Below are 57113 nucleotides of genomic sequence, written 5' to 3' on the forward strand. Positions count from 1 at the left end.
TCCTGCATCACGTACAGGCCCTGCGGTGCGCTGGGTACGCGCACGTCGGAAAGCTTGAATTTCAGGCCGTTGCGGGCGCGGTCGGCATCGAAGCGCCACAGGCCCAGGTCGATCGAGTAGGACAGGTCACGCGTCCACACGTACGGCCACTTCAGGCCGGTCTCGAAACAGTGGCAGGGGATCGGCTGGCCATGGTCGAAGGCGCCGTCGCGGATCGCGGTGACCGAGTCCTGCTTCAGGTCGTCCTGTGCCATCGCGTACAGCCCGTCGAACAGCGGGCTGGCGGTGTCGGCGACGAAGGCCTGCGGGCCGATCACCCGCTGGCCGAACGGCCAGGCCAGCGTGTAGGCGCCTCGGGCATCCTGCTGGATGCTCACGTGTACGCCGTGCCAGTCGAGGCCGTCATGCCAGGCAGGCGCGGCCGGAGCCGCGGTAGCGACAGCCATCGAGGCGGCCAGCAGCGTGGTCAGCATGCGGACGCCCCGCGCACGGCGTGGGGAAAGGTCGGGTTCATGGTGATTTCTCCTCGAGCGATGACCGCGACGGATATGTATGTCACGTCGTGGCGACCCCTGCATGTTGCGTTCGCAACATGCACCCGCACCGCTGAGGGCCGAGCCCCCCCGATGCTAGGGAGCATCGCAGTGCAGCAGCCAGCGCCTGCATACGTATTCATGGGTGCCCATGCGACACCGGCCGGGCGGCGAGCGGTCGGGGCGACAGGTGGCTCAGGGGATCCGGGGCGGGAAGAGAGGGGTATCCGTCCGTGGATGAGTGGTCCCTGGTCCCTTCCCCCGAAGCAGCCTGTGGCGTCGACGGGGTTCCCACCCCGGACACATGCTCAATCAGGCCGTGGGTATTTGAGATCGGATACCATTCCGGATGTAACTGTCATTTCTTACAGGGCGCCGGGTCCGGCGTGGAGGGAGGGCGGTGCGGCAGTGGCGGGAGCAATGCATGGCCCGGCTTGGCGATGCCGGGCCGTCGATGCAGGGGCTGGTGCTGGCCTTGCGCGACATCACGGCCGACCTGGGGTTCGAGCACTGTTCCTACGTGCTGCGCCAGCCGTTGCCGATCGCCCAGCCGGCCATCCATTGGGGCAGCACCTATCCCCAGGCCTGGCTCGACCGCTACATGGAGCGGAACTACCTCGAACTCGACCCGCTGGTGCAGCGGGCGCTGGCGAGCGACCTGCCGGTGGTATGGAGCGACCGTTCGATCGATCGCCTGCCGGAGTTCTGGGAGGAGGCTCGCTCGTTCGGCATCAATCACGGCTGGGCGGTGAGCTCGCACGGGCGCGATCGCGGGGTGGGCCTGCTGACCGTGGCGCGCCGGAACGAGCCGGTGTCCGCGCACGAACTGGAGCAGAACGAGATGCGCCTGCTGTGGCTGGCGCACTCGATGCACGGCATGGCCTCGCTGCTGCCGGGCGTGGCCCAGGCGCTGCTGGAGCCGCTCTCCCTGCGCGAGCGCGAGGTGCTGCTGTGGAGTGCCGCCGGCAAGACCGCTGACGAGATCGGCCTTATCCTGGCCATCAGCTCGCGCACGGTGACCTTCCACATCAACCGCTGCATCGCCAAGCTGGGGGCCGCCAACAAGACCGAGGCGGTGGCCAAGGCGCTGGTGCTCGGTCTGCTCTGACCGGGGTGAGGGCGATAGCGGGCGGTGGGTACACCACCCGCCACCGCCCCGCAGGTCATTGCGCCAGGATCGCGCCGAAGTGCCCCTGCACCGAGACGGTCACCTCGCCGTTCTGCACCACGTAACGCTGGCCAGTGAGCTGGTCGGTGAGCGTGCTGCCATCGACCACACTGAGCTGCCATACCGGCAGCGTCACGTCGTGCGTGGTGCTGTCGTTGTTGAGCGCCACCGCGATGCGATTGGTGGCGTCGAAGCGGCCGTAGGCGTACAGCTTGTCGGCATTGTCGGTGAGCAAGCTCATGAACGAGCCGGTGCGCAGCGCAGGGTATGCGTCGCGGATCTGCGTGAGGCGATGGGTGAGCGCCACCGCACGGTTGCCCAGCGAGCCCTGGCTCCAGTCGAAGGTGCGCCGGTCGTCCGGATCGGCGCCGCCCTGCATGCCGTATTCGTCGCCGTAATAGATGGTCGGCGTGCCCACATAGGTCATCTGGAAGATAAGCGCCAGATAGGTCTTCCAGATGTCGCCGCCGGCCCGCGTGGCGAAGCGCGGGATGTCGTGGCTGGACAGGAAGTTGGTCATCGTCTGCTGCACGTTGCCCGGGATGTCGGCGCGGGTGCCGTGCAGCCAGGCGTCGAACGTGGTGGTGTCGATCGCGTTCGGGTTGCCGCCTTCGTCCTCGCCGGTGATCCAGCGCGAGACCGGGTCGGTGAAGCCGTTGTAGTTCATCGCGCCGTCCCACTGGTCGCCGCTGTCGACCCACGGACCGGCCACGCCCCAGTACTCGCCGAGGATCTCGGCATCGGGATTGACCGACTTCACCGCTTGGCGCAGCTCGCGCATGATCTGGTGGTTGGTGTCGTCGTCGCCGCCGTTGCCGCCGGCGTCGAGGTACTCGGCGGCATCCAGCCGCCAGCCGTCGATCCGCCACTTCGGCCCGAGGTAGGTCTGCACCACCGAATGGCGCGAGCCGTAGATCGCCTGGCGCACCGCCGATCCGGAAGCACCGTAGTCCAGCTTCGGCAGCGTGTCGTAGCCGAAGAAGCTGCTGTATGTGTTGGGCCATTGCTGGAACGTGTAGTAGCCGTACCACGGGCTGGACTGCGACTCGTAGGCCCCCGGCGTCGGCCAGTCGCCGTACTTGTCGAACCACCTGTTGGTGTCGCCGGTATGGTTGAACACGCCGTCGAGGATGATGCGTCCACGCGGACCGTTGCCCCGGCGGTGGATGTTTTCGATCAGCTCGTGCAGCTCGCCATTGGTGCCGAAGGCCGGGTCCACCTGGTAGTAGTCGGCCACGTCGTACTTGTGCACGGTGGGCGCCAGGAAGATCGGGTTGAGGTAGAGGATGTCCGCGCCGACGGTGCGCTTGATGTAGCCGAGCTTCCTGTCGATGCCGGCCAGGTCGCCGCCGAAGAACACCAGGTTGTTGTCGCCGCCGGGCGAGGCGAACACGCTGGTGCCCCAGGCGTGCTTCTCGGTGCAGTGGCCCTTGTAGCAGTACTCGCCGGTCCGGATGTCGTTGTGGCGGTCGCCGTCGTAGAAGCGGTCCGGGAAGATCTGGTACATCACGCCGTTCTTCATCCAGTCAGGCGTCTTGAAGCCGGGGACGATGAAGAAATCGCCGAACGGCTGCTCGCTGTCCCAGATGCCCTGTGCGTTGTACCAGACGGTCTTGCTGCCGTCGTTGATCTGGAAGCGGTAGTACTTCTCCGAGCCGGAGGCCGGAATCGTGCCCTGCCAGTAGTCGAAGGTGCCGGTGGCGTCGTTGCGCGCCCAGTGCATCGGCACCCAGTGGAACTGGCCATCGCCGCTGTCGTAGTACTTGATGTTGGCGCTGGTGATGTCGCCCTTGAAGGTGCGGAAGGTCAGCATCACCGGCTGCGTGGCGGTGGGCTCGGGCGCGCTGTCGAACAGCGGGCCCTGGTCGTGGAACAGGCCGTTCCACTCCACGTTGTTGTCGTTGCTGGCGGCATGGACCCGACCGGAGAGTCCGGCGAGGCCCAGGGCCAGTCCCAGCGCCACGGCGCGCAGGCGGCGCCGTCCCTGATGCGTCTGCATGTGCATGGTGTTTCCCCCTAGCAGGACCGGGCGCCCCCGCGCCCGGGTCATGGCACCGACGACCCCCGCCGCCGGTGCCCGGAAAACCGCGACGGCCGGTGCCGCCGCGGGGTCGTGGCGTCATTGCGCCAGGATCGCGCCGTAGTGGCCGTTGACGGTCAGCGTGACCGCGCCGTTCTGTACCGTGTACTGGGTGCCGGAGATCAGCTCGGTCACCGTGCTGCCGTTGGCCATGCTCAGCTGCCACACCGGCACGGTGATCGAGTGCGAGGCGCTGTCGTTGTTGAGCGCCACCGCGATGCGGCTGCTGGCGTCGAAGCGACCATAGGCGTAGAGCTTGTTGGTGTCGTCGGTGAGCAGGGTCATGAACGACCCGGTACGCAGCGCCGGGTAGGCGTTGCGGATGGCGATCAGCTTGTGGGCCAGGGCCACGGCGCTGTTGGTCGAGGTGCCGACGGTCCAGTCGAAGGTGCGACGGTTGTCCGGATCGGCGCCGCCCTGCATGCCGTACTCGTCGCCGTAGTAGATGGTCGGCGTGCCGACATAGGTCATCTGGAAGAACAGCGCGAGGTAGGTCTTCCAGATGTCGCCGCCGGCGCGGTTGCCGAAGCGGGTGATGTCGTGGCTGGACAGGAAGTTGCTCATCACCTGCTGCACGTTGGTCGGGTAGTTGGCCCGCGTGCCGTGCAGCCAGCTGTCGAACTGCGACACCGGGATCGAGGCGCTGTTGCCCGAGTAGTCCTGGCCGGTGATCCACTCCGAGACCGGCTGGGTGAAGCCGTCGTAGTTCATCGCGCCGTCCCACTCGGTACCGTTGTCGGTCCACGGGCCGGCATTGCCCCAGAACTCGCCGAGGATGTCGGCGTTGGCGTTGACCGATTTCACCGCGGTGCGCAGCTCGGCCATGATCTGATGGTTGGTGGCGTCGCTGCCGCCATTGCCACCGGCGTCGAGGTACTGCGCGGCATCCAGGCGCCAGCCGTCGATCGAGTAGGGTGACTTCAGGTAGGTCTTCACCACCGAGGTCGACGAACCGTAGATTGCGTTGCGCACGGCCGAGCCGCTGACGCCGTAGTCGAGCTTCGGCATCGAGGAGAAGCCGAAGAACGCCGAGTAGGTGTTCGGCCAGCTCTGGAAGGTGTAGTAGCCGTAGGTCGGGCTGGACTGCGACTCGTACGCGCCGGTGATGCTGGTCCACCAGTTGTAGCGGTCGAACCACTTGTGCGTGTCGCCGGTGTGGTTGAACACGCCGTCGAGGACCAGATAGCCCTTCGGCCCGTTGCTGGTGGAGTGGATGTCGGCGCTGAGCGTCTGCAGCGTGCTGTTGCTGCCGAACGCCGGATCCACCGTCATGTAGTCCTCGGTGTCGTACTTGTGGTTGCTCGGCGAGAGGAAGATCGGGTTGAGGTAGATGATGTTCGCGCCGAGCGTGTTCTTGATGTAGCCGAGCTTCTGGTCGACGCCTGCGAGATCGCCGCCGAAGAACACCGCCGTGTTGCAGCCACTCACGTTGGCGTAGACGCTCGAGCCCCAGGAGTGCTGCTCGGTGGCGCAGCCGGAGTAGGTGTACTGACCATTGGTGACGTCGTTGCCGGTGTTTCCGTTGTAGAAGCGGTCCGGGAAGATCTGGTACATCACGCCGTTCTTCATCCACGACGGCGTGGTGAAGCCCGGGATGATGAAAAAGTCGCCGGAGCTGGGTTCCGACGAGGTGATGCCCGCCGCGTTGTACCAGGCGGTGGCGGTGCCGTCGGTGACCTGGAAGCGGTAGTACTTCTCCGAGCTTGAGGCCGGGATCGTGCCCTGCCAGTAATCGAACACGCCGGTCGGATCGTTCGATGCCCAGTGCATGGCGACGACATGGAACTGGCTGTCGGCGCTGTCGTAGTACTTGATGTTGACGCCGGTGACGTCGCCCTTGAAGGTGCGGAAGGTCAGCGTCACGGACTGGCTGGCGGTGGGTTCGACGTGGTTGTCGAACAAGGGCCCCTGGTCGTGGAACAGGCCGTTCCACTCCACGTTGTTGTCGTTCGATGCAGCCCTTGCCGAGGGGGCTGCGCAGATGCCGGCCAATATCGCTGCCAGCGCGAGCGGGAGAGTGTGGCGGACCTGCTGCGGGCGCCGGTGGTGCGGGAACCTGGTCTTTGCGAACATCGACTTTCTCCTCCGAAGGTGATCCCAGTCGTCATGGCCGGGACAAATCGGGAGCAAGCGACCCCGTCGGGCGTCTCCCCCGGGGACGCCCGATGCTCATGTCGACAACTCCCTCCGCTGGGACGTGGCCGGACTTACTCCGGCGCGTGCCCCCAAACCAATGCGAACTGCCGTGCCTGGGCCGCAGGCACGCGGATGTAGGTGACGGCGCCGAAGCGGTCGGTGCCGGTGGTCCAGCCTTCCTGTTGACCGGACTCGAGCGCTTCGAGGCTGGCGGCGCGCGGCACTGCCTTGCCGCCCGCGGTGACGGCACTGGCGGCGCCGCCGTGCACCTTGAACAGATAGGTCTTCACCGGCGGCACGTAGCTGCCTTCGGCGGCCGACGTGCTTACGGTGGCACCCTCGCCGGTGCGCTGGATGGTCAGCGGCTGGGCGAAATAGGCGCCGTGCTCGTAGGCGTAGTCGTCGCCCTGGTCGTCGTAGTAGGTGAAGTGCGTCGCCTCGTTCGCCGGAAACGCTTCCACCGTCACTTCGGGCACCGGGTGCTGACCGACGTAGTCCATCACCGGCTGCATCGGGATGATCGCGCCGGCGCGCACGAACAGCGGGATGTCGCTCCAGCCTTTCGCGTCGACCGGCACGGTGATGCTCTGGCCGCCGGCATATGTCTTGCCGTCGAACCAACCGGTCCAGTGCCCGGCAGGCAGGTAGATCGTCTTGGTCGTCTGGCCCTCGTCGACCACCGGCGAGACCAGCAGGCCCTCGCCGAACATCCACGAGGCGACGTCGTTGCGCACCTTCGGGTCGTTCGGCCAGTCGAACACCAGCGGCCGCACCAGGCCCACGCCGCTGACGTGGCGGGTGTGCTCGTAGCTGTAGATGTAAGGCAGCAGCGCATAGCGCAGGCGGATCGCCGCGGTGGCGGCCTTTTCCGCCACCGGGCCGTAGACCCAGGGCTGGCGCTTCTGGCCGAACTCGCCGTGCACGCGGAAGATCGGCGTGAACGCGCCGAACTCGATCCAGCGCGCGTAGTTCTCCGGCGTCGGCGTGCCGTGGCTGAAGCCGCCGCCATCCATGCCCCACTGCATCGCGCCCACGTTGATCGCGCTGAGCATGCGCGCGCGCTGGCCGGCCATGCTGTGGAAACCGGTGGCGATGTCGCCGGACCACATGGCGTAGGCGTAGCGCTGTGCGCCTAGGTAGAAGTTGCGGTTGATCGACCACACGCGCAGTGGCGAATAGGCGCGCTGGCCGTCGTAGAGCGAGCGCTCCATGTTGGTGAACTGGGTGTCGCTGCCGATATCGTCGGCCTCGTCGTTCCACCAGCCGATCATGCCGGTGTCGAACGAGTGCTTGAGGTGGTCGTTGAAGAACCACGCACGGACCGCGGGCTTGTCGAAATCCAGCTCGCGGATCGGCTTCTTCGAGAAGTAGTCCGGGCCGACCTTGCTGGCCGGCGACCAGAAATCATGCGCGGTGGCATAGCGGCCCTCGACCGTGTCCACGTGCACGCGCGGCTTCATGATGCCGGTGAGATGCATGCCGCGGGCGTCGAGCATCTGCTTCAGCTTGCCGTCCGGGCCGTCGGGGAACTTGGTCTGGTTCCAGCGGAATTCGCCCCAATCCTCGCCCCAGGCCTTCCAGTCGAAGTCCAGCGTGAAGTTGTCGATCGGGATGTGCTTCGCCCGGTAGGTGTCGACGATCGACAGCAGCTCCTTCTCGTCGATGCCCCACTGGCTGTTGGTGAAGCCCATCGCCCATTTCGGGAACAGCTGCGAGTGGCCGCTGAGGTCGGCCACGGCGCGGAAGATCGTCTTCGGTGCGCCGACGATCAGGTAGTAGTCGGTGTCCTTGCGCGAGCTGCCGCTGGCCTGGATGCGACCGTGCGCGAGATTGAACTGGCCGCCGAGGGTGTCCACCAGCACGGCGTAGCCGGCGCTGCTCCACACCAGGGGGGCGCCGGCGTGACCCTGCTCGCCGGCCATGATCTTCTGCTTGCCGTCGCGCAGCAGGCCGGCGCTGACGTCGTCCTGGAAGGCGGTATAGCCGCCGATGCCGTAGAGCGGATCGCTCGCCGCGTGGTCCAGCGTGAAGCCGCCGCTGCGCAGCGAGGCGAGGTCGGCCTGGGTCAGCAGTCCCGCGTGGCCGGGGGCATCGATGCGCAGCGTGCCGTGGCGACGGTCGTAGCGGACGCTGGCGGCATCGGTGGACAGCGTGATCGCGTCCTTTTCGTTCTTCACATGCACGTCGGCGAGCGGCGCGTTCGGCGCCTTGGGATCGAGCACCAGGGTCGCCGGCCCGCTCTTGCCGCCGGGCAGGTAGTGCACGTGCACCACGTCCGGCGCGACGAAATCCACGGTCACGCGGTCGGCGCCGAGCGGGATCTGCAACTGCCCGCCGGTCACCGTGGCCGGTGCGGTGGTCGCGGCGATGGCGCTGGCCAGCGGGGTGAGCATCAGGCCGAGCAGGGCCAGCGGGGCGAGCGTGCGTTGAAGGCGACGGGTCAAGGCGGACATCCTCTGTACGTGGAGCGGGGCGACCATCGGCGTGCTTACTCGAGCACCACCGAGGTGTCGGGGGGAAGATCGATACGGCCATCGTGCAGCTGCGCACCGTCGCGACTGGCCAGGCCGATCGCGCGGAACGGCGAGCCGGCGCCGAGCGCCACCGATTGCGGCTGGCCGGACAGGTTGTGCAGCACCAGCACGCGCGAATGCGCATCCCGCAGCTGCCAGCCGACCACATGGGTGTTGCCGCTGGCGAATGCGGTCAGCGCGCCGTCGCGCAGGGCGCTGACCTGATGGCGCCAGTGGATCAGCATGCGGTAGTCGGCCAGCAGCGAGCCGGGGTCGGCCAGTTCGGCCTGCACCGACACGTCCGGACCGTCGCCCGACGTGCTGGGCTTCCAGGTGGTTTCGCCGGCAGCGTGCGGGCTGCGTTCCCAGCGCATCGGCTCGCGCAGGTCGGGATCGGGCTTGACCCCGCGCATGCCCAGTTCCTCGCCGTAGTAGACGAACGGATGGCCGGGCAGGGTGAGCAACATCGCCGCGGCCATGCGCATGTGCGCCGCGTCGCCGTCGAGCTGGCTCATCACGCGGTTCTGGTCGTGGTTGGAAAGGAACGGTGCGTCGGCGCCCGCATGGCCGGCGCTGGCGGCGAAGCCGGCATAGCGCTGCTGCAGCCGTTCGGCGAGGTCGCCGGCCTGGCCGCTGCGCGCCGCGTCGACCAGCCGCGTGGCGAGCGGGAAGTCGAACACCGCGCTGAGCGCGCCGTACCACGGGGCGAGCTGCTGCCAGCTGCTCTCGGTGACCTCGCCGACCACGTAGGTGTCCGGATTCACCGCACGCACGCCGCGCATGAATTGCCGCCACCAGGTGAGGTTTTCCCTGAGAACGTCCGGGTCGCCTTCCTGCGACTGGAAGTTCAGGTAGATGTGGCGCGCGGCGTCCAGCCGGAAACCGTCCACGCCCTTGCGCGACCAGAACCGGCCGACGTCGACCATCGCCTGGCGCACGGCGGGGTTGTCGTAGTTCAGGTCGGGCATGCCCGGGGAGAAGATACCCAGGTAATGACGGCCATCCGGCAGCGCCTGCCACGCCTTGTCGCCAGCGGCACTGTGGGCGGAGAGGTCGGTGGCCGGAGTGGCCCAGCTGTACCAGTCGTGGTGCGGATCGTGCGGGTCCTGCGCGGCGAGGAACCACGGATGCTGGTTGCTGGTGTGGTTGATCACCAGGTCGATGATCACCTTGATGCCGCGCTTGTGGGCCTCGGCCAGCAGATGCTCGAAGTCGGCCATCGTGCCGTACTGCGGGTTGATCGCCTCGTAGTCGGTGATGTCGTAGCCGTGATAGCTCGGCGAGGGATTGATCGGCATCAGCCAGATCCCGCTCACGCCGAGCGACTTGAGGTAGTCGAGCTTGGCGGTGACACCGTTGAGATCGCCGATGCCGTCGCCGTTGGTGTCATACCAGCTGCGCACGAAGATCTCGTAGTACACGCCGGAGCGTGGCGTGGATGCGGTCTGGGCATGGGCCTGCATGACCGGGGATTGCGGAGCGGGCGCCGTGGCGCAGCCACCCAGCAGCAGGGCGGACGTGAGCAGCGACGCGAGCGTGACGGAACGGATCAAGGCAGTCTCCCCGGCGATCGACGGACGGTGGCGCGAACGGCGCGACGCGTGATGTCGTTCGGACGTCCAAAGCGGCCCCCATGGTAGGCCGGTGCCCCCGTCGTGCGGCCGTGCTGCATACGTATTCATCGGCGTGGTTGTGCGGTTTTCCGTGGTGCAGTGCGGCAGATTCGCAAGCTCTTCACGGCCTGGGCATGGATCGGGGATGATCGCTGCTCGCCATCTGCCGAAGCGCTCCATGCACCAGACCGATCTGTTCCTGCTGGCGATGCTGCTGATCCTCGCCGTGCCCTACCTGCTGTGGCGCCTCGGGCGCACCGAGTACGTGGCGCCGCTGGTGGTGGTGCAGATCGTCTGCGGCATCCTGCTCGGTCCCGGTGTGCTGGGTGCGGCCTTTCCCGCCTACTACGCCACGGTGTTCGACCCCGGCGTGATCCAGGCGCTCAACGGCATTGCCTGGTGGGCGGTAATGGTGTTCGTGTGGATCGCCGGCATCGAGCTGGATCTGGGGCAGGCCTGGCGGCAGCGGCGCGAGTGCGGCATCACCGCCGGACTCGCACTGGGCGTACCGCTGCTGTTCGGCGCGCTGGCAGCGATGGCGTTGCTGCACTGGCACGACGGCTGGATCGGCCCGCATGGTGCGCGTTGGCAGTTCGTCATGGGCGTCGGCATGGCCTGCGCGGTGACCGCGCTGCCGATCCTGCTGCTGCTGATGGAGAAGCTTGCGATCCTGCGCCAGCCGTTCGGCCAGCGCGTGCTGCGCTACGCCAGCCTCGACGACGTGGCGATCTGGGCGGTGCTGGCGATGATCCTGGTGGACTGGCAGCGGATCGGCCTGCAGCTCGCCTTTCTCGTGCTGTTCGTACCGGTAGCCTGGGCGTTCCGCCGCCTGATGCACCGGCTGCCGGCGGCTGACCGCTGGTACGTGGGGCTGATCTGGCTGGCACTCTGCGCCCTGGCCGCGGATCGTGCCGGCCTGCACTTCATGGTCGGCGCCTTCCTCGCCGGCGCGGTCACCGACCGCGACAGTTTCGATGGTCCGACCCTGGATCTGCTGCGCCACCACGTGCTGCTGGTGGTGATGCCGGTGTTCTTCCTTTCCACCGGCCTGCGCACGCACTGGAGTGTGGGCGGCGGCGCGGTGTTCGCCGCGGCCGGGCTGCTGCTGGTGGCCGAGGTCGTCGGCAAGCTGGCCGGCGTGCATCTCGCGGCGCGCTGGCTGGGCTGGAACCGTGGCGAGGCATGGCTGGTCGGCTGGCTGCTGCAGACCAAGGCGCTGATCATGATCATCTTCGTCAACGTGCTGCTGGACCGCGGCATCATCAGCGGCGATACCTTCACCGCGCTGCTGTTGATGGCCGTGGCCTCCACCATGCTCAGCGTGCCGATGGTGGCGCCGCGATTGCGGCGACTGGGCGCTGCCGGGTAGGGCGCAAGCTCAGTCCGCCGCGCGGCAGTGCGTCGCGACGAACTGGCCGTGCTCCGGGAAGGTGGCCACGGCGCGCTGGATCAGCGTGCGCATGTTGCCGAGGAAGCCTTCCAGCTCCGCGGCGGGCAGCGCGTCAGCCGCCGGATGCCAGGCCTGCGGGACGATGCCCTGGCCGAGCATGACCTGCAGCCAGCCCACCTCGGTGAACAGCTCCTCGCCGTGGCGGAAGATCTGTCCGCTGCGGCGGAACAGTTCGATGCGCTCGGCCAGTCCCTCGGGCATGACGATCGAGCGGCAATGCCGCCAGAACGCCGTGTCGTCGCGCTCGGTGGCGCGGTAGTGCAGCACCAGGAAGTCGCGGATGCGTTCGTACTCGAAGCGTGTCTGCCGGTTGTATTCGTCGCTCAACGCCGGGTCGCAATGCCGGTCCGGGAACAGCGAGATCAGCCGGCTGATGCCGGACTGGATCATGTGGATGCTGGTCGACTCCAGCGGTTCCATGAAGCCGCTGGCCAAGCCCAGCGCCACGCAGTTGCGGACCCAGAAGCGGCGGCGCGCGCCGGTGGTGAAGCGCAGCACGCGCGGCTCGGCCAGCGCCTCGCCGTCGAGGTGGGCGAGCAGGGTGGCGGTGGCCTCGTCGTCGCTGATGGACCGGCTGCAGAACACGTGGCCGTTGCCGTTGCGGTGCTGTAGCGGGATGCGCCACTGCCAGCCGGCGGCGCGCGCGCTGGCCTGGGTGTACGGCCGCATCGGTGCCACGCGCTCGCTCGGTACCGCGACCGCGCGGTCGCACGGCAGCCATTGCGTCCAGTCGTCGTAGCCGGCCTTGAGCGCCCCCTCGATCAGCAGGCCGCGGAAGCCGGAGCAGTCGATGAACAGGTCGCCCTCGACCCGCACGCCCCCCTGCAGTTGCAGCGACTCGATGAAGCCGTTGTCCGCGCGCAGCTTGACGTCGACCACCTTGCCCTCGATGCGCTGCACCTGGCGCGGGTCGCAGCGCTGGCGCAGGTACTGTCCGTACAGGCCGGCATCCAGATGGTAGGCGTGGCGGGTGCCGGTCATCGGGCTGGAGCCGATCCGGTCCAGCCGGCCGAAACGATACTGGGCGCAGGCCTGCGCGTTGATCGAATACGACCAGAGGTCGGGGGCGGCCCCGCTGCGTTCCTGCCGATCGCGCAGCCAGTAGTGCTGGAACGGCACCAGGCCCAGCGGCAGCCCGATATCGCCGAAGGCATGCAGGTAGGAGTCGCCGATCCGGCCCCAGTCGTTGAACTGGATCGCCAGCTTGAAGGTTCCCTTCACCGCACGCATCAGTTCGTCCTCGTCGATGCCGAGGAAGGCGTTGACGTGGCGGATCTGCGGGATCGTGGCCTCGCCCACGCCGACGGTGCCGATCTCGTCGGACTCGACCAGCGTGATCGCCAGTCGTGGGCCAAGGGCCCGGGCGAGAAGGGCGGCGGTCATCCACCCGGCAGTGCCGCCGCCGACGATGACCACGCGCTGGATCGGATTGGCCTGCATGCTGGGTTTCCCTGCGCCGCGACGGGAAGAGCTGATTAGCGCCCCGCCGTGGGCTTGTCAAAAAAAGAGCCCCGCTGGTAATCCAACGGGGCTCGGGGAGGAAGCCTTGCGGCTTACTGGAACTTGTAGGAAACGCCGACCTCGTAGCGACGGCCGTAGCGCTCCCAGGTCAACACCTGGCGCGGGTCGTTGTTCTGGAACGTGGTGAAGATCTTGTTCGACAGGTTCGAGCCCTGCGCGATGATCGTCAGGCCGTCCAGCGGACCGTGGTCGAAGGTGTAGCTGACCTGCGCGTCGTAGGTGCTGCCGCCACCCACCGTCTGCTCGATGCGCGAGGCACTGATGCCCGACACCTCGCCCAGGAAGCTGGAGCGGTAGCTGTCGCTGACGCGTGCCTCGAAGCCGGCGTGCTGGTAGTACAGCGTGCCGTTGGCAACCCACTTCGACAGGCCCGGCACCGTGATCGGGTTGGAGTTGCCCGGGTAGACCAGCGAGCTCTTGGTACGGTTTCCGGTGACGATGGCGCCGAAGCCGTCGAGCTGCGAGGCGATCAGGTTGAACGGCAGGTTCAGGGTGACCTGGGCGCCCTTCACGTAGCCACGACCATTGTTCTCTGGGCCGGACACCGTGCCCAGCGTCGTGCCGAGCTGGGCCAGCTGGGCCGAGGTCAGGCCGAACGGGAGGAACGAGCTGAAGTCGTACAGGAACGCCGAATTCGGGTTGATGTAGTCGTGCAGCGCGATGAAGTAGCCCGACACCGCGAAGTAGCCACCACCGCCGGTGCGGCACAGGTCGGAGTTCTTCTGGTCGCTCGAGTTGCACTGGAAGCTGCTGCCGCCCGAGAAGTAGTGCTCATAGCTGACGTTGTAGTTGTCGGCCATGGTGGGCTTGAGCTTCGGATTGCCGCCGGACGCGCTGAAATAGGCCTGGTTCGGGTCGGTCGACGACAGGTGGGTGATGTTGCCGCTCACCGAGAGGCTCGCATTCATCTGGTCCATGCGCGGGCGGGCCAGCGTGCGGGCTGCGCTGACGCGGAAGTCGTCATCCTGGCTCAGGCCGAAGATCAGGTTGGCGCTGGGCAGGTACTTGTTGTAGCTGGTGCTGCCCTTGACCGGGATCAGGGTGATCGCATTGCCGGTGATCGCGCTGCCCGGGGCCACGCGCTCGCCCTCGGCACTCTGCGAAGTGTGCTGCATCTGCACGCCGAAGTTGCCGCGCAGGCTGACGTTGCCGAGGTAGGTATCCAGGTTGAACTGGAAGTACGGGGTCAGCACCTTCTCCTTGGTCTTCCAGTCCGGCGGAGTGGACAGCGAGGAGCCGAAGGTCGGCACGCCGACCAGGGTGCCGTTGGCGATCAGCGCCAGCGGGTCGTAGCAGAGTTGCTGGCTGATGCCCATCCAGGCCAGCGGGCTGCAGGTGGAGCCGCTGAACGGCGCGGAGGTGACCGCACTGCCGCCGCTGATGGTGCCGCCGCCCAGGGTCAGGAAGGTCTGGTCGATGTGGTAGGACTTGTGCCGCTCGCTGTGCGCCACGCCGAACTCCAGGCTGGAGAACGGGCCGCTGACGAAGTCGCGCTCGACGGCCAGCTTGAGGTTGGCCAGGTAGTCGACGGTATGAGGTGCGTTGATGAAGCCCGCCTGCACCACGTCGTTGCCGCCACCCCAGCCCTGCGGGTCGGTCAGCACGATGCCGTTGGTATAGTCATACGACGGGTTCACGTACAGCAGGCCGTTGCCCTGCTCGACAAAGCCGATGGTGTCGGTCGGGCCGGACTTGTTGAAACCCAGACCGGAGTAGCTCTCGAGGTTGATGTCGCGGCGGGTGGCGCGCGAGTAGTTGCCCACGAGGTCGGCCGACCAGTTGTCGTTGATGTGGAACTTGTTGTCCCAGTTGAAGTTGTAGACGCGTGCGCTGGTCTGGTTGTAGTCGTTGCGGATGACCGGCGACAACGTGGTGTAGGTGCCGCTGGTGATCAGGCCGTTGCTGGCGGTGTAACCCGGCTGCAGGGTCGCCGAACCCCAGGCGAGCGGCAGCTCCATGCCCTTGGCCTGCTGCACTTCCTTGAAGTTGTCGTACGTCATGTCGATGGTGCCGGTGTAGTGCTCGTTCGGCTCCCACTGGAAGGTGGCGAGCAGACCGTTGCGCTTCATCGTGTCGGAGATGCCGTAGTTCTTGGCACCGCCCACCACGCCATTGCCAGCGGCGACGGCATTGTCGGTCGGATAACCCCAGGGCGCCTGGTGCTCGATCTCGGCCGGGTTGGACTCGAAATCCACGCCCAGGGTCACGCCCATGGTGTGGTTGGCGAACTGGTTCACCCATACGCCGTTGAGGTTGTAGCCCTTGTTGCTGACGCCCTTGCCGGGGGACAGTTCGGACATGTCGTTCCAGACGTAGCGCGCGTTGACGGCGGCTTCCGGCTTGGACTTGTCGAGCGGGCGGATGGTCTGCATGTCGACCGTGCCGGCCAGGCCCTGGCCGATCAGGTTGGCCTGTGGGCTCAGGTGCACGACGACGGTGTTGAACCAGCTCGACGGGTACTGGTCGAACTGCACGTCGCGGTTGTTCGAGGTCGACACCTGCTGACCGCCGTTGACCAGTGCAGTGGAGAAGTCCGGACCCAGGCCGTGGATGGTCAGCACCTGCGGGCGACCGCTGACGGTCTGCACCGCGAGGCCCGGCAGGCGGCCCAGGGTGTCGGCGATCGACACGCCCGGCAGCTTGCCGATCTGCTCGGCCGAGACGGCCTCGACGATCGAGTTGGCGTTGCGCTTGACCGCCGTGGAGTTTTCCAGGCTCGAGATGAAGCCGCTGACCTCCACTGCCTGCAGCTTGGTGCTGGTGCTCGGACGCTGCTTGCCATCGGTCTTCTTGCCGCTCTGCGCGGCGGCCTGGTCGCTGTTCTGCGAACTGTCACCGGACTGCTGGCCCGCGGCCGTCGCTGCATCCGCCTGCGCGTGCGTGGCCACCATGAACATGGCCGATGCCAGCGCCGCGCTGAGCAGATTGCGCTTGAGATTCAACATGTACGCCTCCCCTTGGAAAATCGATTTGATTTCGCCGGGAGTACCGTTGGATGAGTGATCCGGTCTGCCCGTTGCGAACGACATTTGTGGTTTGCCGTCGGGGCGGGATGTTAGTCCTGCCCAACGCGCTTGCGCGCAAACCTGCATACGTATTCATAACAATCGAGGGGCGGCCTATCGCTTTGTTGCAATTGATATTTTTGCTTGCGGCGGTGCAATACGTTGCGCCTTGAGAAAGCGCTTCCATTGTTATTTTCTTTGGCTTCTCGTCATTGGTGCGTTGCGGCAATGTTGGCCGCCACCAGGCGGCCGTGCGCGCTTGGCGGATCGTCGGACGGGAGTGTTGCGAAGCGCTGCGCAGGGAGTCTCGCGACCGCCGTCTGGCCGTGCAGCAGCTCGGCTGAAATTCGGTATGGACGTCTAGACGTCGATGTCTCGCAAGCCGCTTCGCGCTGCGGTTTCCGGCGACGGCCGTACGCGCGGCGACGGTCCTGTGGATACGCGGTCGCGACCGGTGCGTGGGTGGGTCCGGGCATGGCGGACGCCATGCATGGCTCTTGGCACGGGAAAGATCGGACCGGTTACGATGATGCTGCGCTTGCGCAAGGGGATGTCGGTGGCCGTCGATATCCGGCAAACCGCGTCATGGCAAGGAGTGGAGGCGCCGCTGGTGGTCTGCATGGATGTCCTGCGGAAGCTGCGTATGCCGCGTCGCATCATGTGTGGTGGTGTTCGCGTCCCCGAGACGCACAGGATGAATACGTATGCAGACCCATCGGAAGGCAACGGACGCGCCTTTAAGCTCCCCAGCCATCGCTGCGCTCATCGCAGCACGCGCGAGCCCGAACAGGGCAGGGCGCGTTCGCCGGGATCAATACATGCAAAAGCAACCGTGGTGGCGCGGAGGCGTCATCTACCAGATCTATCCGCGCAGTTTCCTGGACACGAACGGCGACGGTGTCGGCGATCTGCCGGGCATCATCGAGCGGCTCGACTACGTGGCCAGCCTCGGCGTCGATGCGATCTGGATCTCGCCGTTCTTCAAGTCGCCGATGGCCGACTTCGGCTATGACATCGCCGACTACCGCGATGTCGATCCGCTGTTCGGCACCCTGGACGACTTCGATCGCCTGCTCGCCAAGGCGCACCGCCTCGGCCTGAAGGTGATGATCGACCAGGTGCTCAGCCACACCTCGATCGAGCACGCCTGGTTTCAGGAAAGCCGACAGAGCCGCGACAACCCGAAGGCCGACTGGTACGTGTGGGCCGATGCGCGCGAGGACGGCACGCCGCCGAACAACTGGCTTTCACTGTTCGGCGGTTGTGGCTGGCAGTGGGAGCCACGTCGCGGGCAGTACTACCTGCACAACTTCCTTACCTCGCAGCCGGACCTCAACTTCCACAATCCGGTTGTGCGCGAGGCGATCCTGGACAGCGTGAAGTTCTGGCTCGACCGCGGCGTCGACGGGCTGCGGCTGGACGCGATCAACTTCTGTTTTCATGACGCTCTGCTGCGCGACAACCCGCCCAAGCCGCGGCACGAGCGCGTGGGTCGCGGCTTCAGCCCGGACAATCCGTACGCGTTCCAGCGCCACTGGTACAACAATACGCAGCCGGAGAACCTCGCGTTCCTCGAGCAGCTGCGTGCGCTGCTGGATCGCTACGACGAGGTGGCGGCGCTGGGCGAGATCTCCTCGGAAGACTCGCTGGCGACCATGGCCGAGTACACCACCGGCAAGCGCCTGCACCTGGGCTACAGCTTCGAGCTGCTCACCGAGGATTTCAGTGCGGGCTACATCCGCAGCACCGTCGAGCGGCTTGAGGCGCAGATGACCGAGGGCTGGCCGTGCTGGGCGATCTCGAACCACGACGTCGAACGCGTGCTCTCGCGCTGGGGCAACGGCGATGCCTCGCCGAAGCTGGCCAACCTGCTCACCGCGATGGTCTGTTCGCTGCGTGGCTCGGTCTGCGTCTATCAGGGCGAGGAGCTTGCGCTGACCGAGGCCGAGGTGCCGTACGAGGCGCTGCAGGATCCCTACGGCATCGCGTTCTGGCCGAACTTCAAGGGGCGCGACGGCTGCCGTACGCCGATGCCGTGGAACGACCAGCCAAATGCTGGGTTCAGCGCAGGCAAGCCGTGGCTGCCGGTGCCGGCCGACCATGCGGCGCGCTCGGTGCTGGAGCAGGAGGATGCGCCGGAGTCGGCATTGAAGGGGTTCCGCACCTTCATGCACTGGCGCCGCACGCAGCCGGCCCTGTGCTGGGGCGACATCCGCTTCCTCGACACTGCCGAGCCGGTGCTGGCGTTCACCCGTACGCTGGATGGCCGCACCGTGCTCGCCGCGTTCAACCTCTCGGCGCAGGCCGCCTCGCTCGACGTGTCGGCACTGGGCTTGCTCTCGCCGCTGGATGGCCACGGCCTCGCATCGGGGGCGATCGACGGCGACACGCTGCACCTGCCTGCGCATGCGGTGATGTACGCGGCCATCGGCTGACCCTGCCGTGAGCTTCCGGATTCGCCTGGACGACCTGCAGGGTGCGCCGGTGCAAGCGCTGCTGCGCGAGCACCTGGCAGGCGTGGCGCTGCACTCGCCGCCGGAGAGCATCCACGCACTGGACCTCGACGGTCTGCGCGCGCCGGGCATGAGCTTCTGGACGGTGTGGGAAGGCGAGGAGCTGCTCGCCTGCGGGGCATTGAAGGAGCTGGATGCGGCCCACGGCGAAGTGAAGTCGATGCGCACGGCTGCCGCGCATCTGCGCAGGGGTGCGGCACGGGCGATGCTGGAACATGTGGTGGCCGAGGCGCGCCGCCGCGGTTATCGCCGCCTGAGCCTGGAGACGGGCACCGCCGCGGCGTTCGAGCCGGCCCATTGGCTGTATGCGGCGGCCGGCTTCGTGCCTTGCGGACCGTTCAACGGTTACGTCGAAGATCCGTACAGTTGTTTCATGACGCGTGCGCTGTAGGAGCGACTTCAGTCGCGATGCCTGGCTCCGGGTTACATCCAAGAGCATCGCGACTGGAGTCGCTCCTACAGGGTAGGTGAGCTTTTGGCTCGACGTGGGAGGGGTTTCAGCCCCGACGCTCTCCCCGCGATCGATCAGATCCCCGCGTACCACTCATAGCCGTAGTCTTCCCAGTAGCCGCCGTTGCCGCCGGCAATGTTGGCGAACGAGTCCACCAGTTCGATGCGGGCGATGTACTTGGCCTGCTTGTAGCCAAGCTGGCGGCTGACCCGCAGGCGCAGCGGCGCGCCGTTCTTGATCGGCAGCGGCTTGTCGTTGAGCCCCCAGGCCAGCAGGGTCTGCGGGTGGCGGGCCTCGGGGATGTCCACGCTCTCGTAGTACGGCTCGCCCGGGTCCATCTCGTCGTAGCAGTGGAACACCACGTAGCGCGCCTTCGCCTGCACGCCGACCTTGTCCAGTACGTGCGACAGCCGCGTGCCGTGCCATTTGCCGATTGCGCTCCAGCCTTCCACGCAGTCGTGGCGGGTGATCTGCGCCACCTGCTCGATCTGCTTGAGGTCGTCGATGGAGAACGACATCGGCCGGTCGACCAGGCCGCCGACCTGCAGCCGGTAGTCGCGAAAGCCGTTTGCGAGCAGCGCCTGGTAGGCCGGGGTGGTCGGCATCGCGGTGCCGTTGGAGCGGAACACCGGTGACAGGTCCGCCTCGGTGTATTCCTTCGCCAGGGCGCTGGACGGTGCCAGCAGCGCCTGCACGCGACGGTTGAGGCCCTGCGCCTTGTTCAGCACCTTCGGACCCCAGCTGCTCCCGGAGATCCTGTCGCAGCCGGCGAGCACCAGGCTGGCTGCGCCGCCGACCGCCAGGCGCAGGAACGAGCGGCGGTCAGTCATGGCGGTTCTCCGTGGCCTCGTCGGCTTTGCCGGGAATGGGTGTCTCGTCGATCCGGTACCAGCCGGTAATCATGCCGCGCAACTGGTTGAAGGCGCCGGTAATGATCACCTCGAACACGTGGATCAGCACGAAGGCGACGAAGCCCCAGGCAATGATGAAGTGGATGGTGCGCGCGCTCTGCCGGCCACCCACCGCCTCCACCAGCGGCGACAGCACCGCATCCATGCGCGGCGACATCGCCAGCCCCATCAGCACGATGCCGATGCCGAACACCAGGATCACCACCAGGTAGGCCAGTCGCTGCAGGATGTTGTAGCGCAGCGCCTCCTCACCGTGCGGGTGCTTGAACTTGAGGTGCTCGACGATCGAGCGGCCGATGCCGCGCCAGTCCTGCTTCGTCGGCACCAGGTCGCGCTGGAAGTGCCGCGTGACCAGCGAGTAGCCGAGGTAGCACAGCCCGTTCAGCACGAACACCCAGGCGAAGAAGAAGTGCCACTGGCGGCCCATCGCCAGCCAGCGCGGACCGGGAACGGTCAGCCAGGAGGGGAAGCCGCGCACCTGCGGCTGACCATCGGGTCCGGCGGACACGCCGAGCACGCCGGTGGTGACGAACTCGTGGCGGCCGACGCGAGTGACGCCCACCAGCTTGCCGTCGGCGCCCATGCGCGCGTCCAGCGCCAGGATCTCCTTGCCGGGATCGGAGCGGTTGCCCAGCGACAGGCTGGGGTGGGCGTTGAAGATCTGCAGGCCGCTCATGAACAGGATCGAGAGCGCGATCACGTTGATCCAGTGCATCAACCGGATCGGCCAGCGGTGCCGATAGACCAGCCGGCCGTGGCGCGTGGCGGTCGCGGTGCTTGGCGGGGGCGTGTCGACCAGACTCGGGCTGTTCATCCGTTGCGCTCTCCATGGAGGGTTGGGTTGCCCGGTCGAGCGGACATTCCGGCGGTGCATTCGTCGGGCGCGCCGGCGAGGTTACACCCGGGGCATGGCGTTGACGCCGGTTTGCCCTGGCCGCGGGCATGATGCGCGGCGGTGCCATCCATGGCGATGGCGTGATTTCTTTCGATCCGGAAGCTGCACATGACCCGATCCAGCTCGCACGCCGATGCCTTCGTCTTCTTCGGCGCCACCGGCGACCTCGCCTACAAGAAGATCTTCCCCGCGCTGCAGGCCCTGCTGAAGGACGGCGAGCTGGACATGCCGATCATCGGCATCGCCAAGGCCGGCTGGTCGCTGGATCAGTTGAAGGCGCGGGCGCGCGAGTCGCTCGAGCACGCTGGCACGGTGGACGAGGACGCCTATGCCCGCCTGTGCCGGCAGCTCAGGTACATCGACGGCGACTACGCCGACGACACCACGTATGCGCAGCTTCGCGAGGCGCTGCGCGATGCCCACCGCCCGTTGCACTATCTGGCGATTCCTCCCAGCCTGTTCCCGACCGTGGTGCAGGGCCTGGCTGAGGCCGGCTGCGCACGCGATGCCCGGGTAGTGGTGGAGAAACCGTTCGGCCGCGACCTGGCGTCTGCGCGCGCGCTGAACCGCGTGCTGCACAGCGCGTTCGACGAGTCGGCGATCTTCCGCATCGACCACTACCTGGGCAAGGAGGCGGTGCAGAACCTGCTGTACTTCCGCTTCGCCAACACCTTCCTCGAGCCGGTATGGAACCGCGACTACGTGCAGAGCGTGCAGATCACCATGGCCGAGGACTTCGGCGTGCAGGGCCGCGGCGCGTTCTACGAGGAGGCCGGCGCGATCCGCGACGTGGTGCAGAACCACCTGTTGCAGGTGACCGCGCTGTTGGCGATGGACGCGCCGGTCGGTCACGACGCAGCCTCGCTGCAGGCGGAGAAGCTGCGGCTGTTCCGCGGCATGCGGCCGCTGCGGCCCGAGGAAGTGGTGCGCGGCCAGTTCGACGGCTACCGCGACGAGCACGGCGTGGCCGACGACTCCAACGTCGAGACCTTCGCCGCCCTGCGCCTGCACATCGACACCTGGCGCTGGGCCGGCGTGCCGTTCTATATCCGCACCGGCAAGTGCCTGCCGGTGACCGCCACCGAGATCCTGGTCGACCTGAAGGTGCCGCCGCTGGCGATCTTCGACACCATCGAGCCGCCGCAGTCGAACTATTTCCGTTTCCGGCTCAGCCCGGAGGTGGTGATCTCGGCCAGCACGCGGGTCAAGCAGCCCGGGGCTGAGATGCGCGGCCAGTCGGTGGAGCTGGTCGCACGGCGCGACACCGCCGACCAGCAGACCCCGTACGAGCGCCTGCTCGGCGACGCGATGCGCGGCGACGCCACGCTGTTCACCTCCGATGCCAGCGTGGAGGCCGCCTGGGCGGTGGTCGACCCGGTGCTCGACCTGGCCGAGCCGGTGCTCGGTTATCGCCCCGGCACCTGGGGGCCGGCCGCCGCCGCAGCGCTGGTGACCGACTGCGAAGGTTGGCACGATCCGGCACCCGACGCGGCCGGCGTCGCCACGATGCCTTCCCCGGCGGCACGCTGATCGCGTTCGCTTCGGTTTACTCTAGGGGGCCGCCTTTCCCCGATGCCGGGTCCCGACGACCGGCGTCCCTCACTCCGATGGAACGCCCGTGACTTCTTCCCCGAATCCCGAACTCACCCAGCGACCCGAGTGGCAGGCGCTGCGCGCGCATGCCGAGGCCAAGGGCCAGCGCCACCTGCGCGAACTGTTCGCCGCCGATCCGTCGCGCGGCGAGCGCCTGACCGCCGAGGCGGTCGGCCTGTACATGGACTTTTCCAAGCAGCGCGTGGACGACGAAACCCTGCACCTGCTGCGCCAGCTGGCCGAGGCCTGCGACTTGGCCGGGCGCACCGCGGCGATGTTCGACGGTGCGAAGATCAACGTCACCGAAGACCGCGCCGTGCTGCACACGGCGCTGCGTGCGCCCGCGCATGCCAAGGTCGAGGTGGACGGTGAGAACGTGGTGCCCGACGTGCACGCCGTGCTCGAACGCATGGCCGCGTTCGCCGACAAGGTGCGCAGCGGCGCCTGGCTGGGCCACACCGGCCAGCGCATCCGCAACGTGGTGAACATCGGCATCGGCGGCTCGGACCTGGGCCCGGTGATGGCATACGAGGCGCTGCGCCACTACAGCCAGCGCGAGCTCACGTTCCGCTTCGTCTCCAACGTGGACGGCATCGACTTCGTCGAGGCCACGCACGACCTGGACCCAGCCGAGACGCTGTTCATCGTCTGCTCCAAGACGTTCACCACGCTGGAGACGCTGGCCAACGCGCAGGCCGCGCGGCGCTGGTGCCTGGCGGCGCTCGAGGACGAGGCGGCGATCGCCCGCCATTTCGTCGCGGTGTCGACCAACGAAAAGGAAGTGGCGAAGTTCGGCATCGACACCGCCAACATGTTTGGCTTTTGGGACTGGGTCGGCGGGCGCTACTCGATGGATTCGGCGATCGGCCTGTCGACGATGCTGGCGATCGGCCCGGACGGCTTCAGCGACCTGCTCGCCGGGTTCCACGCGATGGACGAGCATTTCCGCAGCGCCCCGCTGGAGCGCAACCTGCCGGCGTTGATGGGGCTGATCGGGATCTGGAACACCAATTTCCTCGGCGCCGAGACGGTGGCCGTGCTGCCGTACGAGCAGTACCTGAAGCGTTTCCCCGCCTACCTGCAGCAGCTCACCATGGAGAGCAACGGCAAGGGCGTGACGCTGGACGGCCGCCGCGTGGACTACGCCACCGGCGCGATCTATTGGGGCGAGCCCGGCACCAACGGCCAGCACTCGTTCTACCAGCTGATCCATCAGGGCACGCGGCTGATTCCCTGTGACTTCATCGGCGTCGGTCGACCGCTCAGCGCCTTGCCGCTGCCCGACGGCAGCGACCAGCACGATCTGCTGATGGCCAACCTGATCGCCCAGGGCGAGGCGCTCGCCTTCGGCAAGACCGCCGAGGAAGTGCGCGCCGAAGGCGTGGCCGAGGCGCTGGTGCCGCACAAGACCTTCCCCGGCAACCGGCCCAGCACCACGATCCTGGCCGAGCGGCTCACCCCGCACGTGCTCGGCGCGCTGGTGGCGCTGTACGAGCACGCCACCTTCGTGCAGGGCGTGGTGTGGGGCATCGACTCGTTCGACCAGTGGGGCGTGGAGCTGGGCAAGGTGCTGGCCAAGCGCACTGCCGCCGAACTCACCGCCAGCAGTGATGCCGAACTCGCCCACGACAGCTCCACCAACGCCCTGATTCGCCGCTATCGCCAGCTGCGCGACGGCACCTGACGCACCCGGTGCAGGAGCCGCCTCGGCGGCGATGCTCTTGGCTTGTGCCGAGAGAAAGCATCGCCGCCGAGGCGGCTCCTACAAGGGGCTTCGCGCACTGCTGCATTCCGTGAACTTCTTCGAGAAACCATGAACCCAACCCTCAGCCCGCTCGCCGGCAAGCCGGCCCCCGCGTCGATCCTGATCGACGTGCCGCAACTGCTCGCCGCCTATGCCGACCTGGTGCCCGACCCGTCGGTGCCGGCGCAGCGGGTGGCGTTCGGTACCTCCGGTCATCGCGGCTCCTCGCTCAGCCGCAGCTTCAACGCCGCGCACGTGCTGGCGATCAGCCAGGCGATCTGCGACTACCGCGCCATGCAGGGCATCGACGGCCCGCTGTTCGTGGCGATCGATACGCACGCGCTCTCCGCGCCGGCGTTCGAGCACGCACTGGAAGTGTTCGTGGCCAACGAGGTCACCGCCATGATTTCGGCCGGTACGCCGTACACGCCCACGCCGGTGCTGTCGCACGCGATCCTCACCTACAACCGCGGCCGGACCGACCACCTGGCCGACGGCATCGTGCTGTCGCCCTCGCACAACCCGCCGGCCGACGGCGGCTACAAGTACAACCCGACCCACGGCGGCCCGGCCGACACCGACGTCACCCGCTGGATCCAGGACCGCGCCAACGCGCTGCTGGCCGACGGGCTCAACGGCGTGCGCCGGGTGCCCTACGCGCAGGCGCGCCGCTCGTCGCGGGTGATCGAGCTCGACTACGTGGCCAGCTACGTGTCGGACCTGGCGAACATCGTCGACTTCGACCTGATCCGCGCTGCGGGGCTGAAGCTCGGCGTCGATCCGCTTGGCGGCTCGGGCGTGCACTACTGGGGGCCGATCGCCGAGCGCTACCGGCTCGACCTTACCGTGGTGAGCGAGGTGGTCGACCCGCAGTTCGCCTTCATGTGCGTGGACTGGGACGGCAAGATCCGCATGGATCCCTCGTCGAAGTACGCGATGGCCGGGCTGATCGCGATGAAGGACCGCTTCGATGTCGCCTTCGCCTGCGACACCGACCACGACCGCCACGGCATCGTCGCAAGAAGCAGCGGACTGATGCTGCCCAACCATTACCTCGCCACCCTGGTCGACTACCTGTTCCGCCACCGTCCGCACTGGCGTGCCGACGCGGCGGTGGGCAAGACGGTGGTCAGCAGTTCGCTGATCGACCGCGTGGCCGAGCGGCTGGGGCGGCGGCTGTACGAGGTGCCGGTGGGCTTCAAGTGGTTTGCCGACGGCCTGTTCGACGGCTCGCTCGGCTTCGGCGGCGAAGAGAGCGCCGGAGCGTCGCTGCTGCGCATGGATGGCGCGGTGTGGAGTACCGACAAGGACGGCCTGGTGCCGTCGCTGCTGGCGGCGGAGATGGCCGCGTGCGAAGGGCGCGATCCCGGCGAACTGTATGACCGGATCACTGCCGATCTCGGCAGGCCGTATTCCGATCGTGTCGATGCGCCGGCCACCGCCGATCAGAAGGCGCGGCTGGGCAGGCTGTCACCGGCGCAGGTGTCGGGCACCGAACTGGCAGGCGATCCGATCACCGCGGTGCTGGACAAGGCGCCGGGCAACGGCGCGGCGATCGGCGGGATCAAGGTGGTGACGGCGCAGGGCTGGTTTGCCGCGCGCCCGTCCGGCACCGAGGCGATCTACAAGATCTACGCGGAAAGCTTCCGGGACGAGAACCATTTGCACAGCCTCATCGCCGAGGCGAATAAGATGGTGGATGCGGCGCTCGCCGTCTGACCCAAGACCCGCTCCAAGGAGTCCCCCCGATGTCCCCGACGACGCCCAGCCGGTATGCGCCGGCCCTGCGCTGGCTGCACTGGACCATCTTCGCCTTCGTGCTGATCGCCTACCTGGCGATCAATCTGCATGAGGTCTTCCCGCGCGGCAGCGCCCTGCGCAGCAATGTGCTGGCCGGACACTTCCTGGCTGGCATCGCGGTGCTGCTGCTGGTACTGCCGCGACTGGCGGTACGGTTCGCGCATGTCGATCCGCCGATCCTGCCGCCGCCGGATCGCTGGACCCGCCTGTTGAGCAAGGTGACCCACCTGGCGCTCTACCTGTTCCTGATCGCCCAGCCGATCATGGGCATCGCGACGCTGCAGATCGGCGGCCATCCGATCACCTTCTTCGGCGTGACCGTGCTCCCGGCGCTGTTCGGGCCCGGCAACCGCGAGCTGGCCCACCAGTGGGAGGAGATCCACGGCACGGTCGGCACCATCTTCTATTACGTGATCGGGCTGCACATCCTCGGGGCGTTGTGGCATCACTTCGGCCGCAAGGACAACACCCTGCGGCGCATGCTCTGACCGATCGCCACCACAGGGGACATCCATGCATCATCGACACCGCGAGCGCCACGTCACCGAGCGCATGGGCTGGTTGCGCGCCGCCGTGCTCGGCGCCAACGACGGCATCGTGTCCACCGCCAGCCTGGTGATGGGTGTGGCGGCGGCACACGCCAGCCAATCGGCGATCCTGGTCGCCGGCACCGCCGGCCTGGTGGCCGGGGCCATGTCGATGGCAGCCGGCGAATACGTGTCGGTGCATTCCCAGTCGGACAGCGAGAAGGCCGATCTGGAGCGCGAGCGGCAGGAGCTGGCCACCGACGTGGAGGGCGAGCACAAGGAGCTGGCGGCGATCTACGTCGGCCGCGGGCTCGATCCGCAACTGGCCCGCCAGGTGGCCGAGCAGCTGATGGCCCAAGATGCGCTGGACGCGCACATGCGCGACGAGCTCGGCATCACCGAGGCGCTGAAGGCGCGACCGCTGCAGGCAGCCGTTGCCTCGGCGGTCAGCTTCGCCGCGGGTGCCGTGCTGCCGCTGCTGGTCGTGGCGCTGGCATCGCCGAAGGGGCTGCTGCCGTGGGTGTTCGGCACCTCCCTGGTGTTCCTGGCGCTGCTGGGTGCCGTTGCCGCCCGTACCGGCGGCGCCAGTGTGCGGACCGGCGCCACGCGCATCACCTTCTGGGGCGCGCTGGCGATGGCGATCACCACCGGCGTGGGCATGCTGTTCGGCGTGGCGGGCTGATTCAGCCGCGGCGTTCGTCCCAGAGCCGGATGCCGCCGGTCAGGCCGGCCTCGTTGGAGACGATCAGCACGTCCGGGGGCAGGTCGATGTCGAGCTTCTTCGCGTTGCCACCACCAAGGTAGAGCCGGTCGAACCGAAGCAGGGTGCGGAAGGCCTCGATGGTTTTTTCGACCCGGTGGTTCCATTTCTTGCCGCCGACCTTGTGGCGGGCAGCCTTGCCGACGTAGCGGTTCATCGTCCTCTTGCCGAACGCGGGGAATTGCGCGAACTCCAGGTGCGGCATCGGCTCGCCGTCGCTGAACAGCGCCGAGCCCAGGCCGGTACCCAGGGTGAGCACCAGCTCGAGCCCCTGGCCGGCGATCACCCCATAGCCCTGGACTTCGGCATCGTTGAGCAGGCGCGCGGGCCTGTCGCCCAGGCGCTGGCCAAGACGCTCGGCCAGCGGAAAGTGCTTCCAGGCTTCGTTGCCGAAGTGCGGGGCGGTGAGCACGCGGTTGTTGCGCACCACGCCGGGAAAGCCGATCGAGATGCGGTCGAAGGACGGCAGCGGGAGCGCCAGCGCGACGAGCGCGTCGACCAGTTCGTCGGGCGATGGCGCGTCAGGCGTGTCGACGCGCACACGGCTGGAGAGCATCGTTCCGTCCGGACCGAGCACGGTGGCCTTGAGGCCGCTGCCACCGACGTCGATGGCCAGTGTGGCGGGGCCGCGGTGACGGGATCGCGCCGCGCTCATTCGGACTTCACCGCATGGCCGCCGAACTGGTTGCGCATCGCCGCCAGCAGCTTGTCGGAGAACGAATCGGTATCGCGCGAGCGCAGCCGCTCGATCAGGGCGAGCGAGATTACCGGCGCGGCCACGTTGAGATCGATGGCTTCGGCCACCGTCCAGCGGCCCTCGCCCGAGTCGGCGACGTAGGGCGCGATGCCGTCCATCGACGGGTTCTTCTTCAATGCGTCGGCGGTGAGGTCGAGCAGCCAGGAGCGCACCACCGAGCCTTCACGCCAGATCTCGGCGACCTGGTGCAGGTCCAGGTTGAACTCCTGCTTGTGCCGAAGTACCGAGAAGCCCTCCGCATAGGCCTGCATCAGTCCGTACTCGATGCCGTTGTGGACCATCTTGGTGAAGTGGCCCGAGCCCACTTCGCCGACGCGACCCCAACCCTTGTCCGGCGCGGGAGCCAGCGCCTCGAAGATAGGTCGCAGACGCTCGATCGCCCCGCTGTCGCCACCCACCATCATGCTGTAGCCCTCGGCCAGGCCCCAGACGCCGCCGCTGGTACCGCAGTCCACGTAGTGGATGCCGGCCCCCTGCAGCTCGGCTGCGCGCTGCAGGGTGTCCTTGTAGTGGGCATTGCCGCCATCGACGAGGACGTCGCCGCGGCCGAGCAGGGACTTCAGGGCAGCAACGGTCTTTCCGGTGATCTCTCCGGCGGGGACCATCATCCAGACGGCACGCGGCGAGGGCAGTTGCCCGACCAGCGCGTCGAGCGAGGCGACCGCTTCGCCGTCCCGGCCTGTCCAGGCCTCGCGCGCCTTCGGCGAGGGGTCGAATCCGACCACGTGGTGCCCGGCGCGCCGGAGCCGCTCGGCCATGTTGCCACCCATCCGGCCCAGCCCGATCATGCCGATGTCCATGCCTGCCTCCTTCGATGCCCGTGGACGATCCGCCGAGTTTGGCCCGGACGACCTGCAAGGCACGTGATGAAGCCGCATTCAGTCGGTGGCTTCGTGCTCCTTTTCCGAGATCGGCGCATGGGTCTCGCCTGATCCATCGGCATCGTCTCCGCCTGCCTGCACCGTAGCCTTGCGCTCCTGCCGGCCCCAGCCGACGGACGGGCCGCGCAGCGCGGTGGAGACCGAGCGCACCACCACGTAGTACATCAGCTGGCGATAGCCGAAGCGCTGCAGTGCCAGCCACCACAGCAGGCTCCAGCGTTCGCGCTTTTCCATCGCGAAGGCGAGCACGCCGGCGCCCAGGTCCACCGCCATGAACAGGCCGTAGAACATGGCCATGGTGACCAGGTTGCTGTAGTTGAACTGGCCGCGGTGCTGCAGGTAGTCGAGGAACGTAGCGATGATCTGCCACACCAGCAGCAGGTCGACCAGCGGCGACACCACCGAGAACACGATCTGGAACAGCCACACCTGCGGCAGCGCGATCATGCCCAGCGCGCCGTAGCGCGGGCGGAAGGTGGCGTCGCGGTGTTTCCACAGGCACTGCAGGGTGCCGAACGCCCAACGGAAGCGCTGTCGCGCGAGTCCGCGCGCGGTGTCGGGGGCCTCGGTCCAGGCCACCGCCTCGGCGTCGAACAGGGTCCGGTAGCCGGCCTTCTGGATCGCGATGGTGAGGTCCTGGTCCTCGGCCAGCGTGTCGCCCGGGAAGCCGCCGAGCTGCTCCAGCGCCTCGCGGCGCCAGGCGCCGACGGCACCGGGCACCACGGTGATGGCGCCCAGCGCGGCGAGCGCACGACGCTCCAGGTTCTGCGCGGTGACGTACTCGAGCGCCTGCCAGGTGGTGATCAGGTTGATCCGGTTGCCGACCTTGGCGTTGCCGGCGACCGCGCCGATGGTGGGATCGGCGAACCAGCGCACCAGCCGGGCGATGGTATGTGGCTCGAACTGGGTGTCGGCGTCCAGCGCCACGACGATGCTGCCGCGCGAGGCGCGCAAGGCGGTGTTCACCGCGTTCGCCTTGCCGCCGTTGGGAATGCTGATGAGCTGCACGCGCGGCTCGTCGGCGAAATGCTCGCGGACGACCTGGGCGGTGGCGTCGGTGGAGCCGTCGTCGACCACGATCACTTCCAGCGCGTCGTAGCGGCTCTTGAGGATGCGGGCGATCGAACTGGCGATCACTTTCTCCTCGTTGAAGGCTGGAATCAGCACCGACACCAGCGGCGCCGGCTCGGGCAGCGCGGGTACCACGCGGTGTTTGTCGCGCCACCAGTTCAGCACGCCCAGTCCGCCCAGCAGGATGAGTCGCGCCAGGCCCAGCCAGATCGCCGCCTTGAACAGGAAGTTGAGCAGGTGGCCGAAGCCGCCCAGGGTCAGGAACACCGAGCGGTCGGCCCACTGCGACAGCGAGTCGATGGTCAGTGGCGGCATGCCCTCGTCGCGGGTCAGGCCGGCCAGTTCGGAGACGGTGACGAACTGATAGCCCTCGGCACGCAGTGTGTCGATGATCCGCGGCAGCGCCTCGACCGTGTTTTCACGGTCGCCACCGCCGTCATGCAGCAGTACCACGCGGCTTTGCCGGTCAGGCGACTGGTGATTCACCTGGTCGATCACGCGCTGCACGATCACGTCAGCCGGCGGGCGTTTCCAGTCGTCCGGGTCGATGTGCAGGCCCACCGCGATGTAGCCCATCTTCTGCGCCTGGGCGATCGGGTCCAGTTCGTCCGACGTGGTGGGCTCGGCATCGCCGAAGTAGGGCGCTCTGAACAGCCGCATGGACCGCCCGGTCAACGCCTCGAACAGCCGCTGGGTGGCGTTGAGCTCCAGTGCGGTGATGCCCGGAGACGTCTCGCCCAGGTTGGGGTGGGTGAAGGTGTGGTTGCCGACATCGTGGCCTTCGGCCACTTCGCGCTGGATCAGCCGTGGCGAGGCCTCGGCGTTCTCGCCGATGATGAAGAACGTGGCCGGGACATGCTTTTCCCTGAGGATGTCCAGGATCTTCGGTGTCCAGTCCGGGTCGGGCCCGTCGTCGAAGGTCAGCGCGATCTTCTTCGGCTGCGTGCCGACGCGCTGGATCACGTAGGACTTGGGCAGGGCGGTGTACTGCTCGCCGTCGATCTCGCCGCTTTCCTTGTCGATGGTGAAGGTGCGCGCGCCCGCTTCGGGCTTGGAGGCGATCTGCAGGATTTCCCCCTGACCCTCGATGTCAATGTCCTGACCGGCGCCGATCTCGTGCAGCGAGTCGGGCACGGGCGAGTCGTACGGCCGACCCAGCAGCGGCCAGATCGACGGATCCTCCGAGCCCAGCCGCCACACCGCGTAGCCGTAGGGCTGGTAGCCGTCGGCGGCGTGGATCTGGTTGTATGCGGTCGCCGCGTCCAGGAACCACAGCTGGTGGACCGTGCCGTTGTCCTCGCTGTAGGAGAAGTGCGGATTCTGGGTGTCGTCGTCGAAGCTGATATCGGCCTGCGCGTCGGCGGCGCGGTCCATGGCGTCCTGGAAGGTGACCGCCTCGGCGGTCTTGCCCTTGGCCCAGTCGTAGCCGTAGCTGCCGATGGCGATGATGGTCTGGTCCGGATCCAGTTCCTTCATGCGCTTGTCCAGCGTGCTCTCGAACCAGTCCTGTGCGGCGATGCTGCCTGGATCCTGGCCGGCCCAGTGCTGGTCGTAGGCCATCAGCAGTTCGAAGTCGACGATCTTGGCCAGCCCGGCGTAATCCCAGGCTTCGTCGTCGAAAGGTACCGACAACACGATGCCCCAGCCGCGTGGAGCGAAGGCGTCGGCCAGTTCGCCGAGGAACTGCTTGAGGTCCGGCTGGGCGCTGTCGGGCAGGTTCTCGAAATCGACCGTGACGCCCTGGAACTTGTTGGCATCGAGGAAGGCCACGATCTGCGCGATGCGCTGGTGGCGCAGGGTGGGGTTGGCCAGCAACTTCGCCAGGCCGGTGCCGTCCCACTCGCCGTTCACCGCGTTCTGCAACAGCGGCAGGATCGGCGTGGAGGGTTTGACGCGGCGAATGAGATCCAGCGCCTTGGCATCGATGTGCGTGTCGAGCGCCATGTCCGGGCCACTCACGCTCATCCAGCCGGGAATTACCCAGTCCAGGGTGGGCAATGCCCGCTTCAGGGCGGGGTAGCTGCTGTCGTCCCAGTTCACGTAGAACCCGATCGCCAGGGCGCGGCCATCGGGTTTGTCCAGCGAGAGAGGCGGGGCGACATGGGGGATGCCGCGCAGACGCCCGGGGCGGGCGTGATGGTGCGCGGCCTTCTGTTTGGCGCGGACTTCGGCGGCGAGCTTCGCCGCCGGCCGGGCCAGCTCCGGGGCCGCCATCCTGACGCCGGCAAGTGCATGGAGCCCCTTGCCATGCTGGCCGAGCCGGATGCCGGTCATGCTGGGGGCGATGAACAGGCTGAGCACGAATGCGACGGCAAACAGGGTACTAATGACCGCCAGCGTCAGTCCCATGCGGGACAGCCGGCTGGCCCGGCGTCCGGTGGGATCGAAAAACACGGGTTTCTTGTGCATGGGGGTGGTCAGGGCTCGGCGCAGCACTAATTGTGACGGCGTTCGGTGTATCTTTGCAGGACGTTGCTCAAGCTGGGGCGCACGTCGGCCGAAAGCGGTTCAGGTGCCGCGTGTGCGCACTGAAAGCTTCGGGTTCGGGCATTGCGTTCTGGACATGTGTCGGGCGCTGTTGATTTGGCAAGCTGCTTGCATGGCAGGAAGGAAGCGGGAAGAAGAGGTCCGGATGGGTTGGCTGGTCGCGCCACAGGCGCGGAGACCGCAGCTCGATCGGGTTACCGGAATACAGGGGATGTAGCCAGCACGGAGATGGGGGGAGCAATGCTGCGGTCCAGATACGGAAGTTTCCTTGCAAGGCAGCTGCTTGCAGCAGGGCTGTACAGCGCCGGAATGCTGGCGCTCCGGCAGGTTTCATTCTCCCACTGGGAGGTGTTCGCAGGCTTTCGCCTCTGCGCCCTGCTGCTGGTGGGCTACCGTTATTGGCCGGCCCTGCTCGGGGGCGAGACCCTGACGCTGGTGGCGCTGGCTGCCCTTTCGGTGGACCGCTTCGGGGTGGCTTGGGCATGCCTATACATGATTCCCCCGATCGGCCTGGCCATGCCGGTCGTAGCGTTTTGCAAGGAGCGGCTCGCGCTTCTCGATGCAAAGGGGCGGATCAATATTCCGCTGCTGGTGCTCTGTGCATTCGTGTGCGCGGCCCTCTGGGCGTCCATGAACGTGTTGTCCCTCTCGGCGATGCGGCTTCCGGCCGACTACGCCTGGCAGGGGATGCCGGTCTACGCGGCGCGGTGGTTCGTGGGCAACTTCACGGCCGTGCTCGCTTCGGTCCCGCTGATCTTCTGCCTGCGCGAGATGGCCATCAACGGCGAGTTGCACTGGCAACGACTGATCCACAACCGGCTGGTGATCGAATCGGTCAGCGTGATGATCCCTGCGCTGACGATGCTTGCCTGGGTCGGGGCTGCGAGCAATGAGGAGGGGGCCAGGCAGGCCGCCCGCATGATGATGTTCCTGCCGGTCGTGCTGCTGGCATTGCGCCATGGCTGGAAGGGAGCCGCCGTCGGTGGCTCGGCTGCCAGCGTTGCGGTGGTAGCCACCATGCCGGCGCTTTATGACACGGGGACCCTCGAGGCGCAGATTTTCATCGCCTTTGCGATCACCACCCTGCTGCTGCTCGGTGGGAGGATCGCCGTGTTGTCCGAGCAGGAGGCGCGCAAGCAGCAGGACGCCCGCATGGCGCTTGCCCTGGCGCAGCGGAACCTGTGGCTGGGCGAGATGCAGCTCCGGCAGACTTCGAGCGCGCTGGAAGGGCTGCGGGAGAATTTCCGCAGCAGCTACTCGGAGCTGCTCGACCGGGTCCGCCATACGATTCCGGCACCGGACGAGCGTGAGTACCGGCTTCGCGCAGCCGAAACCCAGCAGCAGATCTACCGGCTGGCGGACAGCCTTTACCCGGTGCTCTGGCGCGAAGGTGGCCTGGCCGCGGAGTTGCGGCAGGGCACGGTCGCTCGCGCACTCAACGATGCCGGCGTGCGTTACTGGTGCACGTTCCGCAACGAGCGGGGGCTGGACCTTGGACGCGAGGCGCAGGTCGTGCTCTATCGCTCGATCTGCGACCTGGTCGTCCATTTGTGCCAGGACCATCGGGTGTCCGGCCTGAGCATGCAGGTGCGCATCGGTGCGTCCGACGAGGCCGGTTGCGGGGTCGTGGTGCGTATCCGCGGGATCCGGCAGCTGGCGTCGGTGTTGAGCAGCGAACGTCTGCGCGGTCTTTCGATGGGCCTGTCGGCCAGCGGCATGGGACCGGATGCCGTGAGGGACCGGATTTTCCTGTTCGGTGGCGTGTTGCGCGAGCGTGTGACAGACGATGCGGTGCTGATAAGCCTGCTGCTCACGAAAGTCTGAGCCCGGAAGCTGTGGAACGGGCGCCGCGGCGCCCGTTCCACATCAGGTCAAACCCCGGTCAGTGCGATGAAGCCGGTGCCACGTGCGAGTTGCATTCCACCGGATCGCCGGTGCAGGTGGCGGCTGCAGTGCTGGTCTGCTTGGTGACACTGGTCGTCGCCGTGTTGGGTGCCACGTGCGAATTGCATTCCACCGGATCGCCGGTGCAGGTGGCGGCAGTAGCGCTGACCTGGGTGGTGAGACTGGTTACCGCGTTGGGCGCCACGTGCGAGTTGCATTCCACCGGATCGCCGGTGCAGGTGGCGGTAGTAGCGCTGACCTGGGTGGTGGGACTGGTCGCCGCATTGGGCGCCACGTGCGAGTTGCATTCCACCGGATCGCCGGTGCAGGTGGCGGTAGTAGCGCTGACCTGGGTGGTGAGACTGGTTACCGCGTTGGGCGCCACGTGCGAGTTGCATTCCACCGGATCGCCGGTGCAGGTGGCGGCAGTAGCGCTGACCTGGGTGGTGAGACTGGTCGCCGCGTTGGGCGCCACGTGCGAGTTGCATTCCACCGGATCGCCGGTACAGGTGGCGGTGACGGTGAACTGCGTTGCGCCGTTGCTCAGCGGGGTCGCGCTGATGGAGACCTGGCCGTCGCTATAGACCGTTTCTCCGGATGTGCCCGGCGCGTTGGCGACTTTCATGTACTGCGAATCGCTGCCGATCGGCAGCAGCAGGATCTGCCCACCGGCCGTTGCGATCGCGCCTTGTACCCCGCCGTTGAGGTCGTTCACCTGGACGTAGCGGATCCCGTCCTTCTGGAACGCGTAGACGTGCCAATGGGGGGTGGCGCTGACGTCGGTGGCGTTCGGCCACGACTGGCCGAGCCCGGACGTCGAATCCTTCGCCAGCGCGCTGGTTGCGAACCCTGCGAGGAGAAGGGCCGACGAGATAATCGCAGTTGCTGATTTCCTGATCATGGAGTTGTCCCCTTGTGTGCGAGTGAATGACGACGGGATGAGAGGCTGGCATCGAGCATCAGGCGAGGAGATTTGCCCCACCTGCCTTTTCAGTGAAGCAGAGCGGGGGCGCAAATCTGTGCGGCAGAGCGCATTCGCGAGATCCGGGTCTTGCAGAAAGGCCCGGACCTGTGTTTTCGCACAAAAAAAGCCCGCCGTGAGGCGGGCTTCGAAAATGCATGGTGGCCGGGGACGGAATCGAACCGCCGACACGGGGATTTTCAATCCCCTGCTCTACCAACTGAGCTACCCGGCCACGGGTCTTGCGTTCCAGATCGAGGCTGTCGGGCGATGGCCGGTGCCTCGTGGAGCCGCGCATTAAACTGGAAGCGCGCGATGGCGTCAAGACTCCGCATCGGGCGGTACGTAGCCGGCCGGCTGCTCGGTGCCGCCCTCGAACAGGTACTTCTCCATCTCGCGCGCGAGGAAGCTGCGTGTCGATGGATCGAGTGGATTGAGCCGGTTCTCGTTGATCAGCATGGTCTGGTGAGCGAGCCACTGCTGCCACGCGGGCTTGGAGATTTCCAGATAGATGCGCTGACCTAGCGCGCCCGGCCATGGAGCGAAGTCGAGTCCTTCGGCATCGATGTCGAGTTTGCTGCAATGAACGGTGCGGCTCATGGGGAATCCTTCGGATAGCTCTCGGACAGCGAGTCAAGCAGGGTTCGTATTGGGGCGGGCAGGCCCAGTTGCATGCCCGGGGATGGCGCGATCCAGCGCGCTTCGGCCTGGTCGGCGACCCCGGCGAGAGGGGCCACGCAGTCGAACAGCCAGGGCTCGGCAGCCAGCTTGTAATGGCTGAAGACATGGATGAAGGAGGGCAGGGCGCATGCGTCGCCGAGCCGGGCGCGTTGGCCCGCGACGCGCCACGCCTCCTCGGGCGATGCCGCTTCCGGCAGGCTCCACAGGCCCGCCCATACGCCCTGAGGGCCCCGCCGCTCCAGCAGGATGCGGCCCTCGGTGTCGCGCAGTACCAGCATCACCGTCTGACGGGTCGGCGTGCGTTTGCCCGGCTTCGGGGTGGGCAGTTCGGTGGTGAGGCCGTCGCGCCGGGCGACGCAATCCTCGCGCACCGGACAGTCGTCGCAGCGGGGCTGGCTGCGGGTGCATACCGTGGCGCCAAGATCCATGATCGCCTGGGTGTAGTCGGCGGTTCGCTGTGCCGGAGTGTGTCTTTCGGCGTGCTCCCACAGCAGCTTCTCGACGGTCGATTTTCCCGGGTCGCCGTGTACGCCGTGGTAGCGCGCGAGCACTCGCTTGACGTTGCCATCGAGGATCGGGAAGCGCAGCCCGTGGGACTGAGCCAGGATCGCGCCCGCGGTCGAGCGGCCGATGCCGGGGAGCGCGAGCAGTGCGTCGATGGCGCGTGGAAGGGTGCTGCCGTGCTCGGCCACGCATCGCTGCGCCGCCGCGTGCAGGAAGCGGGCGCGCCGGTAGTAGCCCAGCCCGGACCACAGCGCCAGCACCGTGTCCTCGTCAGCTTCGGCCAGGTCGCGCAGGGTAGGCAGGGTCTCCACGAAACGGTTGAAATAGGGAATGACGGTGGCGACCTGGGTCTGCTGCAGCATGACTTCGGACAACCACACGCGGTAGGCGTCGCGCCCCCCGTCGGGAGTGGGCTGCTGCCAGGGCAGATCCCTGCGGCCGTGCCGGTCGAACCAGCGCAGCAGGCGTTCGGCGAACTGGTCGCTCATGGCGCCGAGCTGCTGGCTGGGGCCGGGGCGCTGCCCGCCGCGGCAGGTATCCCTTCGCCGAGATCCAGGCTCAGTCCCTCGGCGCTGACGCCGCCGAAGGCGGCGTGATCGATATCCAGGTGACCGCTGCCCGGGGGCATGACCAGCTGTCCTCCCTCCCCATCGCTCAGTTGCGACCACCAGTTGGCCAATTGCAGCGGTGGCAGGCGGACATCGGCGTTGCGACCAGGGCCGGCCAGATGAAGTGTCAGCAGGAGCGGATCGCGCAGGTTGGCCGGCGTGAGCCGCAGCGACAGGTCGTAGCGCCCGGCATCGGCCAGATCGACGCTGCCAGCCAGGTCCGCGGAGGCGTCTGCCGCACCGTGCCAGCGGGCGCTGCCGCGAAGGTCCAGCGTCGTGTCGGCACCGTGCGAGAGATGCAGGTCGATGTTCTCGAAACTCATCCCCTCGCCGCTGGCGCGCGGTGTCGCCAGCAGTCGCAGCTGCACCGGGTCGCCGCTCGCGTCGCGCGCGGTGAGGTCGAGCGAGAATGGCTTGTCGGGGTGGAGCTGGCCGGTCTCCAGCGCCAGGTTGTCGAGCAGGATGTCGTTGCCGCGGACCACGCTCGCCCGGCTGATCAGGATGCCGGTGTCGATGCGTGGAATCTGCGGTGCACGATTGCCCTTGCTGGAGGGCAGGTGCTCCAGCCAGCTCTGCAACGCATCGAGATCCACCCTCGGCGCGTCGATCTCGAGCCGGACAATCGTGGTCGGTCCGCCGAACAGGGTGTGCCATGGCAGCGCCAATCGACCCCGCGCAGCCAGGAGGATCGGCATCGATGCGCCGGATTCGTTCAGGGTGATGCCCCGCAGTTCCAGCGCCGGATGCGGGAACAACGCCGGGCTGGCCGGGCTGGCCAGGCTCAGCTCGAGCCCCGCGGCACGTGCTTGCGCCTGCAGTGTCGCGGTGAAACGGTCTGGCTGCAGCAGCCAGTAGACCCCGATGACCGCGGCCAGCAGCAGCACCCCCACCGCGCCCGCGCCAGCGAGCAATGCGAGCCGCCAGCGGCGGCTCACCGTCCTGCGCTCCGCGGGAAAACCTCAGCCATGACCGATGCTGGATGGCAGCAGGCCGTCGACAAAAGCCTCGGCATCGAACACGCGCAGGTCGGCAGCAGTTTCGCCCAGGCCGACGTAGCGGATCGGCAATCCGAATTCGCGGGCCAGTGCGAACACCACGCCGCCCTTGGCGGTGCCGTCCAGTTTGGTCACCACCAGTCCGGTGACGCCGACGATCTGGCGGAACTGGCGCACCTGGTTCACCGCGTTCTGGCCGGTGGTGCCGTCGATCACCATCAGCACCTCGTGCGGGGCATCGGCGTCGAGCTTCTTCATCACCCGGGCGATCTTGCCCAGCTCGTCCATCAGACCGCCCTGGGTGTGCAGGCGGCCGGCGGTGTCGGCGATCAGCACGTCGGCGCCGCGCGAGCGGGCGGCCTGCAGGGCGTCGAAGATCACGCTGGCGGCATCGGCGTCCTGGCCCTGGGCGATCACCGGCACCTGGTTGCGCTCGCCCCAGGTCTTGAGCTGGTTGACCGCCGCGGCGCGGAAAGTGTCGCCGGCGGCGAGGATCACGCCATGGCCCTCGTCGCGATAGCGCCGGGCCAGCTTGCCGATGGTGGTGGTCTTGCCTACGCCGTTGATGCCGACGGTGAGGATCACGAACGGCTTGCGGCCGGCCACGTCCAGCGGCTGCTGCACGGGCGTCAGCAGGTCGATCAGTGCCTTGCGCAGGGCCTGTAGCAGGACGCCAGCATCGGCGAACTCGCGGGCGTTCATGCGCTTGCGCAGGGATTCGACCAGCCGGGTGCTGGCCTCCACGCCGACGTCGGCGGTGATCAACGCGGTTTCCAGCTCGTCGAGCAGGTCATCGTCCAGCCGCGGATTGCGGACGAACAGGGCCCCCAGGCTGCGGGCGAAACCCGAGCCGGCCAGCCGCTCGCGCCAGCCGCGTCGGGCGGGGAGCGTTTCCGCCGGCGATTCCGTGGTGGGGGGGGGGGCTGCGGGGAGCGGCGTGGCGGTCGCGGTGGGCGCGCTTTCGCCACCCTCCGCCGCGTTTTCCGGCACGGCGGCCTGGTCCTGTTCCGGCACGTCGTCGGCAGGCTTCTTCTTCCAGAACTTGAGCATGTCAGGGGGGAATCAAAGACAATGGGCGGCATGCTATCACCCCGATCCCGACTTCCCGCTGAGGCCGCGACCCGATGAAGCGGGGATCCGGTCGCATCCGCATCATCGGCGGCAGCCTGCGCAATTCCCGCCTGGAGGTGCCGGAACTGCCGGGTCTGCGGCCCACGCCGGAGCGGGTCCGCGAGACCCTGTTCAACTGGCTGGCGCCCGTGGTGGCCGGCGCCCGCGGGCTGGATCTGTGCGCAGGCACGGGTGCGCTGGGCATCGAGGCGCTGTCCCGCGGAGCGGCCAGCGTGCAGTTCGTCGAGGCACAGCCGGCAGCGGCACAGGCGCTGCGCGACAACCTGGCGCGGTTGAAGGCGGTCGGCGGCCAGGTGGCGACGATGGACGCGCGGCGCTTCCTGGCCGGCTCCCCCACGCCATTCGACCTTGTATGGCTCGACCCGCCGTTCGATGCCGACCTGTGGACCGGGCTGGCCGCGCGGCTGGAGCAGGGATGGCTCAGTCCCTCGGCCTGGCTGTACGTGGAGTCGCCGCGAGGACGGGTACCGGAGCTTCCCCCGGCCTGGGCGCTGCACCGCGAGGCGGAGGCAGGTGAGGTGCGCCACGCGCTCTATCGCCGCGCGGAAACGCTTCCGTTAAGCTAAACGCCCTTCATTCGGGCTCCCGAGATTCCGTGATCAAGCCGCCGGTCAATACGCGCCTTGCCGTCTATCCGGGCACCTTCGACCCGATCACCAACGGCCATGCCGATCTGGTGGCGCGTGCCGCGCCGCTGTTCGACCGGATCGTGGTGGCGGTGGCGGAAAGCCCGAACAAGGGCAAGGGTCCCGGTTTTTCCCTGCAGGAGCGGATCGCCCTGGCCCGGCTGGCGCTGGCCGATCTGCCGAGCGTGGAAGTGCGCGGTTTCGACTGCCTGCTGGCCCAGTTCGTCGATCAGATCGGCGCGGGCGTGATCATTCGCGGCCTGCGCGCGGTCTCCGACTTCGAGTACGAATTCCAGCTGGCCAGCATGAACCGGCACCTGATTCCCCAGGTCGAGACGCTGTTCCTGACGCCGGCCGAGCAGTACAGCTTCATTTCCTCCTCGCTGGTGCGCGAGATCGGTCGCCTCGGCGGCGACATCTCCGGTTTCGTGCATCCGGCGGTGCAACAGGCCATGCGCCAGCGCTGGCACAAAAAGCAACCCGAAAAAGAAGGTGATCACCATGCGTAAGTTCGTCCTTGCCGTCACGCTCGCCCTGGCGGGCACCGTCATGCTCTCGGCCTGCCACAAGCAGGACGACGCTCAGCAGGCCGCCCAGCAGGTCCAGAAGGTCGCCAAGCCGACCGATCCGAACGACACCAAGGCCTGGAACGCCTACCTCGGCCAGATTGTCACGGCCAACATGCAGGGCATGACCGCCGACCGCCCGTACGCCTACCTGGTGCCGGCCGGCGACGATGCCGACTCCCAGGCCAAATACGGTCGCCAGCTGGAGGCGGTGCAGGACGTGGTCGCCCGCGGCGTGCTGCCGGGCAATATGCTGGTGTTCGCGGGCCCGAGCTCGGCCAAGACCGCCGACTTCATCACCGCGGCGTTCAAGGACGCCAAGCCGGGTGCGTTCAAGGACGTGATCGTGCTGTTCATCGGCGACGAGGCCGACAAGCAGCGCGTGACGGACGTGCTGACCCCGACCGCCGCCAACATCCGCTTCGTCGCGATGTAATGGTCGGCGTCCGCCCGCTCCCGGCATCCGGCCGGGGGCGGGGGATGCGCGCAGTTGCCATGTCCCTGAAGATCCTCGATACCTGCGTCAACTGCGACGTCTGCGAGCCGGCTTGCCCGAACCAGGCGATTTCGCTGGGCGAGGAGTTCTACGTGATCGATCCGGCCCGGTGCACTGAGTGCCACGGGCATTTCGACGAGCCGCAGTGTGTCGTGGTGTGTCCGGTCGAATGCATCATCGTCGACCCGGACCACGTGGAAACCGAAGCGCAGCTCGACCTCAAGTACCGACAGCTGACCGGGGCCGCCGACGGCCATTGAATCGGCATCCCGCAACGGCAGGGCCGACCCATGGAATTCTTCTCCCTCACCGGCAATTCGCAGCGACTCGACGGCGGTGCCATGTTCGGCAATGCGCCTCGCGCGCTGTGGTCGCGCTGGATCGAGCCGGACGCCGAGAACCGCATCCCGCTGGCCTGCCGCTGCCTGCTGGTGAGGGGACTGGACGGCCGCAACGTGCTGTTCGAGACCGGTATCGGCGCTTTCTTCGAGCCGTCGCTGCGAGAGCGCTACGGTGTGGTCGAAGAGCGCCATGTGCTGCTCGATTCGCTCGCTGCGCTGGGCCTCTCGCATGAGGACATCGACGTGGTGGTGCTCTCGCACCTGCACTTCGATCATGCCGGTGGGCTGCTGGCCGCGTGGGAAAAGGGGCGGCCGGCGCGGCTGCTGTTCCCGCGAGCCCGTTTCCTCGTTGGCGCCGGGCACTGGCGCCGGGCGCTCGATCCGCACCCGCGCGACCGCGCCTCGTTCATCCCCGAACTGGCCGGCCTGCTGGAGGCCAGCGGTCGGCTGGAGTTGGTCGATGGCCCCCGCTCGGCGACGCTGGGCGAGTCGGTGCGCTTCCACTTTTCCGACGGCCACACGCCCGGCCTGATGATGGCCGAGGCGGGGGGCGTGGTGTTCTGCGCCGACCTGATCCCCGGTCGCCACTGGGTGCACCTGCCGATCACCATGGGCTACGACCGCTGGCCGGAAAAGCTGATCGACGAGAAGCGGGAGTTCCTAGAGGACAAGCTGGCCCGTGGCGTGCAGTTGTTCTTTACCCATGATCACGGCTGTGCCCTGGCCGAGGTCGTACGCGACGAGCGCGGTCGCTTCGGTACCCGCAACGAACGCGGCGCGATCGCTGGCACCCTGGTCGGGGTGGCAGCCTGATGGCGAGGCTGCATCCTCCACGGCGGCAGGTCTCCGGCGGCGCCCTGCTCAAGGCGCTCGGCGCCGTGTTGCTGCTCGGCGCGCTGGGCATGCTCGCATCCACCGAGAACGCATTGCTCGCCTACCGTCAGGCCGAACAGCGTCATGGCGGCGAGGTGATCGACATGGCGCACCAGGGCGGGCCGCGTCCCGGCCTGTACGGGTACATGGTTCGGGTCGCCGGGCCGATCGACGTGGTGGCCCCGCCGCGCGACGACGATTTCAACCAGAGCGCGGCCACGCCGGTGCTGGTCCGTCACGTGGAGATGTTCCAGTGGCGCGAGGTAGTGGTGGCTGGCGAGGCCCACTACGAACTGGACTGGGTCGACCGGCCGGTGGATTCGAGCCACTTCACGCAGCCGGTGGGGCACGTCAATCCCCGGCGCTTCCCGATCGCCGGGCGCCAGTTCGATTCCGGCCAGGTCGACGTGGGTGGATTCAAGCTGTCGTCGGCACTCCTGCATGCACTGCCCGGCAGCGTCCAGATGTCGCCCGATCCGAAGGCGTTGCCACCGAATCTCGCCGCGAGCTTCTCCCTCCACGACGGCTACCTGACGACCAGCGAGCACCCCTCCACGCCGCGGCTGGGCGACCTCAGGGTGAGCTGGACCATGGTTCCGCTGCAGGCCGTGACGGTGGTGGCACGCCTCAAGGGCGACACCTTGATGCCGGCCGAGGACGCGCCCGACGGCAAGGGTTACGAGGTGCAGGTCGGCGACCGTTCGCTGGTGGATATCTTTCCGGATCTGCCGGTGCCGCCCGATGGCGCCATGCTTCGCCGCGTGGTGGCGGGGCTGCTGGCGGCGCTGGGCGTGCTGATGCTTCTGTGGGAGCGTCGCCAGCACCCCAGCGACCTGCTGCTTCCGGTGGGGCTGGGTGCGCTCGTGCTTGGTGCGGTGGGCGGCGTGATGTGGCTGGGCGGCGGCGGCCGCACCGGCATGCACTGGTTCGAGATCGCACTGCTCGGTCTGCTGCTGTCCGCGTGGCCGTTATGGCGACGCCGCAGTCACGACGAGGGCTGAGCCGAAGGCCATCCCGGCGGCTGCATGTCGCGGCCCGGTCGGGCCGCGATGCAGGGGAGACTCAGTTCGCCCGCCCCTCGGCGTGCGAGAACACCTGGTCGGCGAACTGGGTGGCTTCCAGGTAGATCGCGGCCATGCGCTGGATGCGCTGTGGCTGGGCGTTCTGGCCGGTGAGCTCGCCGGCTTCCCAGGCGAAGATCTGCTCCAGCAGCGGGCCGAACGGGCCGCGGCCGCCGACCAAGGCGTCGGCGATCTCCGGCACCAGCGGCAGGTGGCTGAGCACGAACTCCATCGGTGCGCACATCAACGTGTCCAGCAGCGAGAACAGGCCGGTGGTGAAGGCCATTTCCTGCTTGTCGCGCGGCATGCCCGCGCCGGCGGCCAGCTTCTCGCACATGTGGGCACGGATCAGCGCCGCGCGCAGCAGCTCCGGCGGACGGTCGTCCAGGCCGCTGAGCGACATGGTGTAGATCCAGTTGCGCATGCGGGTGACGCCGAAGAAGATCGCCGCCTGCTGCACCGACTTCAGCTGCCGGGGCAGCGCGAAGTAGGCCGAGTTCACGCAGCTCAGCAGCTTGTAGCTGAGGATCGCGTCGTCACGAATGATGTCGCCCAGTTCGACCGGGCCGGGGTTGGACTCCTGCAGTTCGCGCATCAGGCGCAGCATGCTCAGCCGGTTGGCGGTGAGCACCGGCACCTCGACGGTCTCCGGGATCAGCAGGTAACGCCCCTGGATCGCCTGCAGCGGCAGTTCCAGGCAGCGCTGGTAGGTGGTGTGGTCGTCGACCTGGCCCGCGACGACCCAGATGCCGCGGTCATGCAGCTTCTGGCTGGTCTCGCGCAGGATCTCCGGACTCATCTTGCCGGCATCCAGGCGCACGAACTGCACGATCTGCAGCAGCGCCTCCAGCGCCGCCGAACCGGCCATCTCCGCATCGGTGATGTCGAGCATCAGCAGGCAGCCGCGCTGCGCCATCTGCTGCAGACGCTCCATCAGCGCGGTGTCCTGGGCCGCCGACGGTTCCAGCAACACGCCGAAGCGGGGCTGGTGCAACAGCACGTCGGTCTGCTCCAGCAGCAGGTCGCGCGACAGGCGCAGGAAGGTGCGGTTGCCCCGTACCAGCCGGGTGAGCGCGCCGTCGAGGATGGTCGACAGCACGCGCTGCATCAGCGCGGACTCCTCGATGCCCTCGCGGTGAAACAGGATTTCGTAGGCGAACAGCTGGCGCTTGGCGTCGAGCATCGGCAGCCGCACGACCGGCAGCGGCTGCTCGTTGTTGAGGGCTGCCGGGGCGGCGGGAGCGGAGACGGTGGCGACGGCTTCTTTCATGGGGAGGGGCTTCGCGCGTGCTTGCGGGGCCGGGGGAGCCCCGCGGAATTCGTGGGTTCAGGCTTCGGCCAGCGGCTGCGAGCGCGAGCGCAGCTGTACGCCGCCCGTCCGCCCGTAGACGCCGCCGTCCGGGTCCTGCCCGGTCAGGATCGACAGCGCGCGGCGGATGCTGCCGAGCCGCTGCCCGACCAGTTGGCCGTTTCTCTGGTTCATGTCGCGGCAGTCCGCCAGTGCCGGCAGCAGCGACTGCCAGCGCGATTCCAGCGCCAGGGCAGTGCGTGGTTCGGCCAGGTTGAGCTGCAGCCGCTCGGCGTCGAGCTGTTCGAGCGCCTGCATCAGCGCCTGCTTGCGGCTACCGGCCGCGTCCAGGGCAGCCACATCGGCGGCTAGCAGGGCGGTGCGTTCGTCGTCCAGCACGCCAGCCAGTTCGGCCAGCGTCTTCTGCATGTCGTCCAGCACGGTGCTCAGGGCGCCGTTCAGGCCGACTTGCAGGTGGGCATTCATGCGCCGCCGGCCGCCGGCTTGGTGCCGGCCATCTGGTGTTCCATCGAGAGCATGCCGTCGGCAATGCGCTCGGGGTTCACCTGGTAGGTGCCGGAGGCCAGCGACTGGCGGATGCGCTCCACCTTGGCCGTGTCGATCGGCGATGCGTCGCCGGAGCGGGCGGCTTCGGCCAGGGCGCGGGCCGAGTCGGTCAGGTTGACCTTGTCCGCACCGCCTGCGGTGCTGGCGGAGGCATCAGCCGGACCCGCCGGAGCGCCGCTGCCGGCCTGGGCACTACTGCCCTGGCTGACGTTCGCCTGCGGGAGCTTGGGCAATCCGTTGTTTGAAATCGTCGTGTTCATGGGTGTTTTCTCTGCTCGTATGAGCCCCTGTGTCCCCGGAATCGGCCGGTTGCGCAAGAACTTTAGGCCTGGCCAGTCAAAATATTTTCTTGCCCTAAGGTAGCGCCAATACTTCGCCGGGGCCGCGGACCATGGCATCGATCACGCGCCCGGAGCTTTCGTTGCGGACCCGCAGCCGGGCGCCGTTGTCGCCGCTGCCCAGCGCGACGCCGCCGGCTCGGACCTCGATACCCCCCAGATCGGCGACCACGGCGACGTGGTCGCCCGCCCGCACCATGTCGCGCCCGCCGAGAGCCGAGGGCGTCAGCACGCTGCCCGGGGGCAGTGGCCTGGCCAGGCTGCGGCCGGCGATCTGGTCGAGCCTGTCGAAGTAGCCGTAGCCGAGCCGGGTGATGTCGCGCGACTCGCTGCGCACGTCGCCCGGCTGGATGCCGTCGCCGCGCTGCAACGGATGGTTGGTGACCAGCACGTCGCGGAAGATCTGCAGGCTCACCGGGATGCGCACCGACCAGCCCGCGCCGGCGGTGCAGCGCACCTCCACGCTCATCCGCGGCCGTGGCGGGAGGTTGGGCGGCAGGCTGGCGGCCATCATGCCGTGGCAGTCGGCCAGGGCGAGCCGCGGGTCGACCGGGGCGGCCTGCGCCGTCACCCGGCTGCCGGGAGCGGAGTACTGCTGCACCAGCCACTGCTGCGCGAACGCGCTGACCGGATCGCCGCCGGCCACAGCGGGCAGGGCGACCAGGGCCAGCAGGGCACTCAGCAGTAGCCGGATGGGTTGGCTCATGCCTCGTCCGCGAGCAGCTGGGCCAGCTGGTTGACCAGCGCCTCGCGCTCGGCCTCGAGCGGGGCGGTCAGTGCGCCGGCCTCGGACTTGCGACCCTCGCACAGCAGGTCGACGAATGCGGTGCCGCGCTCGCCCAGCCGCTGGCAGGTATCGAGCATGCTCGCGGCGACCGGCTTCTCCCCCTGCAGGGCGAGCAGGCGCCCCAGCGCGCGTTGCAGCGCGTGGGTATCGAACCAGCGGCGGTCCAGCGCGGCCGGTTCGGCCAGTGCCAGCTCCATCGCCTGGCGCATCCCCTGGACCGACTCGCGCACGGTCAGGCTGAGTGCCGCCAGGTCCTTGCCGCTGCTGCCCTCCAGCCATTCCAGGCCCAGCCGCTGCGAGAGCAGGGCGGAGCGGGCGAGCACTTCGGACTGGCGGCGCGCCTCGGTGCTGCGCCGCTGCAGCGCGCCGAGGGTGGCCTGGGCGCTGGTGGCCCTTACGTGCTGGGCATCGTGGTTCTGGCGCAGGCCGGCGACCCGGTTGCGGGCCAGCTGCAGCGACTCGGTGCCGCGTTGCAGCGAATTGTCGGCCTGGCCCACGCCCTGCTGGGCCCGTTCCAGCCGCTGCATGCCCTGACGGACGTCGCCGTCGAGCTGCAGCGAGAACTCGCCGATCGAGCCGGTCACCGCCTCGATCTCGGTGGTGGTCTGGGCGGTCTTCTCGGCCAGCTGCTTGACCTCGTCGGCGACCACCGCGAAGCCGCGACCGGCCTCGCCGGCGCGCGCCGCTTCGATGGCCGCGTTGAGCGCGACCAGATTGGTCTGGTGGGCGATCTCCTGCACCGCGCCGGTGAGCTTGCGGATCTGCTCGACCTGCTCGGCCAGCTTGTTCTGGTTGCGGTTCATCGCCGCCATGGCGCTGCGCAGCAGGCGCAGCTGGCCGTCCAGCTCGCTGATGTTGCCGGCGCTGGCGTGACCGGCCTGGTCGGCGCTGTCGAGGCTGGCGGCGACCTGCTGCAGGGCCGTCGAGATCCCGGCGCTGCCGTCCGTCAAACGACCGACGCTGTCGCGGCACTCGCGGGCGGAATCCTCCATCGCCGCCTGTTCGCGGGCCAGCTGCTGGGAGGCGCCGAGCAGCAGGCTCTGCTGCTCGATGGTCTGCAGTGCGACACCGGCCGGCGGGCGTGGCGCGGCCAGCTTCAGCAGGGGCGCCAGCACCTCGGCCAGGGCCGGATGCCGGGCGCCGAGCCGGGCGAGTTGTGCCTCGTCCGACCGGGTGGCGGCTTGGACGAAGGCGGCCAGGTGCTGGCTGCGGATGAAGCTCATGGACGGGCATTTCCTTTAATAAGGGCAAGCGCCGGATCGGCCGCTGGCGACGGAACTTGAACAAGCAAGGCACATGCCATCGCCACCGCCGCCTGTCACTCAAGCCCCGGCGGCCGTGGCCGATAGGGATGCGTCCACCGCGCGCGCGGTGCCCACGGACCCGAGGAAACGCCGCATGAGTGGTGCGCTGCTTGAGAGCGTCGAACGTCACACCCGCCTGGCGGGCCACAACCGGGTGGCGATGCTGCTGTTCCGCCTCGGCGAGCCGCAGTTGTTCGGCATCAACGTATTCAAGGTGCGCGAGGTGCTGCGTCGTCCGCCGCTGGAGCGCATGCCCGGCGCCCATCCGCTGATCGCCGGCACCTGCGACTACCGCGGCCAGACCATCCCGGTGATCGACATGGCCGCCGCGCTCGGCTACGCGCCGCTGAAGGACGAGCCCTCGGCGCACCTGCTGGTGACCGAGTTCAGCCGCAGCGTGCAGGGCTTCCTGGTGGCCGACCTCAAGCACATGGTGCATTGTGCCGGCGAGACGCTGGTCACGCCCGAGCCCGCGCTCGGGTTCGGCACCAAGGTTAACGCGATCACCCGGGTCGACGGGTCGCTGGTGGCGGTGGTCGACGTCGAGCACGTGCTGGCCAGCATCCATGGCGTGCCGGGCGAGCTGTCGCCGCACATGCTGCGGGCGGTGGACGGCCATGCGATGAGCCCCCGTCGGGTGCTGGTGGTGGACGATTCGATCGTGGCGCGGCGCCAGGTCGAGGGCGTGTTCAAGCAGATGAACATCGAATGCGTGCTGGCTGAGGATGGCGTGCGCGCTCTGGCCAAGCTGCACGAGCTGATCGACGCGGATCCGTCCGAGCGCATCAACCTTGTCGTGTCGGACATCGAGATGCCGCAGATGGACGGCTACGCGCTGACCCGGGCAATCCGCGAGGAGCCGGCGCTGCGCCAGCTCAAGGTGGTGCTGCACAGCTCGATCAGCGGCATCTTCAATGAGGCGATGGTGCGGGAGGTGCATGCCGACCGCTTCATCGCCAAGTTCCAGCCCGACCAGCTCGCCCAGGCGGTGCTGGACCTGTTGCCGGGCTGACCCGGGTCGGCGGGCCGTCGCCGGCCGGCCGGTACGGCGACGGAAAACCGACTTCCACTCTCCCGGCGGCACCCCCTGATCGTCGCAAACCCGCGTACTGACGCGGTTTTTCTCTCGTGGCACGCGAATTGCCTCAAGCCCCGTGCGGTCCCACGCCGCGCGGAGGCAAGTCATGAGCGCACCCCTGGACAACCTGTTCGGCATCCACACCCAGGCGCTGGGTCTGTGGCAGCGCCGTAGCGAGGTGCTGGCCAGCAACCTGGCCAATGCCGACACGCCCGGCTACAAGGCGCGCGACATCGATTTCCGTGCCGCGCTCGAGCAGGCCAGTGGCCAGTCCGGCGGGCAGTTGCCGCTGAGTACGCCCTCGAGCGGGCAGATCGACCCGGTGGCGCAGCAGGCGGACAAGCTGCTGTGGCGCAATCCGACCCAGCCGAGCATGGACGGCAACACCGTCGACGAGCAGACCGAGCAGGCCAACTTCGCCGCCAACGGCGTGCACTACCAGGCCAGCCTGGCCTTCATCACCGCGCAGATCCGCATGCTGCGCACCGCTATCACGGGGTAATCGCCATGTCGATGTTCAAGATCTTCGATACCGCAGGTTCCGGCATGGCCGCGCAGACGCTGCGGCTGAACACCGTGGCCAGCAACCTGGCCAACGCCGACAGCGTATCCAGCACCGCGCAGGGCGCCTACCGCGCCCGCGAGCCGCTGTTCGCCGCGGTCAAGCAGCAGGTCGACGGCCAGCTCGGCGTCGCCGCCGACGCCGGCGCCACCGGCGTGAAGGTCGACGGGATCACCGAGAGCCAGGCGGCGATTCCCAGCCGCTACGAGCCCGGCAACCCGATGGCCGACGCCAGCGGCTACGTCTACGGCAGCAACGTCAACCCGGTGGACGAGCTGGTCAACATGATTTCCGCCTCGCGTTCCTACCAGAACAACGTCGAGGTGATGAACACCACCAAGCAGTTGATGGTGAAGACCCTGGACCTGGGCAAGTAAGCCCTCTCGGAGCGCACGCATGACCATCAACACCGCCAACACCATCGGCTCGGCCAACACCGCCGCCAGTGCCGCCAGCCAGGTCGGCAGCGCGGCCAAGGCCGGCAGCATGAGCCAGGCCGATTTCCTCAAGCTGATGACCGCACAGCTGCAATCGCAGGATCCCACCCATCCGGTGGACAACACCCAGTTCGTCTCCCAGATGGCGCAGTTCAGCCAGCTGCAGTCCACCCAGGACATGGTCAGTTCGGTGCAGACGCTCAACTCCACGGTGAACGGCGCGCTGCAGACCTCGCAGGTGCTCGGCTCGTCGAACCTGGTCAACCGCGTGGTGATGGTGCCGACCTCCACGCTGCAGTACGCCGGAGGCAGCGTCACCGCTGCGGCCAACGTCACCGCACCCGGCACGATGGCGGTCAATGTCCTCGATGCCAGCGGCAACGTGGTGCGCACGATGGCCGTGGACGCGACCAGTTCCGGACTCACCCAGTTCAGCTGGGACGGCAAGGACAACGCCGGCAACCAACTGCCTTCGGGCAGCTACTCGATCGCGGCCGCCAACGGCGACACGTCGTTCGACACCTATGTCGCCGGCAAGGTGACCGCCGTGGGCTACGGCGGCAGCACCGTCGGCACGTACCTGCAGGTGGCTGGCGTCGGCGGCGTCGCGCTCAGCCAGGTGGCCCAGATTCTCTGACGCACGCGTGGCATCTCCCTTCTCATCGAGGAACACCCCATGGCTCTGAACACCGCGCTCACCGGCATCAACGCCGCGCAGACCGACCTCAACGTCATCGCCAACAACATCGCCAACGCCAACACCGCTGGCTTCAAGGGCTCGCGCGCCGAATTCGCCGACGTATACGCGGTGACCGGCCTGAACCTCAACTCCACCGCCACCGGCAGCGGCGTGCGCACGCAGGACGTGGCGCAGCAGTTCGGCCAGGGCGACATCGAGACCACCAACAACTCGCTGGACATGGCGATCAGCGGCAACGGGTTCTTCGTGGTCAACGACGGCAGTGGCCCGGTCTACACCCGTGCCGGTGCGTTCCAGAAGAGCGCCGACGACTACGTCGAGACCTCCGCCGGCGCCAAGCTGCAGGTGTATCCGCCCAACGGCATCGGTGGGTTCGACACCAGCACCCTGACCGACCTCAAGCTGGTGTCCTCGCAGAGCAATGCCACCGCGACCTCGCTGATCACGCTCAACTCGAACCTGCCGGCCAGTGCCACCGTGCCGGCCACCGCGTTCAGCACCAGTGACGCCACCTCGTTCAACGCTGCCACGCCGGTGACCGTGTACGACTCGCAGGGCGGCTCGCACCAGGCCACCATCTACTACGTCAAGACCGGTACCAACGCCTGGGACGCGCACCTCTACGTGGACGGCAACAACGCCGGTACCCAGTCGATGACCTTCGACACCAGCGGCAACCTCGCCACGCCGGCCAACGGTACTCTGGCGTTCGGTGCGGTCAATCTCGGCAATGGCTCGAATCCGCTGACGCTCTCGCTGAACATCACCAACAGCACGCAGTTCGGCACCGACTTCGCGGCCGGCTCGATCGAGCAGAACGGCTTCGAGGCGGGCACGCTGTCGAACATCGACATCGACTCCAAGGGCGTGGTCACCGCCTATTACTCGAACAACCAGAGCACCCAGCTCGGCCAGATCGCGATCGCCAACTTTTCCAACGTGCAGGGGCTGCGCCAGCTCGGCAGCACGAACTGGGCTGCCAGCGGCGACTCGGGCGTGGCGCAGATGGGTACCGCCGGCACGGGCACCTTCGGCAGCCTGCAATCCGGTGCGCTGGAGACGTCCAATACCGCCGACACCACCGCCCAGCTGGTGAACATGATCAAGGCGCAGCGCAACTACCAGGCCAATGCGCAGGTGCTCAGCACCGACAGCACGCTGGCCAACACGCTGTTCAGTGCCGTCAGCCGCTGATAAGCCGCCATGGACCACTCCCTCTATGTAGCGATGACCGGGGCGACGCAGGTGATGCGCGCCCAGGAGGCGGTCAGCCACAACCTGGCCAACGCTTCCACCACCGGCTTCCGCGCCGAACTGACCGCCTTCCAGAGCCTGCCGGTGCAGGGTCCGGGCGAGGCCTCGCGCATCAATGCGGTGGCCCGCGGTATCGGCGTTGACACCACGCCGGGATCGATCACCACCACCGGCCGTCCGCTGGACGTGGCGGTGAAGGGGAGTGGCTGGATCGCGGTGCAGGCGCCGGATGGTTCGGAGGCTTACACCCGCGCGGGCGACCTGCAGTTGACCCCCGACGGTCTTTTGACGGATGCGGCCGGCAACCCGGTGCTCGGCGGCGGTGGTCCGATCAGCCTGCCGCCCAGCGCCGAGCTGCGCATCGGCGAGGACGGCACGATCTCCAGCGTGCCGCTCGGCGGCGGTCCGAACACCATCGCCGCGCTCGATCGCATCCGCCTGGTCAATCCCGATCCGACCCAGCTGGTGCAGGGCGGCGACGGCCTGATGCACCTGGCCGGGGGCGGCAGTGCGCCGGCCGATCCCACCGTGGAGGTGACGGCCGGAGCGCTGGAAAACAGCAACGTCAACGCCTCGTCGGAACTGGTGAAGATGATCGCGCTCTCGCGCCAGTACGACATGCAGATCAAGTCGATCAAGGCGGCCGAAGACAACGCGTCGTCGGCATCCAAATTGCTTCAGTCGAATTAACGACCGAATGCGTGACGGATCGCCGTCACCTCCCAGGAGTCCCCGAACATGCTCTCGTCCCTCTGGATTGCCAAGACCGGCCTCGATGCGCAGCAGACGCGCATGGATGTCATCTCGAACAACCTGGCCAACGCCAACACCACCGGCTTCAAGAGCTCGCGGGCGTCGTTCCAGGACCTGATGTACCAGAACCGCGCCCAGCCCGGCGCGCAGACCACCGAGCAGACGCTGTCGCCGACCGGCCTGATGCTGGGCACCGGCGTGCGCGTGGTCGGCACCGAGAAGCTGTTCACCCAGGGCGAGACCAGTCAGACCGGCAACTCGCTCGACGTGGCGATCCAGGGCCGCGGCTTCCTGCAGGTATCGATGCCCGACGGCACCATCGCCTATACCCGCGACGGCTCGCTGCATACCGACGCCAACGGCCAGCTGGTGACCGCCGACGGTTATCCGCTGAATCCCGGCATCACGCTGCCGTCCAACGTGCAGAGCATCACCATCGGCGCCGACGGCACCGTGTCGGCGACCACCAACGGTTCGGGCGCGGCGGTGCAGGTGGGCACGCTGCAGCTGGCGGATTTCGTCAATCCCGCCGGCCTGCAGCCGAAGGGCAACAACCTCTACATGGAAACCGCCTCCAGCGGTGCGCCGCAGACCGGCCAGCCCGGCCTCAACGGCATGGGCACGCTGATGCAGGGCGCACTGGAGTCCTCCAACGTCAACGTGGTGGAGGAGATGGTCAACATGATCGAGACCCAGCGCACCTACGAGATGAACTCCAAGGCCATCAGCAGCACCGACCAGATGCTGCAGGACCTGACCGACAAGATGTGAGGACGGCGATGAACGCGACCCCCCGAATCCTTCGTCTCGTCGTGCCGCTGGTGCTGCTGGCGCTGCCCGGCTGCGCCACGATGGCGCCATCGCACGACGACGCCCAGTGGGCCGCCACCGCGCCGGTCGAGCCGACCGCGGCGCCGGTCGCCGACGGTTCGATCTACCACGACAACCAGAACATGGAGCTGTTCGTCGATCCGCGCGCCCATCGCGTCGGCGACATCCTCACCGTGGTGCTGCAGGAGAGCACGCAGGCCAGCAAGAAGGCTTCCACCAGCACCAGCAAGACCGACAAGAACAGCTTCGAGGCCCCCGTGCTGCTGGGCAAGACGGCGACCCTCAACGGCAACCCGGCGAGCATCTCGCTCAACGGCGACCGCAGCTTCGCCGGTGATGGTTCGTCCAGCCAGAGCAACCAGCTCAGCGGCCAGATCACCGTCACGGTGGCCCAGCGCCTGTCCAACGGCAACCTGGTGGTGCGCGGCGAGAAGTGGCTGACGATCAACCAGGGCAAGGAGCTGATCCGCATCTCCGGCATCGTCCGCCCGCAGGACATCAACCCGGACAACAGCGTTTCTTCCAGCCGCGTCGCCGATGCGCGCATCGCCTACACCGGTCGCGGCTCGCTGGCCGACGCCAATACCCAGGGCTGGCTGACGCGCTTCTTCAATTCCAAGTGGATGCCGTTCTGATGAAAACGCGCCAGTTGACCAGGCACCTGCGCAACACTGCTGTACCGGCGTCCGTGCATGCGCCGCACGAGGTGCGCGTGCAGGAGCACCCGCTGCCGGACGAACTGCTCGGCGCACGGGCAACCGACGCCCGTCGCCGCAGCGAGCTGCGGCGGGCCCTGCTGCGCTGGCGGCAGGCCGGCGCGGTATTGCTGGCGGTGTTCGGCCTGGGCCTGGGACTGGCCGGGCCGGCGCATGCCGACAAGATCCGCGACCTGACCTCGGTGGCCGGGGTGCGCACCAACCAGCTGATCGGCTACGGCCTGGTGGTTGGTCTGGACGGCTCGGGCGACCAGACCACCCAGGCGCCGTTCACCACGCAGAGCCTGGAAAACATGCTGCAGCAGTTCGGCATCGTGGTGCCGGCCAATGCACGCCCCCAGCTGAAGAATGCCGCCGCGGTGATCGTCACCGCCGACCTGCCGCCGTTCGCCAAGCCGGGCCAGACCATCGACGTCACCGTCGCCTCGATCGGCAATGCCAAGACGCTGCGCGGTGGCCAGCTGCTGATGGCGCCGCTGAAGGGCGCCGACGGCAATACCTATGCGATCGCCCAGGGCAGCGTGGTGATCGGCGGCATCAGCGCGCAGGGCAAGAGCGGCTCCAGCGTGCAGGTGAACATCTCCGATTCCGGCCGCATTCCCAATGGCGCCACGGTGGAGCGCGCGGTGCCCTCGTCGTTCGCCAGCGGCGGCGACCTGGTGCTCAACCTCAACACGCCGGACTTCACCACCGCCTCGCGCGTGGTGCAGGCGATCAACGCCGCCTACGGCGCCGGCACCGCCAACGCGCTGGACGGCGGCTCGATCGCCGTGCGCAGCCCGCAGGATCCGTCGCAGAAGGTCTCCTGGCTGGGCGACATCCAGAACATCGACGTCACCCCCGGCGATCCGCCGGCGCGGGTGGTGGTCAACTCGCGCACCGGCACGGTGGTGATCGGCTCGGACGTGCGGGTCACCGCCGCGGCGGTGGCGCACGGCTCGATCCAGGTGACCATCAGCGAGCAGCCGCTGGTCAGCCAGCCCGGGGCGTTCAGCAAGGGACAGACCGCGGTGGTGCCGTCCAGCGACGTGCAGGTCAGCGAGAACGGCGGGCACATGTTCAAGTTCGGTCCCGGCGTGAGCCTGGATACCATCGTGCGCGCGGTGAACCAGGTGGGCGCGGCGCCGAGCGACCTGATCTCGATCCTGCAGGCGCTCAAGCAGGCCGGTGCGCTGCATGCGGACCTCGTGGTGATCTGACATGGCCGGCGGCGTCGACAGCGTTGCGCAGGGAGTCAGCACCTGGACGGATCTGTCCGGTTTCGACGCCCTGCGCCAGAGCGCCCAGACCGATGCCAAGTCGGCGCTGCCGATCGTCGCCAAGCAGTTCGAGTCGATCTTCACCCAGATGGTGCTCAAGTCGATGCGCGACGCCAACTTCGGCGATCCCAACTTCGACAGCCAGGCGAGCACCTCGTGGCAGGGGCTGGCCGACCAGCAGCTGGCGGTCACGCTGTCATCGCAGGGGCACGGTCTGGGCATCGCCGAGATGCTGGTGCGTCAGCTCGGCGGCAAGGATGTGCATGCCGCAAGCGGTGCCGCCGGCAACAACTGGCAATCCCGGTTGGGTTCGGTCGCCGCCGCGCTGGGGGCTTCCACCGGCGCCGCCGCCCCGGCTTCGGCGGGCCCCGGCACGTCCGGCTGGGACGACCCGGAGGCCGACACCATGAGCTCGGTCGCCGGCGCGCTGGGCAGTGCGGCCACGGCGGCTTCCCGGCTGGTGCCGGGTGACCCGGTGAGTTTCGTGACCACGATGGCCCCGTTCGCGAAGAAGGCCGCGCAGAAGCTCGGCGTGTCGGTGCGTGCGGTGCTGGCGCAGGCCGCGCTGGAAACGAAGTGGGGACAGCACATGCCGCGCCATGTCGACGGCACGTCCAGCAACAACCTGTTCGGCATGAAGGCCGGCTCCAGCTGGGACGGTGGCAGCGTCAGCGTGCCGACGCTGGAAGTGGAGGGCGGGGTGCCGGTGCGCCGGCGCGCGGCGTTCCGCGCCTACGAGTCGCCCGCGCAGTCGTTCAACGACTACGCACGGCTGCTCGGCGACAACCCGCGTTACGCGCAGGCGCTGGGCAAGGGCGACGACGTGGCCGGGTTTGCCCACGGCCTGGTCCAGGGCGGCTACGCGACCGACCCGGACTACGCCCGCAAGATCGCGGCGATCGCCAACAGCCCGGCGATGCGCCAGGCGCTGGACGCGCTCAAGAACGGCGCGTTGGCGCCGATGTCCTCCGAATGAACGCCTGGATCTAGCCCATGGCCAATCTTTTCAGCACCGGTGTCTCCGGCCTCAACGCGGCGCAGGTCGCGCTGAACACCGTGGGCAACAACATCGCCAATGCGGGCACCGACGGCTACAGCCGCGAGGTGGTGCTGCAGGCCGAGCGCGTCGTGCCGCAGGCCGCGCGCTACACGGTCGGCGGCGGCGTCGACGTGACCGCGGTCGAGCGCGCCTATTCCAGCTACCTGACTCAGGCGGTGTGGACCAGCAATGGCAACCTGCAGCGTGCCAACACCTACAACGACTTGGCCGGAACGCTGAATAGCATGCTCAATGCCAGCGGCGATCTGCAGGGGGCGCTGGACAGCTTCTACGGCGGCTTCGATACGGTCGCCAACACGCCCAACGACAGCTCGGCGCGGCAGGCGGCACTGGGCAACGCGTCAGCACTTGTTTCCGTGTTCAACACGCTGGGTACCCAGTTCGCCAGCCAGCAGCAGCAGATCAACGGGCAGATCGGCAGCACCGTCGCCAGCGTCAACACCACACTGGACAACATCGCTAGCCTCAACAAGAAGATCCACGAGACTCTGGGCAGCAGCACGCCCAACGCGTTGCTGGACCAGCGCGACGCGCTGGTGAACACGCTGTCCGGCTACCTCGGGGTCACGGCCGTGGCGCAGACCGACGGCACCATGAGCGTGTACAGCAGCAGTGGCCAGGCACTGGTCAGCGGCAGCAGTGCATTCAAGCTCAGCGTCGCCAACGATGCCTATGACGCCAGCCGCACCAATGTGTTCGACAGCAGCGGCACCGATATCACCACGCGCCTTTCCGGCGGTTCGCTGGGGGCGATGCTGGATTACCGGGCCAACGTGCTGGAGCCGGCGCAGAACCGCCTCGGCCAGGCGGCCATCGCGCTGGCGACCAGCGTCAATGCGCAGCAGGGCAAGGGCCTGGACCTCAACGGGCAGCCCGGTGCGCCGATCTTCTCGCTGCCGACGCCGCAGGCGATGGCCTCGAAGAACAACACCGGCAATGCCGCGGTGGGCGTGCAGGTCAGCGACGTCAACGCGCTGGACAACGCGGACTACACGCTGCGCTACGACGGTAGCAACTGGAGCATGAGCACCACGGCCGGCCAG

General features: G+C 67.8%; 49 protein-coding genes and 1 tRNA gene (2 of these 50 only partly in view). 27 read left to right on the top strand and 23 right to left on the bottom strand.

Annotation, left to right across the window (positions count from 1 at the left end):
• On the bottom strand, positions 1–473 hold the start of the coding sequence (locus tag NC595_RS06500) for an alpha-L-rhamnosidase-related protein (protein ID WP_253565490.1). It extends 1735 nt beyond the left edge of the window; only the first 473 of its 2208 coding nucleotides appear in the window; its start codon is at positions 471–473; the stop codon falls past the left edge of the window.
• A 484-nt stretch (positions 474–957) separates the two neighbouring features.
• Here NC595_RS06500 and NC595_RS20440 point away from each other — a divergent pair, with 484 nt between their 5' ends.
• On the top strand, positions 958–1641 hold the full coding sequence (locus NC595_RS20440; protein ID WP_289623582.1) for a LuxR family transcriptional regulator: 684 nt from the start codon (positions 958–960) through the stop codon (positions 1639–1641).
• Positions 1642–1696: 55 nt separating this feature from the next.
• On the opposite strand, the gene NC595_RS06515 is transcribed toward NC595_RS20440, so the two are convergent.
• From NC595_RS06515 to NC595_RS06530, 4 genes are all read right to left on the bottom strand, one after another.
• Positions 1697–3706: a glycoside hydrolase family 13 protein gene (locus NC595_RS06515; protein ID WP_253565492.1), complete on the bottom strand. Its 2010-nt coding sequence runs from the start codon at positions 3704–3706 to the stop codon at positions 1697–1699.
• Positions 3707–3820: 114 nt separating this feature from the next.
• Complete coding sequence (locus NC595_RS06520; protein ID WP_253565494.1) at positions 3821–5854, bottom strand: glycoside hydrolase family 13 protein; 2034 nt, start codon at positions 5852–5854, stop codon at positions 3821–3823.
• A 134-nt stretch (positions 5855–5988) separates the two neighbouring features.
• Positions 5989–8370 carry a glycoside hydrolase family 31 protein gene (locus NC595_RS06525; RefSeq protein ID WP_425493073.1) on the bottom strand — a complete coding sequence of 794 codons (2382 nt, stop codon included), beginning with the start codon at positions 8368–8370 and terminating at the stop codon, positions 5989–5991.
• A gap of 35 nt (positions 8371–8405) precedes the next feature.
• Positions 8406–9983, bottom strand: a complete 1578-nt coding sequence (locus NC595_RS06530) for an alpha-amylase family glycosyl hydrolase (protein WP_253565497.1) — start codon at positions 9981–9983, stop codon at positions 8406–8408.
• Positions 9984–10188: 205 nt separating this feature from the next.
• On the opposite strand from NC595_RS06530, the gene NC595_RS06535 reads away from it, so the two are divergent.
• Positions 10189–11412, top strand: a complete 1224-nt coding sequence (locus NC595_RS06535; RefSeq protein WP_253565498.1) for a cation:proton antiporter — start codon at positions 10189–10191, stop codon at positions 11410–11412.
• Positions 11413–11421: 9 nt separating this feature from the next.
• Here the strand turns inward: NC595_RS06535 and NC595_RS06540 are convergent, their stop codons facing one another.
• The gene (locus tag NC595_RS06540; RefSeq protein ID WP_253565499.1) at positions 11422–12933 is read right to left on the bottom strand and encodes a tryptophan halogenase family protein; all 1512 of its coding nucleotides are present in this window, start codon (positions 12931–12933) and stop codon (positions 11422–11424) included.
• Positions 12934–13046: 113 nt separating this feature from the next.
• The gene (locus tag NC595_RS06545) at positions 13047–15959 is read right to left on the bottom strand and encodes a TonB-dependent receptor (protein ID WP_253565501.1); all 2913 of its coding nucleotides are present in this window, start codon (positions 15957–15959) and stop codon (positions 13047–13049) included.
• 878 nt (positions 15960–16837) lie between these two features.
• On the opposite strand from NC595_RS06545, the gene NC595_RS06550 reads away from it, so the two are divergent.
• On the top strand, positions 16838–18454 hold the full coding sequence (locus NC595_RS06550; RefSeq protein ID WP_253565503.1) for an alpha-glucosidase family protein: 1617 nt from the start codon (positions 16838–16840) through the stop codon (positions 18452–18454).
• 7 nt (positions 18455–18461) lie between these two features.
• Positions 18462–18923 carry a GNAT family N-acetyltransferase gene (locus NC595_RS06555; RefSeq protein WP_253565504.1) on the top strand — a complete coding sequence of 154 codons (462 nt, stop codon included), beginning with the start codon at positions 18462–18464 and terminating at the stop codon, positions 18921–18923.
• Between the two features lie 134 nt (positions 18924–19057).
• Here NC595_RS06555 and NC595_RS06560 read toward each other — a convergent pair whose 3' ends face one another.
• Positions 19058–19813, bottom strand: coding sequence for a molybdopterin-binding protein (locus NC595_RS06560; protein WP_253565506.1), 756 nt, complete (start codon positions 19811–19813; stop codon positions 19058–19060).
• A complete protein-coding gene (locus NC595_RS06565) occupies positions 19806–20708 on the bottom strand; it encodes a cytochrome b/b6 domain-containing protein (RefSeq protein ID WP_253565508.1) in 903 nt (300 codons plus the stop codon). The genes NC595_RS06560 and NC595_RS06565 overlap by 8 nt, the downstream gene beginning before the upstream one ends.
• Positions 20709–20897: 189 nt before the next feature.
• On the opposite strand from NC595_RS06565, the gene zwf reads away from it, so the two are divergent.
• From zwf to NC595_RS06590, 5 genes are all read left to right on the top strand, one after another.
• Positions 20898–22319 carry a glucose-6-phosphate dehydrogenase gene (zwf, locus tag NC595_RS06570; RefSeq protein WP_253565509.1) on the top strand — a complete coding sequence of 474 codons (1422 nt, stop codon included), beginning with the start codon at positions 20898–20900 and terminating at the stop codon, positions 22317–22319.
• Positions 22320–22407: 88 nt separating this feature from the next.
• The gene (pgi, locus tag NC595_RS06575; RefSeq protein ID WP_253565510.1) at positions 22408–24066 is read left to right on the top strand and encodes a glucose-6-phosphate isomerase; all 1659 of its coding nucleotides are present in this window, start codon (positions 22408–22410) and stop codon (positions 24064–24066) included.
• Between the two features lie 129 nt (positions 24067–24195).
• Positions 24196–25845 (top strand): phosphoglucomutase (alpha-D-glucose-1,6-bisphosphate-dependent), encoded by a 1650-nt coding sequence (gene pgm / locus NC595_RS06580; protein WP_253565512.1) that lies wholly within the window; start codon positions 24196–24198, stop codon positions 25843–25845.
• Between the two features lie 29 nt (positions 25846–25874).
• Complete coding sequence (locus NC595_RS06585) at positions 25875–26414, top strand: cytochrome b (protein WP_017462067.1); 540 nt, start codon at positions 25875–25877, stop codon at positions 26412–26414.
• A 25-nt stretch (positions 26415–26439) separates the two neighbouring features.
• On the top strand, positions 26440–27135 hold the full coding sequence (locus NC595_RS06590; RefSeq protein ID WP_253565513.1) for a VIT1/CCC1 transporter family protein: 696 nt from the start codon (positions 26440–26442) through the stop codon (positions 27133–27135).
• A 1-nt stretch (position 27136) separates the two neighbouring features.
• Here NC595_RS06590 and NC595_RS06595 read toward each other — a convergent pair whose 3' ends face one another.
• The 3 genes from NC595_RS06595 to NC595_RS06605 are packed head-to-tail and all read right to left on the bottom strand — an operon-like array spanning position 27137 to position 32331.
• Entirely contained in the window at positions 27137–27868 is a 732-nt protein-coding gene (locus NC595_RS06595; protein ID WP_253565514.1) for an ROK family protein, read from the bottom strand.
• On the bottom strand, positions 27865–28848 hold the full coding sequence (gene gnd / locus NC595_RS06600; protein ID WP_256488893.1) for a phosphogluconate dehydrogenase (NAD(+)-dependent, decarboxylating): 984 nt from the start codon (positions 28846–28848) through the stop codon (positions 27865–27867). Before gnd ends, NC595_RS06595 begins: the two co-directional genes overlap by 4 nt.
• Complete coding sequence (locus NC595_RS06605) at positions 28849–32331, bottom strand: trifunctional glycoside hydrolase family 18/polysaccharide deacetylase/glycosyltransferase family 2 protein (RefSeq protein ID WP_253565517.1); 3483 nt, start codon at positions 32329–32331, stop codon at positions 28849–28851.
• Positions 32332–32649: 318 nt separating this feature from the next.
• Here NC595_RS06605 and NC595_RS06610 point away from each other — a divergent pair, with 318 nt between their 5' ends.
• Positions 32650–34233, top strand: a complete 1584-nt coding sequence (locus tag NC595_RS06610; protein WP_256488894.1) for an MASE1 domain-containing protein — start codon at positions 32650–32652, stop codon at positions 34231–34233.
• Between the two features lie 58 nt (positions 34234–34291).
• Here the strand turns inward: NC595_RS06610 and NC595_RS06615 are convergent, their stop codons facing one another.
• From NC595_RS06615 to ftsY, 6 genes are all read right to left on the bottom strand, one after another.
• Positions 34292–35194: a hypothetical protein gene (locus NC595_RS06615; RefSeq protein ID WP_253565520.1), complete on the bottom strand. Its 903-nt coding sequence runs from the start codon at positions 35192–35194 to the stop codon at positions 34292–34294.
• A gap of 219 nt (positions 35195–35413) precedes the next feature.
• Positions 35414–35489: transfer RNA gene (locus tag NC595_RS06620), tRNA-Phe, on the bottom strand.
• An 86-nt stretch (positions 35490–35575) separates the two neighbouring features.
• Positions 35576–35854 carry an oxidative damage protection protein gene (locus NC595_RS06625; RefSeq protein ID WP_253565521.1) on the bottom strand — a complete coding sequence of 93 codons (279 nt, stop codon included), beginning with the start codon at positions 35852–35854 and terminating at the stop codon, positions 35576–35578.
• Complete coding sequence (gene mutY, locus NC595_RS06630) at positions 35851–36927, bottom strand: A/G-specific adenine glycosylase (protein ID WP_253565523.1); 1077 nt, start codon at positions 36925–36927, stop codon at positions 35851–35853. The genes NC595_RS06625 and mutY overlap by 4 nt, the downstream gene beginning before the upstream one ends.
• Positions 36924–37982 (bottom strand): AsmA family protein, encoded by a 1059-nt coding sequence (locus NC595_RS06635; RefSeq protein ID WP_253565524.1) that lies wholly within the window; start codon positions 37980–37982, stop codon positions 36924–36926. Before NC595_RS06635 ends, mutY begins: the two co-directional genes overlap by 4 nt.
• Positions 37983–38006: 24 nt before the next feature.
• Positions 38007–39092 carry a signal recognition particle-docking protein FtsY gene (gene ftsY, locus NC595_RS06640; RefSeq protein ID WP_253565529.1) on the bottom strand — a complete coding sequence of 362 codons (1086 nt, stop codon included), beginning with the start codon at positions 39090–39092 and terminating at the stop codon, positions 38007–38009.
• A 74-nt stretch (positions 39093–39166) separates the two neighbouring features.
• Between ftsY and rsmD the strand changes: the two genes are divergently transcribed.
• From rsmD to NC595_RS06670, 6 genes are read left to right on the top strand one after another with little or no spacing between them, the layout of a single operon-like run.
• On the top strand, positions 39167–39739 hold the full coding sequence (gene rsmD / locus NC595_RS06645; RefSeq protein WP_253565531.1) for a 16S rRNA (guanine(966)-N(2))-methyltransferase RsmD: 573 nt from the start codon (positions 39167–39169) through the stop codon (positions 39737–39739).
• Positions 39740–39768: 29 nt separating this feature from the next.
• Complete coding sequence (gene coaD, locus NC595_RS06650; RefSeq protein WP_017462007.1) at positions 39769–40308, top strand: pantetheine-phosphate adenylyltransferase; 540 nt, start codon at positions 39769–39771, stop codon at positions 40306–40308.
• Complete coding sequence (locus tag NC595_RS06655; protein ID WP_253565533.1) at positions 40301–40801, top strand: hypothetical protein; 501 nt, start codon at positions 40301–40303, stop codon at positions 40799–40801. Before coaD ends, NC595_RS06655 begins: the two co-directional genes overlap by 8 nt.
• 59 nt (positions 40802–40860) lie before the next feature.
• On the top strand, positions 40861–41121 hold the full coding sequence (locus tag NC595_RS06660) for a YfhL family 4Fe-4S dicluster ferredoxin (protein ID WP_253565534.1): 261 nt from the start codon (positions 40861–40863) through the stop codon (positions 41119–41121).
• A 30-nt stretch (positions 41122–41151) separates the two neighbouring features.
• Positions 41152–42015 (top strand): MBL fold metallo-hydrolase, encoded by an 864-nt coding sequence (locus tag NC595_RS06665; protein WP_253565536.1) that lies wholly within the window; start codon positions 41152–41154, stop codon positions 42013–42015.
• Positions 42015–43076, top strand: coding sequence for a TMEM43 family protein (locus tag NC595_RS06670; RefSeq protein WP_253565538.1), 1062 nt, complete (start codon positions 42015–42017; stop codon positions 43074–43076). Before NC595_RS06665 ends, NC595_RS06670 begins: the two co-directional genes overlap by 1 nt.
• Before the next feature lie 61 nt (positions 43077–43137).
• Here the strand turns inward: NC595_RS06670 and NC595_RS06675 are convergent, their stop codons facing one another.
• From NC595_RS06675 to NC595_RS06695, 5 genes are all read right to left on the bottom strand, one after another.
• A complete protein-coding gene (locus NC595_RS06675) occupies positions 43138–44406 on the bottom strand; it encodes an EAL and HDOD domain-containing protein (RefSeq protein ID WP_253565540.1) in 1269 nt (422 codons plus the stop codon).
• Positions 44407–44463: 57 nt separating this feature from the next.
• Positions 44464–44910, bottom strand: a complete 447-nt coding sequence (locus NC595_RS06680; RefSeq protein WP_253565541.1) for a flagella synthesis protein FlgN — start codon at positions 44908–44910, stop codon at positions 44464–44466.
• Positions 44907–45251, bottom strand: coding sequence for a flagellar biosynthesis anti-sigma factor FlgM (gene flgM / locus NC595_RS06685; protein ID WP_253565543.1), 345 nt, complete (start codon positions 45249–45251; stop codon positions 44907–44909). The genes NC595_RS06680 and flgM overlap by 4 nt, the downstream gene beginning before the upstream one ends.
• 94 nt (positions 45252–45345) lie before the next feature.
• Entirely contained in the window at positions 45346–46035 is a 690-nt protein-coding gene (gene flgA, locus NC595_RS06690) for a flagellar basal body P-ring formation chaperone FlgA (RefSeq protein ID WP_253565544.1), read from the bottom strand.
• Complete coding sequence (locus NC595_RS06695) at positions 46032–47339, bottom strand: methyl-accepting chemotaxis protein (protein WP_289623583.1); 1308 nt, start codon at positions 47337–47339, stop codon at positions 46032–46034. Before NC595_RS06695 ends, flgA begins: the two co-directional genes overlap by 4 nt.
• Before the next feature lie 175 nt (positions 47340–47514).
• Here NC595_RS06695 and NC595_RS06700 point away from each other — a divergent pair, with 175 nt between their 5' ends.
• The 11 genes from NC595_RS06700 to flgK form a co-directional block, all read left to right on the top strand.
• A complete protein-coding gene (locus tag NC595_RS06700) occupies positions 47515–48432 on the top strand; it encodes a chemotaxis protein (protein WP_253565546.1) in 918 nt (305 codons plus the stop codon).
• A gap of 172 nt (positions 48433–48604) precedes the next feature.
• Positions 48605–49000: a flagellar basal body rod protein FlgB gene (gene flgB, locus NC595_RS06705; protein ID WP_253565547.1), complete on the top strand. Its 396-nt coding sequence runs from the start codon at positions 48605–48607 to the stop codon at positions 48998–49000.
• 5 nt (positions 49001–49005) lie between these two features.
• On the top strand, positions 49006–49437 hold the full coding sequence (gene flgC / locus NC595_RS06710; protein ID WP_253565549.1) for a flagellar basal body rod protein FlgC: 432 nt from the start codon (positions 49006–49008) through the stop codon (positions 49435–49437).
• Positions 49438–49456: 19 nt separating this feature from the next.
• Positions 49457–50134 carry a flagellar hook assembly protein FlgD gene (locus NC595_RS06715; protein WP_253565551.1) on the top strand — a complete coding sequence of 226 codons (678 nt, stop codon included), beginning with the start codon at positions 49457–49459 and terminating at the stop codon, positions 50132–50134.
• A gap of 39 nt (positions 50135–50173) precedes the next feature.
• Positions 50174–51391 (top strand): flagellar hook protein FlgE, encoded by a 1218-nt coding sequence (gene flgE, locus NC595_RS06720; protein WP_253565552.1) that lies wholly within the window; start codon positions 50174–50176, stop codon positions 51389–51391.
• A 9-nt stretch (positions 51392–51400) separates the two neighbouring features.
• On the top strand, positions 51401–52141 hold the full coding sequence (gene flgF / locus NC595_RS06725; protein WP_253565554.1) for a flagellar basal-body rod protein FlgF: 741 nt from the start codon (positions 51401–51403) through the stop codon (positions 52139–52141).
• A 48-nt stretch (positions 52142–52189) separates the two neighbouring features.
• Positions 52190–52975, top strand: coding sequence for a flagellar basal-body rod protein FlgG (gene flgG / locus NC595_RS06730; protein WP_063669931.1), 786 nt, complete (start codon positions 52190–52192; stop codon positions 52973–52975).
• 8 nt (positions 52976–52983) lie between these two features.
• On the top strand, positions 52984–53670 hold the full coding sequence (gene flgH / locus NC595_RS06735; protein ID WP_253565555.1) for a flagellar basal body L-ring protein FlgH: 687 nt from the start codon (positions 52984–52986) through the stop codon (positions 53668–53670).
• On the top strand, positions 53670–54950 hold the full coding sequence (locus NC595_RS06740) for a flagellar basal body P-ring protein FlgI (RefSeq protein WP_253565559.1): 1281 nt from the start codon (positions 53670–53672) through the stop codon (positions 54948–54950). The genes flgH and NC595_RS06740 overlap by 1 nt, the downstream gene beginning before the upstream one ends.
• Before the next feature lies 1 nt (position 54951).
• Positions 54952–55986, top strand: a complete 1035-nt coding sequence (gene flgJ / locus NC595_RS06745; RefSeq protein WP_253565561.1) for a flagellar assembly peptidoglycan hydrolase FlgJ — start codon at positions 54952–54954, stop codon at positions 55984–55986.
• A gap of 17 nt (positions 55987–56003) precedes the next feature.
• On the top strand, positions 56004–57113 hold the 5' portion of the coding sequence (gene flgK, locus NC595_RS06750; RefSeq protein WP_253565563.1) for a flagellar hook-associated protein FlgK. The gene runs 771 nt beyond the window's last position; 1110 of the gene's 1881 nt are visible here — the first part of the coding sequence; its start codon is at positions 56004–56006; its stop codon lies beyond the right edge, outside the window.

This window comes from Dyella lutea, assembly GCF_024158035.1.
Classification (GTDB): domain Bacteria; phylum Pseudomonadota; class Gammaproteobacteria; order Xanthomonadales; family Rhodanobacteraceae; genus Dyella_A; species Dyella_A lutea.

Excerpts from the sequence above, each read along its gene's own strand:
- NC595_RS06655 (WP_253565533.1), top strand. The coding sequence starts at position 40,301 with ATGCGTAAGTTCGTCCTTGCCGTCACGCTCGCCCTGGCGGGCACCGTC.
- NC595_RS06515 (WP_253565492.1), bottom strand. The coding sequence starts at position 3,706 with ATGCACATGCAGACGCATCAGGGACGGCGCCGCCTGCGCGCCGTGGCG.
- flgC (WP_253565549.1), top strand. The coding sequence starts at position 49,006 with ATGTCGATGTTCAAGATCTTCGATACCGCAGGTTCCGGCATGGCCGCG.
- flgG (WP_063669931.1), top strand. The coding sequence starts at position 52,190 with ATGCTCTCGTCCCTCTGGATTGCCAAGACCGGCCTCGATGCGCAGCAG.
- pgm (WP_253565512.1), top strand. The coding sequence starts at position 24,196 with ATGAACCCAACCCTCAGCCCGCTCGCCGGCAAGCCGGCCCCCGCGTCG.
- rsmD (WP_253565531.1), top strand. The coding sequence starts at position 39,167 with ATGAAGCGGGGATCCGGTCGCATCCGCATCATCGGCGGCAGCCTGCGC.
- NC595_RS06615 (WP_253565520.1), bottom strand. The coding sequence starts at position 35,194 with ATGATCAGGAAATCAGCAACTGCGATTATCTCGTCGGCCCTTCTCCTC.
- NC595_RS06560 (WP_253565506.1), bottom strand. The coding sequence starts at position 19,813 with ATGACTGACCGCCGCTCGTTCCTGCGCCTGGCGGTCGGCGGCGCAGCC.
- NC595_RS06715 (WP_253565551.1), top strand. The coding sequence starts at position 49,457 with ATGACCATCAACACCGCCAACACCATCGGCTCGGCCAACACCGCCGCC.
- flgA (WP_253565544.1), bottom strand. The coding sequence starts at position 46,035 with ATGAGCCAACCCATCCGGCTACTGCTGAGTGCCCTGCTGGCCCTGGTC.
- NC595_RS06695 (WP_289623583.1), bottom strand. The coding sequence starts at position 47,339 with ATGAGCTTCATCCGCAGCCAGCACCTGGCCGCCTTCGTCCAAGCCGCC.
- NC595_RS06675 (WP_253565540.1), bottom strand. The coding sequence starts at position 44,406 with ATGAAAGAAGCCGTCGCCACCGTCTCCGCTCCCGCCGCCCCGGCAGCC.
- flgF (WP_253565554.1), top strand. The coding sequence starts at position 51,401 with ATGGACCACTCCCTCTATGTAGCGATGACCGGGGCGACGCAGGTGATG.
- NC595_RS06550 (WP_253565503.1), top strand. The coding sequence starts at position 16,838 with ATGCAAAAGCAACCGTGGTGGCGCGGAGGCGTCATCTACCAGATCTAT.
- NC595_RS06700 (WP_253565546.1), top strand. The coding sequence starts at position 47,515 with ATGAGTGGTGCGCTGCTTGAGAGCGTCGAACGTCACACCCGCCTGGCG.
- NC595_RS06610 (WP_256488894.1), top strand. The coding sequence starts at position 32,650 with ATGCTGCGGTCCAGATACGGAAGTTTCCTTGCAAGGCAGCTGCTTGCA.
- NC595_RS06545 (WP_253565501.1), bottom strand. The coding sequence starts at position 15,959 with ATGTTGAATCTCAAGCGCAATCTGCTCAGCGCGGCGCTGGCATCGGCC.
- ftsY (WP_253565529.1), bottom strand. The coding sequence starts at position 39,092 with ATGCTCAAGTTCTGGAAGAAGAAGCCTGCCGACGACGTGCCGGAACAG.
- NC595_RS06565 (WP_253565508.1), bottom strand. The coding sequence starts at position 20,708 with ATGAACAGCCCGAGTCTGGTCGACACGCCCCCGCCAAGCACCGCGACC.
- flgJ (WP_253565561.1), top strand. The coding sequence starts at position 54,952 with ATGGCCGGCGGCGTCGACAGCGTTGCGCAGGGAGTCAGCACCTGGACG.
- NC595_RS06625 (WP_253565521.1), bottom strand. The coding sequence starts at position 35,854 with ATGAGCCGCACCGTTCATTGCAGCAAACTCGACATCGATGCCGAAGGA.
- NC595_RS06670 (WP_253565538.1), top strand. The coding sequence starts at position 42,015 with ATGGCGAGGCTGCATCCTCCACGGCGGCAGGTCTCCGGCGGCGCCCTG.
- gnd (WP_256488893.1), bottom strand. The coding sequence starts at position 28,848 with ATGCGGCTTCATCACGTGCCTTGCAGGTCGTCCGGGCCAAACTCGGCG.
- NC595_RS06605 (WP_253565517.1), bottom strand. The coding sequence starts at position 32,331 with ATGCACAAGAAACCCGTGTTTTTCGATCCCACCGGACGCCGGGCCAGC.
- NC595_RS06665 (WP_253565536.1), top strand. The coding sequence starts at position 41,152 with ATGGAATTCTTCTCCCTCACCGGCAATTCGCAGCGACTCGACGGCGGT.
- NC595_RS06585 (WP_017462067.1), top strand. The coding sequence starts at position 25,875 with ATGTCCCCGACGACGCCCAGCCGGTATGCGCCGGCCCTGCGCTGGCTG.
- zwf (WP_253565509.1), top strand. The coding sequence starts at position 20,898 with ATGACCCGATCCAGCTCGCACGCCGATGCCTTCGTCTTCTTCGGCGCC.
- flgB (WP_253565547.1), top strand. The coding sequence starts at position 48,605 with ATGAGCGCACCCCTGGACAACCTGTTCGGCATCCACACCCAGGCGCTG.
- flgH (WP_253565555.1), top strand. The coding sequence starts at position 52,984 with ATGAACGCGACCCCCCGAATCCTTCGTCTCGTCGTGCCGCTGGTGCTG.
- NC595_RS06520 (WP_253565494.1), bottom strand. The coding sequence starts at position 5,854 with ATGTTCGCAAAGACCAGGTTCCCGCACCACCGGCGCCCGCAGCAGGTC.
- NC595_RS06660 (WP_253565534.1), top strand. The coding sequence starts at position 40,861 with ATGTCCCTGAAGATCCTCGATACCTGCGTCAACTGCGACGTCTGCGAG.
- NC595_RS06680 (WP_253565541.1), bottom strand. The coding sequence starts at position 44,910 with ATGAATGCCCACCTGCAAGTCGGCCTGAACGGCGCCCTGAGCACCGTG.
- NC595_RS06740 (WP_253565559.1), top strand. The coding sequence starts at position 53,670 with ATGAAAACGCGCCAGTTGACCAGGCACCTGCGCAACACTGCTGTACCG.
- NC595_RS06540 (WP_253565499.1), bottom strand. The coding sequence starts at position 12,933 with ATGCAGGCCAATCCGATCCAGCGCGTGGTCATCGTCGGCGGCGGCACT.
- flgM (WP_253565543.1), bottom strand. The coding sequence starts at position 45,251 with ATGAACACGACGATTTCAAACAACGGATTGCCCAAGCTCCCGCAGGCG.
- NC595_RS06535 (WP_253565498.1), top strand. The coding sequence starts at position 10,189 with ATGATCGCTGCTCGCCATCTGCCGAAGCGCTCCATGCACCAGACCGAT.
- NC595_RS06590 (WP_253565513.1), top strand. The coding sequence starts at position 26,440 with ATGCATCATCGACACCGCGAGCGCCACGTCACCGAGCGCATGGGCTGG.
- NC595_RS20440 (WP_289623582.1), top strand. The coding sequence starts at position 958 with ATGGCCCGGCTTGGCGATGCCGGGCCGTCGATGCAGGGGCTGGTGCTG.
- flgE (WP_253565552.1), top strand. The coding sequence starts at position 50,174 with ATGGCTCTGAACACCGCGCTCACCGGCATCAACGCCGCGCAGACCGAC.
- NC595_RS06525 (WP_425493073.1), bottom strand. The coding sequence starts at position 8,370 with ATGTCCGCCTTGACCCGTCGCCTTCAACGCACGCTCGCCCCGCTGGCC.
- NC595_RS06595 (WP_253565514.1), bottom strand. The coding sequence starts at position 27,868 with ATGAGCGCGGCGCGATCCCGTCACCGCGGCCCCGCCACACTGGCCATC.
- mutY (WP_253565523.1), bottom strand. The coding sequence starts at position 36,927 with ATGAGCGACCAGTTCGCCGAACGCCTGCTGCGCTGGTTCGACCGGCAC.